This is a genomic window from Micrococcus sp. 093350064-1, assembly GCF_053627955.1.
Genome location: NZ_JBSEYU010000002.1, coordinates 56,894 through 112,487, shown reverse-complemented (window position 1 = coordinate 112,487; position 55,594 = coordinate 56,894). Strand labels below are relative to the sequence as shown.

General features: G+C 74.3%; 48 protein-coding genes, 1 tRNA gene and 1 pseudogene (2 of these 50 cut by a window edge). 19 read left to right on the top strand and 31 right to left on the bottom strand.

Features of this window, described 5'->3' with window-relative positions:
• Both purF and purM read left to right on the top strand, forming a co-directional pair.
• Nucleotides 1-1,423 carry the 3' portion of an amidophosphoribosyltransferase gene (gene purF / locus ACUW6W_RS02565; RefSeq protein ID WP_036339306.1) on the top strand. The gene continues 191 nt to the left of window position 1, outside the view, so only the last 1,423 of its 1,614 coding nucleotides appear in the window; the start codon falls outside the window, past its left edge; it ends in the stop codon at nucleotides 1,421-1,423.
• Nucleotides 1,420-2,577 (top strand): phosphoribosylformylglycinamidine cyclo-ligase, encoded by a 1,158-nt coding sequence (gene purM / locus ACUW6W_RS02560; protein ID WP_036314247.1) that lies wholly within the window; start codon nucleotides 1,420-1,422, stop codon nucleotides 2,575-2,577. Before purF ends, purM begins: the two co-directional genes overlap by 4 nt.
• Nucleotides 2,578-2,644: 67 nt before the next feature.
• Here the strand turns inward: purM and ACUW6W_RS02555 are convergent, their stop codons facing one another.
• The 3 genes from ACUW6W_RS02555 to ACUW6W_RS02545 form a co-directional block, all read right to left on the bottom strand.
• The gene (locus tag ACUW6W_RS02555) at nucleotides 2,645-3,634 is read right to left on the bottom strand and encodes a type IV toxin-antitoxin system AbiEi family antitoxin domain-containing protein (protein WP_060973675.1); all 990 of its coding nucleotides are present in this window, start codon (nucleotides 3,632-3,634) and stop codon (nucleotides 2,645-2,647) included.
• Nucleotides 3,635-3,832: 198 nt separating this feature from the next.
• A complete protein-coding gene (locus ACUW6W_RS02550) occupies nucleotides 3,833-4,777 on the bottom strand; it encodes a Sir2 family NAD-dependent protein deacetylase (RefSeq protein WP_044658859.1) in 945 nt (314 codons plus the stop codon).
• Entirely contained in the window at nucleotides 4,774-4,980 is a 207-nt protein-coding gene (locus ACUW6W_RS02545; protein ID WP_036314242.1) for a DUF3073 domain-containing protein, read from the bottom strand. The genes ACUW6W_RS02550 and ACUW6W_RS02545 overlap by 4 nt, the downstream gene beginning before the upstream one ends.
• 294 nt (nucleotides 4,981-5,274) lie before the next feature.
• On the opposite strand from ACUW6W_RS02545, the gene ACUW6W_RS02540 reads away from it, so the two are divergent.
• Nucleotides 5,275-6,684: a M20/M25/M40 family metallo-hydrolase gene (locus tag ACUW6W_RS02540; protein ID WP_454179748.1), complete on the top strand. Its 1,410-nt coding sequence runs from the start codon at nucleotides 5,275-5,277 to the stop codon at nucleotides 6,682-6,684.
• A 127-nt stretch (nucleotides 6,685-6,811) separates the two neighbouring features.
• Here ACUW6W_RS02540 and clpB read toward each other — a convergent pair whose 3' ends face one another.
• Complete coding sequence (gene clpB / locus ACUW6W_RS02535) at nucleotides 6,812-9,406, bottom strand: ATP-dependent chaperone ClpB (RefSeq protein WP_070709419.1); 2,595 nt, start codon at nucleotides 9,404-9,406, stop codon at nucleotides 6,812-6,814.
• Nucleotides 9,407-9,552: 146 nt separating this feature from the next.
• On the opposite strand from clpB, the gene ACUW6W_RS02530 reads away from it, so the two are divergent.
• Nucleotides 9,553-10,734 (top strand): YihY/virulence factor BrkB family protein, encoded by a 1,182-nt coding sequence (locus tag ACUW6W_RS02530; RefSeq protein ID WP_454179746.1) that lies wholly within the window; start codon nucleotides 9,553-9,555, stop codon nucleotides 10,732-10,734.
• 4 nt (nucleotides 10,735-10,738) lie between these two features.
• Here the strand turns inward: ACUW6W_RS02530 and ACUW6W_RS02525 are convergent, their stop codons facing one another.
• Nucleotides 10,739-11,644, bottom strand: a complete 906-nt coding sequence (locus ACUW6W_RS02525) for a hypothetical protein (RefSeq protein WP_336575424.1) — start codon at nucleotides 11,642-11,644, stop codon at nucleotides 10,739-10,741.
• Between the two features lie 259 nt (nucleotides 11,645-11,903).
• Here ACUW6W_RS02525 and ACUW6W_RS02520 point away from each other — a divergent pair, with 259 nt between their 5' ends.
• The 3 genes from ACUW6W_RS02520 to ACUW6W_RS02510 are packed head-to-tail and all read left to right on the top strand — an operon-like array spanning nucleotide 11,904 to nucleotide 14,357.
• Nucleotides 11,904-12,725 (top strand): ABC transporter substrate-binding protein, encoded by an 822-nt coding sequence (locus tag ACUW6W_RS02520; RefSeq protein WP_336575423.1) that lies wholly within the window; start codon nucleotides 11,904-11,906, stop codon nucleotides 12,723-12,725.
• The gene (locus tag ACUW6W_RS02515) at nucleotides 12,722-13,552 is read left to right on the top strand and encodes an amino acid ABC transporter permease (protein ID WP_052001180.1); all 831 of its coding nucleotides are present in this window, start codon (nucleotides 12,722-12,724) and stop codon (nucleotides 13,550-13,552) included. Before ACUW6W_RS02520 ends, ACUW6W_RS02515 begins: the two co-directional genes overlap by 4 nt.
• 1 nt (nucleotide 13,553) lies before the next feature.
• Entirely contained in the window at nucleotides 13,554-14,357 is an 804-nt protein-coding gene (locus tag ACUW6W_RS02510; protein WP_036339321.1) for an amino acid ABC transporter ATP-binding protein, read from the top strand.
• 99 nt (nucleotides 14,358-14,456) lie between these two features.
• On the opposite strand, the gene ACUW6W_RS02505 is transcribed toward ACUW6W_RS02510, so the two are convergent.
• The gene (locus ACUW6W_RS02505) at nucleotides 14,457-15,050 is read right to left on the bottom strand and encodes a hypothetical protein (protein WP_095347365.1); all 594 of its coding nucleotides are present in this window, start codon (nucleotides 15,048-15,050) and stop codon (nucleotides 14,457-14,459) included.
• 200 nt (nucleotides 15,051-15,250) lie between these two features.
• On the opposite strand from ACUW6W_RS02505, the gene ACUW6W_RS02500 reads away from it, so the two are divergent.
• The 3 genes from ACUW6W_RS02500 (at nucleotide 15,251) to trmB (ending at nucleotide 18,373) form a co-directional block, all read left to right on the top strand.
• Entirely contained in the window at nucleotides 15,251-15,997 is a 747-nt protein-coding gene (locus ACUW6W_RS02500) for a DedA family protein (RefSeq protein WP_095347370.1), read from the top strand.
• 5 nt (nucleotides 15,998-16,002) lie between these two features.
• Nucleotides 16,003-17,307: a hypothetical protein gene (locus ACUW6W_RS02495; protein ID WP_095347366.1), complete on the top strand. Its 1,305-nt coding sequence runs from the start codon at nucleotides 16,003-16,005 to the stop codon at nucleotides 17,305-17,307.
• Between the two features lie 70 nt (nucleotides 17,308-17,377).
• Entirely contained in the window at nucleotides 17,378-18,373 is a 996-nt protein-coding gene (gene trmB / locus ACUW6W_RS02490; protein ID WP_095347367.1) for a tRNA (guanosine(46)-N7)-methyltransferase TrmB, read from the top strand.
• Between the two features lie 22 nt (nucleotides 18,374-18,395).
• Here trmB and ACUW6W_RS02485 read toward each other — a convergent pair whose 3' ends face one another.
• The 5 genes from ACUW6W_RS02485 to dnaK form a co-directional block, all read right to left on the bottom strand.
• Nucleotides 18,396-19,463, bottom strand: coding sequence for an alpha/beta hydrolase (locus ACUW6W_RS02485; protein WP_233263206.1), 1,068 nt, complete (start codon nucleotides 19,461-19,463; stop codon nucleotides 18,396-18,398).
• The gene (locus ACUW6W_RS02480; protein WP_095347368.1) at nucleotides 19,442-19,993 is read right to left on the bottom strand and encodes a heat shock protein transcriptional repressor HspR; all 552 of its coding nucleotides are present in this window, start codon (nucleotides 19,991-19,993) and stop codon (nucleotides 19,442-19,444) included. Before ACUW6W_RS02480 ends, ACUW6W_RS02485 begins: the two co-directional genes overlap by 22 nt.
• The gene (locus tag ACUW6W_RS02475) at nucleotides 19,990-20,967 is read right to left on the bottom strand and encodes a DnaJ C-terminal domain-containing protein (protein ID WP_036337106.1); all 978 of its coding nucleotides are present in this window, start codon (nucleotides 20,965-20,967) and stop codon (nucleotides 19,990-19,992) included. Before ACUW6W_RS02475 ends, ACUW6W_RS02480 begins: the two co-directional genes overlap by 4 nt.
• 70 nt (nucleotides 20,968-21,037) lie before the next feature.
• Complete coding sequence (locus tag ACUW6W_RS02470) at nucleotides 21,038-21,700, bottom strand: nucleotide exchange factor GrpE (protein WP_010080231.1); 663 nt, start codon at nucleotides 21,698-21,700, stop codon at nucleotides 21,038-21,040.
• A gap of 163 nt (nucleotides 21,701-21,863) precedes the next feature.
• Entirely contained in the window at nucleotides 21,864-23,723 is a 1,860-nt protein-coding gene (gene dnaK / locus ACUW6W_RS02465; protein ID WP_036340002.1) for a molecular chaperone DnaK, read from the bottom strand.
• A 324-nt stretch (nucleotides 23,724-24,047) separates the two neighbouring features.
• Here dnaK and ACUW6W_RS02460 point away from each other — a divergent pair, with 324 nt between their 5' ends.
• Nucleotides 24,048-24,698 (top strand): Dps family protein, encoded by a 651-nt coding sequence (locus ACUW6W_RS02460; protein ID WP_049146221.1) that lies wholly within the window; start codon nucleotides 24,048-24,050, stop codon nucleotides 24,696-24,698.
• 77 nt (nucleotides 24,699-24,775) lie between these two features.
• Here the strand turns inward: ACUW6W_RS02460 and ACUW6W_RS02455 are convergent, their stop codons facing one another.
• The gene (locus ACUW6W_RS02455) at nucleotides 24,776-27,058 is read right to left on the bottom strand and encodes an MMPL family transporter (protein ID WP_454179740.1); all 2,283 of its coding nucleotides are present in this window, start codon (nucleotides 27,056-27,058) and stop codon (nucleotides 24,776-24,778) included.
• 64 nt (nucleotides 27,059-27,122) lie between these two features.
• On the opposite strand from ACUW6W_RS02455, the gene ACUW6W_RS02450 reads away from it, so the two are divergent.
• The 5 genes from ACUW6W_RS02450 to ACUW6W_RS02430 all read left to right on the top strand — a co-directional run bounded on the left by ACUW6W_RS02450 (nucleotide 27,123) and on the right by ACUW6W_RS02430 (nucleotide 32,974).
• Nucleotides 27,123-27,599, top strand: coding sequence for a MarR family winged helix-turn-helix transcriptional regulator (locus ACUW6W_RS02450; protein WP_036340011.1), 477 nt, complete (start codon nucleotides 27,123-27,125; stop codon nucleotides 27,597-27,599).
• Nucleotides 27,596-28,108, top strand: a complete 513-nt coding sequence (locus ACUW6W_RS02445; protein ID WP_036340014.1) for a nucleoside/nucleotide kinase family protein — start codon at nucleotides 27,596-27,598, stop codon at nucleotides 28,106-28,108. The genes ACUW6W_RS02450 and ACUW6W_RS02445 overlap by 4 nt, the downstream gene beginning before the upstream one ends.
• Nucleotides 28,109-28,270: 162 nt before the next feature.
• Nucleotides 28,271-31,552 (top strand): MMPL family transporter, encoded by a 3,282-nt coding sequence (locus tag ACUW6W_RS02440; protein ID WP_454179737.1) that lies wholly within the window; start codon nucleotides 28,271-28,273, stop codon nucleotides 31,550-31,552.
• Between the two features lie 64 nt (nucleotides 31,553-31,616).
• Nucleotides 31,617-32,618, top strand: a complete 1,002-nt coding sequence (locus ACUW6W_RS02435) for an aminotransferase class IV (RefSeq protein ID WP_036383651.1) — start codon at nucleotides 31,617-31,619, stop codon at nucleotides 32,616-32,618.
• Nucleotides 32,619-32,695: 77 nt separating this feature from the next.
• The gene (locus tag ACUW6W_RS02430) at nucleotides 32,696-32,974 is read left to right on the top strand and encodes a DUF4235 domain-containing protein (protein ID WP_036383649.1); all 279 of its coding nucleotides are present in this window, start codon (nucleotides 32,696-32,698) and stop codon (nucleotides 32,972-32,974) included.
• 78 nt (nucleotides 32,975-33,052) lie between these two features.
• Here the strand turns inward: ACUW6W_RS02430 and mnhG are convergent, their stop codons facing one another.
• The 9 genes and pseudogenes from mnhG to ACUW6W_RS02385 all read right to left on the bottom strand — a co-directional run bounded on the left by mnhG (nucleotide 33,053) and on the right by ACUW6W_RS02385 (nucleotide 43,184).
• Nucleotides 33,053-33,460 (bottom strand): monovalent cation/H(+) antiporter subunit G, encoded by a 408-nt coding sequence (mnhG, locus tag ACUW6W_RS02425; protein ID WP_036383647.1) that lies wholly within the window; start codon nucleotides 33,458-33,460, stop codon nucleotides 33,053-33,055.
• Entirely contained in the window at nucleotides 33,457-33,795 is a 339-nt protein-coding gene (locus tag ACUW6W_RS02420) for a monovalent cation/H+ antiporter complex subunit F (RefSeq protein ID WP_454179735.1), read from the bottom strand. Before ACUW6W_RS02420 ends, mnhG begins: the two co-directional genes overlap by 4 nt.
• Entirely contained in the window at nucleotides 33,795-34,412 is a 618-nt protein-coding gene (locus ACUW6W_RS02415) for a Na+/H+ antiporter subunit E (protein ID WP_070708908.1), read from the bottom strand. The genes ACUW6W_RS02420 and ACUW6W_RS02415 overlap by 1 nt, the downstream gene beginning before the upstream one ends.
• Entirely contained in the window at nucleotides 34,399-36,030 is a 1,632-nt protein-coding gene (locus ACUW6W_RS02410) for a Na+/H+ antiporter subunit D (protein ID WP_101966063.1), read from the bottom strand. Before ACUW6W_RS02410 ends, ACUW6W_RS02415 begins: the two co-directional genes overlap by 14 nt.
• On the bottom strand, nucleotides 36,027-36,587 hold the full coding sequence (locus tag ACUW6W_RS02405; RefSeq protein WP_002858374.1) for an NADH-quinone oxidoreductase subunit K: 561 nt from the start codon (nucleotides 36,585-36,587) through the stop codon (nucleotides 36,027-36,029). The genes ACUW6W_RS02410 and ACUW6W_RS02405 overlap by 4 nt, the downstream gene beginning before the upstream one ends.
• Complete coding sequence (locus ACUW6W_RS02400) at nucleotides 36,584-39,682, bottom strand: Na+/H+ antiporter subunit A (RefSeq protein WP_454179733.1); 3,099 nt, start codon at nucleotides 39,680-39,682, stop codon at nucleotides 36,584-36,586. Before ACUW6W_RS02400 ends, ACUW6W_RS02405 begins: the two co-directional genes overlap by 4 nt.
• A gap of 68 nt (nucleotides 39,683-39,750) precedes the next feature.
• A pseudogene (locus tag ACUW6W_RS02395) lies at nucleotides 39,751-41,151 on the bottom strand (MFS transporter); the annotation flags it as partial.
• The gene (gene dcd / locus ACUW6W_RS02390) at nucleotides 41,070-41,651 is read right to left on the bottom strand and encodes a dCTP deaminase (RefSeq protein ID WP_036317147.1); all 582 of its coding nucleotides are present in this window, start codon (nucleotides 41,649-41,651) and stop codon (nucleotides 41,070-41,072) included. The pseudogene ACUW6W_RS02395 and the gene dcd, both read right to left, overlap by 82 nt.
• 3 nt (nucleotides 41,652-41,654) lie before the next feature.
• Nucleotides 41,655-43,184 (bottom strand): hypothetical protein, encoded by a 1,530-nt coding sequence (locus tag ACUW6W_RS02385; protein ID WP_206496707.1) that lies wholly within the window; start codon nucleotides 43,182-43,184, stop codon nucleotides 41,655-41,657.
• Nucleotides 43,185-43,352: 168 nt separating this feature from the next.
• On the opposite strand from ACUW6W_RS02385, the gene ACUW6W_RS02380 reads away from it, so the two are divergent.
• Both ACUW6W_RS02380 and ACUW6W_RS02375 read left to right on the top strand, forming a co-directional pair.
• Nucleotides 43,353-43,526 (top strand): hypothetical protein, encoded by a 174-nt coding sequence (locus ACUW6W_RS02380; protein WP_223247468.1) that lies wholly within the window; start codon nucleotides 43,353-43,355, stop codon nucleotides 43,524-43,526.
• A gap of 99 nt (nucleotides 43,527-43,625) precedes the next feature.
• Nucleotides 43,626-43,699, top strand: a tRNA-Gly gene (locus tag ACUW6W_RS02375).
• A gap of 167 nt (nucleotides 43,700-43,866) precedes the next feature.
• Here the strand turns inward: ACUW6W_RS02375 and ACUW6W_RS02370 are convergent.
• Nucleotides 43,867-44,313 (bottom strand): DUF2087 domain-containing protein, encoded by a 447-nt coding sequence (locus tag ACUW6W_RS02370; protein WP_095353956.1) that lies wholly within the window; start codon nucleotides 44,311-44,313, stop codon nucleotides 43,867-43,869.
• 260 nt (nucleotides 44,314-44,573) lie between these two features.
• Here ACUW6W_RS02370 and ACUW6W_RS02365 point away from each other — a divergent pair, with 260 nt between their 5' ends.
• On the top strand, nucleotides 44,574-45,554 hold the full coding sequence (locus tag ACUW6W_RS02365) for an AEC family transporter (protein ID WP_095353958.1): 981 nt from the start codon (nucleotides 44,574-44,576) through the stop codon (nucleotides 45,552-45,554).
• A 55-nt stretch (nucleotides 45,555-45,609) separates the two neighbouring features.
• On the opposite strand, the gene ACUW6W_RS02360 is transcribed toward ACUW6W_RS02365, so the two are convergent.
• From ACUW6W_RS02360 to ACUW6W_RS02320, 9 genes are all read right to left on the bottom strand, one after another.
• A complete protein-coding gene (locus tag ACUW6W_RS02360; protein WP_454179730.1) occupies nucleotides 45,610-46,569 on the bottom strand; it encodes a diaminopimelate dehydrogenase in 960 nt (319 codons plus the stop codon).
• A 44-nt stretch (nucleotides 46,570-46,613) separates the two neighbouring features.
• Nucleotides 46,614-47,207 carry a hypothetical protein gene (locus ACUW6W_RS02355; protein WP_144861991.1) on the bottom strand — a complete coding sequence of 198 codons (594 nt, stop codon included), beginning with the start codon at nucleotides 47,205-47,207 and terminating at the stop codon, nucleotides 46,614-46,616.
• A gap of 124 nt (nucleotides 47,208-47,331) precedes the next feature.
• Nucleotides 47,332-47,811, bottom strand: coding sequence for a flavodoxin domain-containing protein (locus ACUW6W_RS02350; protein WP_454179728.1), 480 nt, complete (start codon nucleotides 47,809-47,811; stop codon nucleotides 47,332-47,334).
• A gap of 40 nt (nucleotides 47,812-47,851) precedes the next feature.
• Nucleotides 47,852-49,951 carry an NHL domain-containing thioredoxin family protein gene (locus ACUW6W_RS02345; RefSeq protein WP_144918903.1) on the bottom strand — a complete coding sequence of 700 codons (2,100 nt, stop codon included), beginning with the start codon at nucleotides 49,949-49,951 and terminating at the stop codon, nucleotides 47,852-47,854.
• 94 nt (nucleotides 49,952-50,045) lie between these two features.
• Complete coding sequence (locus ACUW6W_RS02340; RefSeq protein ID WP_228070732.1) at nucleotides 50,046-50,900, bottom strand: hypothetical protein; 855 nt, start codon at nucleotides 50,898-50,900, stop codon at nucleotides 50,046-50,048.
• Nucleotides 50,890-53,148, bottom strand: a complete 2,259-nt coding sequence (locus tag ACUW6W_RS02335) for a cytochrome c oxidase assembly protein (protein ID WP_163721018.1) — start codon at nucleotides 53,146-53,148, stop codon at nucleotides 50,890-50,892. Before ACUW6W_RS02335 ends, ACUW6W_RS02340 begins: the two co-directional genes overlap by 11 nt.
• A 73-nt stretch (nucleotides 53,149-53,221) precedes the next feature.
• The gene (locus ACUW6W_RS02330; protein WP_061873115.1) at nucleotides 53,222-54,634 is read right to left on the bottom strand and encodes a Dyp-type peroxidase; all 1,413 of its coding nucleotides are present in this window, start codon (nucleotides 54,632-54,634) and stop codon (nucleotides 53,222-53,224) included.
• Nucleotides 54,621-55,250: a copper chaperone PCu(A)C gene (locus tag ACUW6W_RS02325; protein WP_155934304.1), complete on the bottom strand. Its 630-nt coding sequence runs from the start codon at nucleotides 55,248-55,250 to the stop codon at nucleotides 54,621-54,623. The genes ACUW6W_RS02330 and ACUW6W_RS02325 overlap by 14 nt, the downstream gene beginning before the upstream one ends.
• 103 nt (nucleotides 55,251-55,353) lie before the next feature.
• Nucleotides 55,354-55,594, bottom strand: the end of a protein-coding gene (locus ACUW6W_RS02320; protein WP_216880059.1) for a copper resistance CopC family protein. Its footprint extends 443 nt past the window's final position; 241 of the gene's 684 nt are visible here — the last part of the coding sequence; its start codon lies beyond the right edge, outside the window; its stop codon occupies nucleotides 55,354-55,356.

Genomic DNA, 55,594 nt, shown 5'->3' with positions numbered 1-55,594 from the left:
GGACGGCGGGCGCATCGCCGTCTACAAGGACATCGGCCTGGTCTCCCAGGTGTTCGACGAGGCCACCCTGACCGCACTGAGCGGCCACATCGCCGTCGGCCACTGCCGCTACTCCACCACCGGCGTGAACAAGTGGGCCAACGCCCAGCCCACCCTGGGCGCCACCGCCGACGACGGCACGGTCGCCCTGGCGCACAACGGCAACCTCGTGAACTCCGCCGAGCTGCTGCGCATGGTGCACGCCGCGGACGGCCGCCACACCCACGGTGAGATGAAGCAGGGCAACACCACGGACACCGCTCTGGTCACGGCCCTGCTGCACGGGGCCCCCGGGGACCGCCTCGAGGAGACCGCCCTCGAGCTGCTGCCGAAGATCCGCGGCGCCTACTGCTTCGTGTTCATGGACGAGCACACCCTCTACGCCGCCCGCGACCCGCAGGGTGTGCGCCCGCTCGTGCTCGGCCGCCTCGAGCGGGGCTGGGTGGTGGCCTCCGAGCAGTCGGCCCTCGCCACCGTCGGCGCCTCCTTCATTCGGGAGGTCGAGCCCGGCGAGATGATCGCGATCGACGAGGAGGGCATCCGCTCCACCCGCTTCGCCGAGTCCAAGCCGGCCGGCTGCGTGTTCGAGTACGTCTACCTCGCCCGGCCGGACGCCACGATCGCCGGGCGCTCCGTGTACGAGTCCCGCGTGGAGATGGGCCGCCGCCTCGCGCTCGAGCAGCCGGTCGAGGCCGACGTCGTGATCCCCGTGCCCGAGTCCGGCACGCCCGCCGCCGTGGGCTACGCGGACGCCTCGGGCCTGCCGTTCCGCCAGGGGTTCGTGAAGAACGCGTACGTGGGCCGCACCTTCATCCAGCCGTCCCAGACGCTGCGCCAGCTCGGCATCCGCCTCAAGCTCAACGTCGAGTCCACCGTGGTGGCCGGCAAGCGCGTCGTGGTGGTGGACGACTCGATCGTGCGGGGCAACACCCAGCGCGCCGTCGTGCGGATGCTCAAGGAGGCCGGCGCCGCCGAGGTGCACGTGAAGATCTCCTCCCCGCCCGTGAAGTGGCCCTGCTTCTACGGCATCGACTTCGCCACCCGCGCCGAGCTCATCGCCAACGGCGCCGCGGTGGACCAGATCGCCGCGTCCATCGGCGCCGACTCGCTGGCCTACATCAGCGAGGACGGCATGATCGAGGCCACCGGGCAGCCGCGCGAGCGCCTGTGCACCGCCTGCTTCACCGGCGACTACCCGATCCCGCTGGCCGACGAGGGCGAGCGCGGCAAGGGCCTGCTGGAGCCGGTCGCCGTGTCGCCCGCGTCCACCGTGGTGCTGGACGAGGGCGGCGAGACCACCACCGTGACCGCCACGGGCTGCGAGCCCGGCCCGGACGCCGACGACGAGAAGCTGCTCACCGAGACGGACAGGACCCCGCTGTGACCCCGAACCAGACCCCCTCCTCCGCCGCCCCGATCACCTACGCCTCGGCCGGCGTCGACGTGGAGGCCGGCGACCGCGCCGTCGAGCTGATGAAGGACGCCGTGAAGGCCACCCACACCCCCGAGGTCATGGGCGGCATCGGCGGCTTCGCCGGCATGTGGGACGCCTCCGCGCTGCTGCAGTACCGCAAGCCGCTGCTGACCACGTCCACGGACGGCGTCGGCACCAAGGTGGCGATCGCGCAGGCGATGGACAAGCACGACACCATCGGCCAGGACCTCGTGGGCATGGTCGTGGACGACATCGTGGTGGTCGGTGCCCAGCCCCTGTTCATGACCGACTACATCGCGTGCGGCAAGGTCGTGCCCGAGCGCATCGCGGACATCGTGCGCGGCGTGGCCGAGGGCTGCCGCCTGGCCGACACCGCGCTCGTGGGCGGCGAGACCGCCGAGCACCCGGGCCTGCTGGCCGCAGACGAGTACGACGTGGCGGGCGCGGCCACCGGCGTGGTCGAGGCGGACATGGTCCTGGGCGCGGAGCGGGTGCAGTCCGGCGACGTCGTGATCGGCATGGCCTCCTCCGGCATCCACTCGAACGGCTACTCGCTCGTGCGCCGCGTGGTGAACGCCGCGGGCTGGTCCCTGGACCGCGAGGTCACCGAGCTCGGCTGCACCCTCGGCGAGGAGCTGCTCGTGCCGACCCGCATCTACTCCCGCGCCTGCCTCGACCTGGTGCAGCGCCTCAACGGCCACGAGGGCGGCTCGGACCTGCCGGTGCGCGCGTTCAGCCACGTGACCGGCGGCGGCCTGGCCGCGAACCTGGCGCGCGTGCTCCCGCAGGGCCTCATGGCGACCGTCGAGCGCGACACCTGGTCCCTGCCGCCCGTGTTCCGCCTGGTGGGCGAGCTCGGCCGCGTTCCGCAGTCCGACCTCGAGCGCACCCTCAACCTCGGCGTGGGCATGGTGGCCGTGGTGGACCCGGAGGTGGCCGCGAAGTCGATCTCCGTGCTCGTGGACGCCGGCATCGACGCGTGGGAGATGGGCACCATCGGCGCCCTCACCGACGACGCGGCGGCCGCGGGCCTGGACTTCGTGCAGGGCGCCAAGGGCGTCGACGGCGGCGCGGTGCTGATGCGCGGCCAGTACGCCGCCTGACCCCCACGGGGCGTTTTCGTTCGGGAAACGGCGGCCTCCGGAGCGTTTTCGTTCGGGAAACGGCGGTTCACGACGCGAACACCCGCCCGCCGAGCCGGGCCCGGTGCGTCTGCACCTCGGCGACGACGCGCCGGAAGTCGTCCCGTGCGTCGTCCACCGTGGCCCAGATCTGCGTCCAGCCCGCGCGCGCCCAGCCCTCGTCTCGCCACGCGTCCACGGCGACCTGTGCCGGGTCGAGGTGGTGACCGCCGTCGTAGTGGACCACCATGCGCCACTGCCGCCACCCCAGATCCGCGTCCGGCGACCGCGCCCGGCCCGGGTGCAGCACCAGCTGGAGCTCCGGCTCGGGCAGGCCGGCGTGGAGCAGGGCCAGTCGCAGGGCTGTCTCCTGTGGGGAGTCCGCGCCCACCCGCACCAGCTGGAGGGCGGCACGGGCGGTGCGCACTCCCTTGAACCGCCCGGCACGCAGGAGCGCGGACCGCAGGGCCGCCGTCGTGGTCCGTGGTGAGCGGCGCCCCTCCGGCGACCACGGCCGGTGGACGAGGGCGTCCCCGGCCGCCACGACGGGCACGAGCATGCCTGGACGGAGCAGTGCGGCCAGATCCGCCCAGGATCGCTCCAGGCTCGTCAGGCGGATCCCGTGGAGGACGGTCACATCCGCGGCCGGGACGAGGCGGGCATGCGAGGTGATCTCTGGGCGGACGCTCGCCCCGCGCGGGTGTGGCCGGGACACGTGCACCGTGCCGTCCTCCGCCAGGAACGGCGGCAGCGGCACGCGGTGCAGGAGCAGCGCCGTGAGGTGGGAGGCCACTCCCCCGCTCGCCTCCACGACCGCGGCCGTCTCCTCCGGCGCGAAGGGAGCGGGCGCCTCGGCGTAGCCGAGCTCCGCCCACGAGCCGAGGTGGTCAGTCCGGAGCCGATGGACCCCATGCGTCACGCGCCGCACGTCACCGCCGCGGACCAGTCGCTCCGAGACCCCGGCCGCGCGCAGGTCGCCACGGGTGAACGGCCGGCCGGTCTCGACGATGTCCGGCAGGGGCAGGGAAGACGTGGCCATGCCCGTGACGATGGCTCAACCCGGCCTATCCCGCCCGCTCAGGAGCACCCACCGTGGACGAGGACGTCGGCGGCGCCGCCTGTGCAGGAGTCGTGCGTGGCCCCGGGCCACCCGGTGTCCACACCCCCGGCGCCCGCCATTTCCCGCACGAAAACGCCCCGGCGTCCGCCGTTTCCCGCACGAAAACGTGGGTGGGGGTCAGAGGCGGGCGTCGAGCCAGGCCAGCGCGTCGGCGACCGGGGCGCGCCAGCGCCAGCGGGCCTTGGCGTCGGCGCGGGTGGGGCCGAGGTTGATCAGCCCCGTCTCATGCCCGGCCCGCTCGGCCCGCAGCACGAACCGGTAGCCGCTCATCACGGCCAGCGAGGTGCCGACGGCGAGCACCGTGCCGCCGTCGTCGGCCATCGCCTCCGCGGCCGCGCGCCGCGCCGCGGGCACGGACTCGCCGAAGTACACGACGTCCGGCTTGAGCTTCACGGAGCCGCACACCCGGCAGCCGACCATCGTGAACTCCTCCACCCAGTGCTGGTCGAGGGAGACGTCCCCGTCGGGGTTCACGGCGTCCGGGTCGATCGCCACGCGCTCGAGGTAGCCCGGATTGGCGGCCTCGAGCCGCAGGTCCAGGTCACGGCGGGACTCGGTGGCCCCGCAGTTCAGGCAGGCCACGCGCGCCAGGTCCCCGTGGAGCTCGATCAGCCGGTCCTCCGGCATCCCCGCCGCGCGTCCGGCCTCGGCGTGCAGCCCGTCCACGTTCTGGGTCAGGACGCCGGCGATCCGCCCTTCGGCCGCCCAGCGCGCGAGGATGCGGTGCGCCTCGTTCGGCCGGGCCTGGTCCATGCGACGCCAGCCCACGAACGAGCGTGCCCAGTAGCGGTGGCGGGCGGCCGGGTCGTCCCGGAACTCCTGGTACGTCATCGGCCGGTGGCGGTGCAGGGACCCGTTCGGCCCCCGGTAGTCCGGGATGCCGGAGTCGGTGGACACGCCGGCCCCGGTGATCACGAGCGGGCGGGACTCCTCCATCAGACGCAGCAGACCCCGAGACGCCGTCTCGGGGTCCTGCAGCGGTGCTGTCTCATCCACCACCCTGGCGATCGACCGCAGGGCGGCCTGATGCCCGTCCAGGGCCGGATGCCGTGCGGGCGTCATCGCGCCCGCGCGTCGTCGTCCTCGTCCTCCGCGTAGAGGTCCGCGTACGGATCCTCGTACTCGGGCTCCTGGTCCTGCTCCGGGCCGCGCGTGCGTCCGCCCGTGAGCTCTCGCTCCAGTGCCGAGAGGTCTGTTCCGGGAGAGAAGTACTTCATCTCCCGTGCCTGCTTCGTGGCCTTCGCCTTCTGACGGCCGCGCCCCATGAGCGTGACCCCCTTCGCATCTCTCGCCGCCTCGGATCTGTGGCGCACAGGGGCCCGCCGAGGTCTTCACTGGTCAATATGGTTCGTGCGGACAAGGATACATGACCCGCCGGACGGCCTGTGGACGACGACGACCGGCCCGGTCCGGCGGGGCGTGCAGTGGCGCCGGGTGCGGCGCGGGCGGCCGCGACACGCGCGGCATCCGGCTGGACGGGCGTGACACGCACCCTGTACGGACGCTGGACGAGCGGCTAGGTTGCGTACGTCACATCCGCCCCGACGATGAGGATGCCCATGCGCCGCACCCCCACCCTGCTGGCCGCCGCCACCCTGGCCGCCACGCTCGCCGCCGCCCCCGTCTCGATCGCCGCCCCGTCCTCCCCGGCGAAGGCCAGCGCCGCCACCACGCAGACCGCCGACCGGGGCCTGGGCCCCGGCCAGAACCGTGCCGGCGGCAACCCGAACTCCCCGGAGAAGCTGGTCCGATCCATCTCCTCGGACCACCTCCGCCAGGACATCGAGGCGTTCGCGGCCATCGCGGACGAGCACGGCAACCGCGCCGCGGGCACGCCGGGTTTCCAGGCCTCGCTCGACTACGCCGTGGGCGAGCTCGAGGAGGCCGGCTACGACGTCGAGCTCCAGGAGTTCGAGATCACCTACACCGAGACCCTGCGGGACCGGCTCGCGCAGACCGGACCCGTCCAGCGCGACCTCGAGCACACCGTCTTCACGTCCTCGCCGTCAGCGCAGGTCGCCGACGCCCCGCTCGCCGCCCCCGCCGGCGCCGCCACCGGCTGCGCCGACGCGGACTGGGCCGACGCGGACCTGACCGGCAGCGTCGCCCTGGTCTCCCGGGGCGACTGCACCTTCGCCCAGAAGTCCCAGGTCGCGGCCGCCTCCGGTGCCGAGGCCGTCATCATCTACAACAACGCCGAGGGCGCGCTGAACGGCACCCTGGGCGCCGCGCCGGGCGACGTCGTCGGGACCGTGGGCGTGACCCGCGAGCTGGGCGCCGATCTGCTGGCCCAGACCCGCGCCGGCGGCGCCACCGTCACCCTGGACCTCGAGCAGCTTGTGGAGCAGCGGCCCACCTGGAACGTGCTGGCGGAGACGCGCACGGGCAGCGACGACGACGTCGTGATGCTCGGCGCCCACCTGGACGGCGTGCCGGAGGGCCCGGGCATCCACGACAACGCCTCGGGCGTCGCGGCGACCCTCGAGGTCGCGCGCCAGGCCGCCAAGGCCAACAAGGCCGAGAGCAAGGTCCGCTTCGCCCTGTGGGGCGCCGAGGAGATCGGCCTGCTGGGCTCGCACCACTACGTGGACACCCTGACCGCCGCGGAGCGTGAGGACATCATCCTCTACACCAACCTGGACATGGTGGCCTCGCTGGACCACCAGAACACGCTCGGCGTGCTCACGGCCGACTGGTCGATCGGTGCTGAGTCCCTGCTCGGCGCGCAGCTCGACCGCGACGGCCACACGCACCAGCCCGAGGGCAGCAACGGCCGCTCGGACTACGCGCCGTTCGTGGACGCGGGCATCGCCTCGACGGGCCTGCTCTCGATCCGCGACGACAACTACCACACGCCCCAGGACGACATCGACAACGTCTCCATCACCACGCTGACCCACACGGCCCGCGCGGTGGCGAACCTGATCGGCACCCTCCAGCAGGACGCCGACGCCCTCGGCACCCGCTGACCCGAGGCGTCCGCCCGTCTCGCAGATGCCGTCGGGGGCGGTTTCGGGTGGTATCCAGGCCGGATGCCACCCGAAACCGCCCCCGACGCGCCAGAGGGAGGAGGAACACGGTCCGTCGGTCCCGGCGTCAGCCCTTCCGGGTCACGGTGAGGCCGTTCTCGCCCTCGACACGGTCCACGACCACGGTGTCCCCGTCCGCGATCTCCCCGGCGAGGATGCCGCGGGCCAGGCGGTCGCCGATCTCGCGCTGCACCAGGCGGCGCAGGGGCCGGGCGCCGTAGGCCGGGTCGAACCCGGTCGCGGCGAGCCACGCCTTGGCGGCGTCGGACACCTCGAGGGTGAGGCGGCGGTCCGTCAGGCGCGCCTGCAGGGACTCGACCTGCAGGTCCACGATCCGCGTCAGCTCGGCCACGGTGAGCGCGTCGAACTGCACGATCTCGTCCAGGCGGTTGAGGAACTCGGGCTTGAACGCCCCGCGCACCACGGACATCACGGACTCGCGCTTGGCGGCCTCGTCCAGGGTCGGGTCCACGAGGAACTGCGAGCCCAGGTTCGAGGTGAGGATCAGGATCACGTTGCGGAAGTCCACGGTGCGGCCCTGGCCGTCGGTGAGGCGGCCGTCGTCGAGCACCTGGAGCAGGATGTCGAAGACCTCGGGGTGGGCCTTCTCCACCTCGTCCAGCAGCACCACCGAGTACGGGCGACGCCGCACGGCCTCCGTGAGCTGGCCGCCCTCGTCGTAGCCGACGTAGCCCGGAGGGGCGCCGACCAGGCGGGAGACGGAGTGCTTCTCCGCGTACTCGGACATGTCGATCCGCACCATGGCGCGCTCGTCGTCGAAGAGGAACTCCGCGAGCGCCTTGGCCAGCTCGGTCTTGCCCACGCCCGTGGGGCCCAGGAACAGGAACGAGCCCGTGGGCCGGTTCGGGTCCGCGATGCCGGCCCGCGAGCGGCGCACCGCGTCCGCGACGGCGACGACGGCGTCCCGCTGCCCGATCAGCCGCTCGCCGAGGTGCTCCTCCATGGTGAGCAGCTTCTCGGACTCGGCGGTGAGCATGCGCCCGGCGGGGATGCCGGTCCAGGCGGAGACCACCTCGGCGATGTCGTCCGCCGTGACCTCCTCGGAGACCATCGGCTCGGTGGCCGAGCGGTCGGCCTCGCGGGCGGCGCGGTCCGCCTCCTCGAGCTGCTTCTCCAGCGCGGGGATCTCGCCGTACAGCAGGCGGGAGGCCTCGGCGAGGTCGCCGTCGCGTTGGGCCTTCTCGGCGAGCGAACGCAGCTCGTCCACCTTGGCGCGCAGGTCGCCGGCCTGGTTGAGGGTGGCCTTCTCCGCGTCCCAGCGGGCGGTGAGGGCGGTGAGCTCCTCCTCGCGGTCCGCCTTCTCCGCGCGCAGGGCGTCGAGCCGCTCGATGGACGCGGGGTCCGTCTCGCCTTCGAGGGCGAGCTCCTCCATGGTCAGGCGGTCCACCTGGCGGCGCAGGACGTCGATCTCCTCCGGGGCGGAGTCGATCTCCATGCGCAGGCGTGAGGCGGCCTCGTCCACGAGGTCGATGGCCTTGTCCGGCAGCTGGCGGCCGGTGATGTACCGGTGGGACAGCGTGGCCGCGGCCACGAGCGCGGAGTCGGCGATGGCCACCTTGTGGTGGGCCTCGTAGCGCTCCTTGAGCCCGCGCAGGATGGCGATCGTGTCGTCCACGCTGGGCTCGCCCACGAAGACCTGCTGGAAGCGGCGCTCCAGGGCGGGGTCCTTCTCGATGTTCTCGCGGTACTCGTCCAAGGTGGTCGCGCCGATCAGGCGCAGCTCGCCGCGGGCCAGCATGGGCTTGAGCATGTTGCCGGCGTCCATGGCGCCCTCGGACGCGCCCGCGCCCACGACGGTGTGGATCTCGTCGATGAACGTGACGACCTGCCCCTCGGCGGCCTTGATCTCCTCGAGGACGGCCTTCAGGCGCTCCTCGAACTCGCCGCGGTACTTGGCGCCGGCGACCATGGCGCCCAGGTCCAGGCTGATCAGCGTCTTGCCGCGCAGGGACTCGGGGACGTCCCCGGCCACCATCCGCTGGGCCAGGCCCTCGACGACGGCGGTCTTGCCGACGCCGGGCTCGCCGATGAGCACGGGGTTGTTCTTGGTGCGGCGCGAGAGCACCTGCACCACACGGCGGATCTCGGCGTCGCGGCCGATCACCGGGTCGAGCTTGCCGGAGCGGGCGATCTCGGTGAGGTCCGTGCCGTACTTCTCCAGGGACTGGAAGGTGGTCTCCGGGTCCTGGGTGGTGACGCGGGAGTCGCCGCGCACCAGGGTCAGGGCGGCGGCGAGCGCCTCGAGGCTCGCCCCGTTCGAGCGCAGTGCCTCACCGGCCTCGCCGGAGTCCGCTGCCACGCCGAGCAGCAGGTGCTCGGTGGAGACGAACTCGTCCGAGCGCTGCTCGGCCTGGGTGCGCGCGTTCTGCACGACCTGCAGGGCGGCGCGCGAGAACTGGGGCTGGGCCACCGTGCTGCCCTGGGTGGAGGGCAGGCGTCGGATGGCCGAGGAGGCCGCCGTGGAGACGGCGTCGGGGTCGGCCCCGGCGGCCTTCAGGACGGCCACGGCGACGGACTCCCGCTGGTCCATCAGGGCCTTCAGCAGGTGGGCCGGCTCGACCTGGGGGTTGCCGGCGGTGGAGGCGTTCATGGCCGCAGCCGAGAGCGCCTCCTGGCTCTTGGTGGTGAACTTGGCATCCATGGACTATTGGCTCCTTCTCTCCCGTGTCCCGGGGTGTCGGACAACCGTCGACCGCGGGCCGTTCCCGCCGCAGACGAAGTTGAGTCTATATAGCTCAACCCTCCACGCACCAGGGCTATTCCCCCTCGCGCCGGTACGTTGGTGCCATGGCCGGCTCCACAGCGGCGCCCCGGCGCCTCCGCACGTACACCCGACCGCGGGTGTCCCTGCTGTACGTCCTGCGCCGCACCCTGCACCGGCTCTTCGAGCTGCAGGTCTGGGATGTGGCCGCCGCCATGACCTTCTTCGGGGCGCTGTCCCTGCTGCCCACCGTCATCGCCCTGCTCTCCGTGGTCTCGCTGCTGGGCGTCGAGGAGGAGACCGTGGACGCCGCGGCCCACCTGGCCGCCGAGATCTGGCCGTCGCTGACGCCCGACGTCGTCCGCGAATGGATCCTGACCCTCGGCTCGGCCGGGCCCGGCACCGGCGCCGTCGTCCTCGGGGCCGTCGGCACCGTGGTGTCCGCTTCGGGCGCCGTCGGCGCGTTCCACCGGGCCATGCACCGCATCCACGACACCCGCGAGGGCCGGCCCTTCCTCCACTTCCGCCTCGTGGTCTTCGTCGAGACGCTCGCCCTCATGCTCGGCGCCGTGCTGATCACGATCCTGGTGGTCGTCGGCGGCGACCTCTCCCTGCGCCTCGGCCAGGCCGTCGGCCTGCCGGAGGAGACGGTCCAGACGTGGAACGTGGTGAAGTGGCCGGTCATCCTCGTGGTGATCGCCCTGATCGTGACCCTCGCCTACCGCCTGGGGCCCAACGTCCGGCAGCCCCGCTACCGCCCGCTCTCGCTCGGCGCCGTGGCCGTGGTGGTCCTGCTCTTCGGCGCCACCGTGGCCCTGGGCTGGATCACGGACCGGTTCGGCCAGTTCGCCGTGGTCGGGCGGATCAACTCCGCGATCGGCGTGCTCGCCCTCGCGTGGGTGGCGTGCATCGTGCTGTTGGCCGGGGCTGCCTTCGACGCGGAGGTGCTGCGTGCCCGCCAGCTGGCCGTCGGCATCGACGCCTCCGTCGAGATCCAGCTGGCGACGCGGCACACCGCGGTGCTCGAGGACTTCGAACGGTACGAGGCCCGCATCCGCCGCCTGGCCCGGCTCGTGGCCGATGCCGTGCGCGCCGGCGAGAGCCTCACGATCGAGGCCACACCCCTGCTCTCCGAGGAGGGGCGCCTCCTCGCGGTCGAGTCGGGAGGGCGATGCCCGGAGGACGTCAGCTCGGGCAGCCCGTTCCACGCGGACCCGGTGTCCGACGACGGCGCCCGCCTCGAGCCGACGCCGCGGCCCGACGACTGAGAGGTCAGCGCTCCCGCTTCTCGAACGCCTCGACCTGGGCACGCAGCGTCTCGGCCGCGATCTCCTCGTCGAGGCCCACCATGCCGAGGTACACGAGCTCGTCCCCGTCCGTGACGCCACCGACGGTCATGGTGAACAAGGCCGTGTCCATGCCCGAGTTCCCCAGGGAGATGTGGACCGCGTCCGGCACGCCGGGCACCGTCGTGAAGGCCGCCTCGACGCCGTCCGGGTCGCCGAACGTGCCGCACGTGTCGGCCAGCTCGCCGAAGGGCTCCAGCAGATCGGTGCCGTCCTCGGTGACCGCGACCATGCCGAACGCCCCGGCCTGGGAACCGGCCAGGCCGGTGACCGCGGCCGGGTCCACCTCGTACTGGGCCAGCGCACCGCCGAGCCCGGGCGCCTGCTGCGTGTTGATCTGCTCGATGAGGTCCGCGCAGGCGCCCGTGGGGGTGACGCCCGTCAGGCTCAGACTCGTGCTGATCGGCTCACCCCCGCCGCCGGCCTGGGTCTCCATGTCCGTGAACACGCCGTCGGGCGCGGTCTGGGGCGTGAGCAGGACGTCCTCGAGCGCCTCCACACGCTCCTCCTGCTCGTCCGTGAGGTCCGAGCCGGCCCCCGTCGTGGCGGACTCGGACGCGTCGGCCGACGCGGACGCCGCCACCGAGGACGAGGCGGAGGACGAGGCCGTGGACACCGCCGTCGAGGGAGCCGCGGAGGACGACGTGGCCGCGTCCTGTGTGGGGCCCGCGGTCGCGCTGACGGTCGCCGGGGAGGCCGAGGACGCGTCGGAGGAGGGAGAGGAGGACGAGGCCTCGCCGCCTCCCCCACCGCAGCCGACGAGCGCGAGGGCGCCCACGGCGAGCAGGGACAGGGTGGCAGCGGGGCGAGCGGGGGCGGCGGGGCGGAGCATGGGAGACCTCATCAGACCGGGTGACGACGATGTGACCAGCCTGACAATCCCCACAGCGCAGGGCCAGCTTTCGCCTGCGGAGGCGGGTTGCGAGAGGGCCACCGGTCGATCGGCTCGCTCCGGGGGACGAGCCGTCTCCCGGCGCCCGCGAGGGCCCCGACGCACTACGATGACCACCAATCACGGCGGAACACGTCACTCTGCCGGCTCCCTCCGACCCGCCCGCCCGTCCTCCCGACGGCGGCACAGAAGGCACTCCATGACCCGCATCCACTCCCGCCTCCTCGGCGCCGTGGGGCTCACCGCGTCGGCGGCGCTGCTCACCGGCTGCGCCGTCGTCGGCGGCGACGCCGGATCCGCCGGCATCGTGTCCGACGACGACCTGAGCACCTCGTACGGCCTCGTCCAGCCCGGCGTCCTGACGGTCTGCTCGGACGTCCCCTACCCGCCCTTCGAGTTCGAGGAGAACGGTGAGCTGACCGGCTACGACATCCAGCTGGTCGAGGCGGTGGCGGAGGAGCTGGGCCTCGGGGTGAACGTGATCGACTCCTCCTTCGAGGCCATCGAGTCGGGTGCCTCGCTCACCGGCTGTGACGTGAACGCCTCGTCGATCTCCATCACCGAGGCCCGTCAGCGCGTCATGGCCTTCACCCTCCCCTACCTCGACGACGACCTCGTCCTGGTCGCGAAGAAGGGCTCCGGCATCACCGACGTCGAGTCCGCGAAGGGCCGCCGGATCGGCGTGCAGGCCGCGACCACCGGCGACGAGTACGCCCAGCAGAACGGCCTGAGCCCCGTGCAGTTTGAGGACGGCGGCATGCAGGTCCAGGCCCTCCAGGCCGGCACCGTGGACGCCGCCCTGGGCAACCAGTCCGTGCTGCTCTACTCGCTCAAGGACGACGATCGCTTCGAGGTGGTCGAGTCGCTGCCCACGGGCGAGCAGCTCGGCATGGCGGTCGGCCCGCAGAAGGCGCAGCTCGGCTCCGCCGTGAACCGCGCGCTGCAGGAGCTGCGCAACGACGGCACCGTGGCCGAGCTCCAGGAGCGCTGGTTCGGTCAGGCACAGGAGGACTACCGATGAGCACGCAGACCCCCGTCTCGCCCGCACCGGCCATGAAGCCCGGCCGTGCGCGCCGCCGTCGCCGGCTGTCCCTGATCATCCAGGCGGCCGTCTTCGTCCTCGCCCTCGTCGTCCTGGCCGTCCTCATCGACTGGGGCACGCTCGCCGAGAACGTCCTGAACTTCCCCGCCGTGGCCCCGATGTTCCCCAACGTGATCCTCGTGGGCCTGGGCAACACGCTGTTCTACACGGTCACCTCGTTCGTCGTCGGCCTCCTGGGCGGCATCGTGCTCGCGCTCATGCGCCTGAGCTCGTTCGGCCCGTACCGGTGGCTGGCCACCGCCTACGTCGAGTTCTTCCGCGGCGTCCCCGCGCTGCTGGTGTTCCTCGCCTTCGGCTACGGGGTGCCCTTTGCGTTCGGGGTGTCCTGGCCGATCCCCGTCGTCGTGATGGTGGCCCTGGGCATGGTCTCGGCCGCCTACATCGCCGAGACCCTGCGTGCCGGCCTGCAGGCCGTGCCCCGCGGCCAGATGGAGGCGGCCCGGTCCCTCGGCATGCCGACGTGGCGGGCCATGGTCACCATCGTGATCCCCCAGGCGTTCCGCATCGTGCTGCCGCCGCTCACCAATGAGGTCATCCTCCTGACCAAGGATTCCTCGCTGGTCTACGTGCTCGGCCTGGCCGCGCACGAGTACGAGCTCACCAAGTTCGGCCGCGACGGCATCTCCGCCCTCGACGCCGGCATGACGCCGATCCTCGTGGCCGGCCTGTTCTACCTCGTGATCACCGTGCCGCTGTCCCTGCTGGCCCGCCGGTTCGAGGCCCGTTCGACCAAGAAGGGGCACTGAGATGGCCCAGCAGAACCCCATCACCGGATCCTTCGGCGCGGTGGCCGCCGCGGACGCCGCCGGCGTGCATGTGGCCGGCCTCAACAAGTCCTTCGGCGCCAACCACGTGCTGCGCGGCATCGACCTCGAGGTCGCCCCTGGCGAGGTCGTGTGCCTGATCGGCCCGTCCGGCTCGGGCAAGTCCACCCTCCTGCGCTGCGTGAACCTGCTGGAGAAGCCCGACTCGGGCGTCGTCACGGTCGGTGAGTTCACGGTCACGGACGAGGACGTGGACCTGGACGTGCTGCGCCGCCACGTGGGCATGGTGTTCCAGCAGTTCAACCTGTTCCCGCACCTGTCCGTGCTGGAGAACTGCACCGTGGCCCAGCTCAAGGTGCTCAAGCGGGGCAAGGCCGAGGCGGCGGACATCGCCCGTCGGCAGCTGGCCCGCGTGGGCCTGGCCGAGCTCGAGGACCGCTACCCGGACCAGCTCTCCGGCGGCCAGCAGCAGCGCGTGGCGATCGCCCGTGCGCTGGCCATGGACCCGCAGCTGATGCTCTTCGACGAGCCCACCTCGGCCCTCGACCCCGAGACCGTCGGCGACGTCCTGGCGATCATGCGTCAGCTGGCCCGCGACGGCATGACCATGCTCGTGGTCACCCACGAGATGGGCTTCGCCCGTGAGGTGGCCGACCGGGTCGTGTTCATGGACGGCGGCGTCGTGGTGGAGGCCGGCCCGGCCGCCGCGGTGATCTCCGACCCCCAGCAGCCGCGCACCCAGGACTTCCTGCGCCGCGTGCTGCACCCCACCGAGATCGACCTCTGAGCCTGCCCACCCGCCGTGCCCCGGTGGGCGGGCGCATGCGTGAGGGGCCCCGCCTGGACCATGGTCCGGGCGGGGCCCCTCAGGCGTGCGGCGGGGGCGTCAGGCCTTCTTGCGCAGCTTCTTCAGCTCGTCACGGGCCTCGCGCAGCGCGGCGACCTGCTCCTCACGGGCGGCGTGGATCGCAGCGACCTTCTCGTCCTGGGCATCACGGATGGCCTGCACCTTGGCGTCGCGGGCGCCCTCGATGCGGGCGGCGCGCTTCTTGGCGGCCTTGCGACGCTTGCCGGGGCGGTTGGCCACGGAGTCGGCGGCGATGGCCAGGCCGGAGCCGACCAGGAAGATGTCCTTGGCGACGGCGGTGCCCTCCTGGGACGGGCGCACGCCGTCCGCCTCGGTCATCTCCGGGGTGTTCAGGTACATCGAGAACAGGCCGCCGGAGAACGCGGTCAGGGCGGAGCCGGCGAGCCAGCCCGGGACGAACGGGGCCAGCAGGGCTGCGCCCACGCCGACCTCGGTGGTCACGAGGAACTTCTTGAACTGCTCCGGCGACAGGTTGGCCAGCGCGGGCAGGCCGCGGGCGCCCATGTCGCGCAGGCCCTGGGCCTGCTCCGCGGAGATGCCGCGCTTGTTCAGGCCGGAGTTCAGGATGAACGCGCCGGAGGCCAGGCGCAGCGGAATCTGGACGATGCTCATGGAGTCTTCCTTCCAGTAGGGCCCGCGGCACGCACGTGGAGTGGGGTGTGGCGCGAACGGTCGGTGAGCGGTCAGCGCCTCTGACACTACCAACGGCAGCCCGCTCCCGCCCGCCCGGAGGCGCGAGTGTGCGCGCAGAGCGGACGACGTCGGCGCCTCCACCACGTCGCGGAGGCGGTCGATGATGGACAATGGGGCGCATGCTCCCCCTCGTCGCACCCCTGACCGTGGCCGCCGCCGCGCCCACCGACTACGGCTGGCTCGGCAACATCGTCGTGGACATCATGGAGGCGGTCGGCCCGATCGGCGTCGGCCTGGCCGTCTTCGCGGAGAACATCTTCCCGCCCATCCCGTCCGAGGTGATCCTGCCCCTGGCCGGCTTCACCGCGGCCGGCGGCGCCTTCAGCCCGCATGCCGCGCTGGTCTGGGCGACGGTCGGCTCGATCGTCGGAGCGCTGGCCCTCTACGGCCTCGGCGCGTGGCTCGGCCGCCGCCGCATGTACCGCCTCGCGGACCGCATGCCGCTGGTGGACATGGAGGACGTGGCCAAGACCGAGCGCTGGTTCATCCGATACGGCTACTGGACCGTGTTCCTGGGCCGCATGGTCCCCGTGTTCCGCTCCCTGATCTCCATCCCCGCGGGCATCGAGCGGATGAACCTCGCGAAGTTCACCCTGTTCACGGCGCTGGGCTCCCTGATCTGGAACGCGATCTTCGTCTACGGCGGCTACGCGCTCGGGGAGCGGTTCCACGTCGTCTCCGAGTACGCGGACGTCTTCTCCAACATCGTCCTGGTCCTGATCCTGGCCTTCCTCGCGATCTGGGTGGTCCTGCGCCTGCGCCGTGACGCCCGCCGCCGGAACGACCCGGACTGGCGCCCGCCGACCGCGGATGAGATGGCCGCCCGCGTCGAGGCCATCCTGGAGTCCTCCGACCACCGGAAGTGAATCGCATGCACCCCGTCCTGCCCTCCCCCCGCCGTGGCCGCGCGGCCCTCGGCCTGGCCGCCGTCGCCCTGGTGGCGCTGAGCGCCTGTGCTCGCACCGAGCCGCAGCCCGAGCCTGCGCCCGCCACGACGGCGGCCTCCGCCCTGCCGTCCATGGACATGGCCCCGTTTACGCTCGAGGTCCCCTCGCACGACCTCGAGAGGGTGCCGGAGGCGAGCATCGCCGTGCTCGAGGGCGAGGACCCGGACCACCACGGGGCGTGGCTGCAGGTGCCCGGGGCGCCGGCCTGGACGGAGGCCATGGCCGGGGCCGTGCGCGCCCAGATCGACCAGTACCGCCGGGACACCGACCCCAGCGCGGACCCGCGCCTGGAGATCCAGCCGCAGCTCGCCGTCGTGGCCGAGGACATCGCCGCGGCCCGCCTGCTCGCCACGGAACGGCGCGGCACGGACTCCGTGTCCACCTCGCACGTGATCTGGTACTCGGCCCGCGAGGACCGCGTGCTCGAGACCGCCGATCTCTTCACCCCCGACGGCTGGGACGCGTTCCGCGCCGAGGTGCGCCAGCGCATGGCCAACGACCCGGACGTGATCGGCTCGCGCCTGGACTCGGCGGTCGACGCGCCGGAGCAGGTGGAGAACCGTCGCGTCTGGGACGCGGTGGTCTTCCTCCCGGACGGCAGCCTGATGCTCGAGGCGGACCAGGCGTCCATGGCGCCGGCCGCCGCGGGTGTGCTGACGGTGCGGATCCCCCGGGACACGGCAGCCCCCTGGCTGTCCGACCTGGGCCACGTCGCCGCGGACGCCGCCTCCGCCCCCGCCGACCTGCGTCTGCCGGACCGCTCCACCCCGACCCTCGAGGAGCAGCAGCCGGAGCCCGAGACGTCCTCGCGGACGCAGGAGGCCACCGACGCACCCGTGCCGCCCCCGTCCGCACCCGCCGACACGGCGGCCCCGACGCCCAGCGCGACCACCCCGGTGCCGAGCAGCACGGTGCCGAGCAGCACGGCCCCGTCCTCCTCGGTCCCCACGTCCACCGGCTCGGCCACGCCGTCCTCCCCGACGTCGCCCGCCAGCTCGTCCTCGCCGTCGGGCACGGGATCCGGCAGTCCGACGCCGAGCACCCCCGACCCGTCGCCGACCTCCGCGACGCCGACCCCCACGTCCCCGAGCCCGTCCGGTCCGTCCACGAGCGCGCCGGCCACGGCCCCCGCGCCGGACCCGACCGAGTCCGCGCCCGAGCCGACCGCCACGACGGCCTCGGCGCCCGCGCCGCCCACGTCGGGAGACCGCTCCAGCGGCACCCCCTGACCCCGGCGCCGGGCGCCGGCGGCGACCGCGGTCGGCGCCGTCGACGCACGGCCGTGGCAGGATCGGGGCGATGACTGAGCACCTCCCCCGCCCCCGCCCGGACGCACCCGACCCCGACGCCGTCCCGCCGCCCGCCGAGCGCGTCCACGCGCACGACCACAATCGGGACAAGGACCCCGCCCTCGTCCGACGGGAGCCGGTCTCCTTCGTCCGACGCGGTGCGCGCCTGAACGCGGGGCGGCAGGCCGTGTGGGACCGCCAGGCGGAGCGGGTCCTCGTGGACGTGCCCCGCGGCCGCGGCGCCACCTCGGTGGACGCCCAGGCCCGACTGGACTGGGCCGGGGTGTTCGGGCGCGAGGCCCCCCTGCTGGTGGACATCGGCTCCGGGCTGGGCGAGTCCACGGCGCAGGCCGCCGCCGACCGGCCGGACTGGAACGTGCTCGCCGTCGAGGTCTACGTGCCCGGCCTGGCCGCGCTCATGACGCGCGTGGAGCAGCAGGGCCTGGAGAACGTCCGCGCCGTGGAGGCCAACGCCCCCGAGCTGCTGGACGCCCTGCTCACGCCCGGCTCCGTCTCCGAGGTGTGGGTGTTCTTCCCGGACCCGTGGCACAAGAAGCGGCACCACAAGCGCCGCCTGGTCTCCCCCGCCTTCGCGGACCGCGTGGCGCGGGTGCTCGCCCCCGGCGGGGTGCTGCGGCTGGCGACGGACTGGTCGGGCTACGCCGTGCAGATGCGCGAGGTGCTCGAGGCGCACCCGGAGTTCGAGAACCTCTTCCCCGGGCGCGCCGCAGGCGAGGACTCCCCGCTCACGCGGGTGCGCCGCGAGGGCAGGGAGACCGAGGTGGGTGCCCAGCCGCTGCCCGCGGGCTGGGAGCGCGCGGCCGAGGAGGAGCGCCCGCTGCGGGCCGGCCTGGGTGAGGCGCGGGCCGGCGCGGCGGCCGCGGACCCCGTGGACCACGAGGGCGGCTGGGCGCCCCGGTTCGAGGGTCGACCGATCACGAGCTTCGAGGCGAAGTCCCAGCGGGCCGGACGCCTTGTGTTCGACCTGGCGTACCGCCGCCGCTGAGCACGGGGCCCGACGGGGCCGCTCAGGCCGGGGCGACCGGCCCGGCCGGGTCGGCGCCGTCCGGGACGGGCGGCAGCGGCAGGCCGGCGGTCACCCGCGCGGTCGCCGCGAGCGTCACGGACCCGGCGTCCCGGTAGCCCCTCGGGGCGTCCCCGGGGGCCGTCGGCGACCAGCGGGCCGTGTGGTGGCCGCGGACGCCGGCCCCCGCCAGGCCGGGCCGCGGGGCCACCGGCAGCACGGCGGCGTCCGTCCAGTCCCGACGACGGCCCACCGCACGGCCGACCCGGGCGAGGAGGTCGCCCGGGGCCAGGGCGCGGAACACCCGTCCGGACCGCAGGCCGAGGTGCGCGGCCCGGGCTGCCAGGGCGGCGGGCAGGCCGACCGCGCCCGAGACCACGAGGGCCTCGACGGGACGCTCGGCCGGCCACGGGGCCTCGGCGTCGTCGGGCTGCAGGCCCCGGTCCGCGAGCAGGCGCAGGGCGTGCGCGGCCACCAGCGAGCCGTACGAGTGGGCCTCCATGGCCCCGTGCACGGCGGTCCCGCGGGCGCGCAGGGCCGGGGCGGCGGCGTCGTCCTCCCCCGGCCCGTGGCGCATGAACTCCCACCAGGCCCGCACATCCGCGGCGAGCATCGCGCCGCCGCGCCGGCCGGGGCCGTCGAGCACCACCCGCCAGGGTGTGGGCGCGGGGTAGCCGAGCCACGCGATGACGACCGGGCGGGGTGCGCCGGCGGCGCGCTGGGCGGCGGCGAGGTGGGCGGCCTCCCGGGCCGTCCCCCACATGGCCGTCTGGGGGCGGATGCCCATGCCGGAGACGAGCCAGGTCAGGTGGGTGGCGGTCGCGGGGTCTCCCGCGGCGACCACCGCGCGCGGACCGTCCGGGCCGTCGAGGACGTAGTCCAGCAGATGCCGGGCGGGCAGGTGCGGGTCCATGCCCTCCGGCTTGAGGGCGTGGACGATCCCGTCCAGGGCGCTGCGGGCCCGCCGGCCCAGGCCGTCGCGCCGGGCCATGTCGGCGCGCAGCCGCTCCCGGACGCGGGACCGTGCGGCCACCCCGAACGACGCCCGGCTCAGTCCTGCTCGGGCTGCCACGTGAGCACCCGTCGGGGGCGGGCGCCGCCGGAGGGCAGCATCCGCAGGACACCCGGGGAGGCCTGGCCCGCGGCGTCGGCCTCGGTCCGTGCCGCGGCCTGGCGGCGGGCGGCCATCCGGTCGGCGTACCGGGCCGAGACGTCGCCGCCGGAGCCCACGGTGAAGACGCGGGCCAGGCGGGAGGCGTGGTGGAGGCGGTCCACCTGGGCCGCCAGCTCGACCACGGTGTCCTGCAGCTGCTCGACCTCGCGCTGCAGCGCGATCACGCGGCGGATGCCCTCCAGCGAGATGCCCTCGCGGCTCAGGGCCTGCACGGTCTGCAGCCGCTCGACATCGGCCAGGGAGTAGCGGCGTTGCCGTCCGCCCTGGCGGGCGGGGACCACGAGGCCGAGCCGGTCGTACTGGCGCAGGGTCTGCGGGTGCATGTCCGCCATCTCGGCGGCCACGGAGATCACGAAGACGGGGGCGTTCCGGTCAAGACCCGGCTCGCGGCCCCGGTCCGCGCGGGCGGCGCCGTCGCGGGCGCTCACCAGGCGGCCTTCCGGGCCAGCTCCCGCCGCGGATCGTCGCCGGCCAGGGCGGACTGCAGGGCCTCGATGGCGGCGCGGGCGTCGTCGTCGAGCTCGGTGGGCACGGTGACGTGCAGCTCCACGAGCAGGTCACCCGTCGTCGTCCCGCGCTCGACACCGCGGCCCTTCAGGCGCAGCACGCGGCCGGACTGGGAGCCCGCCGGCACCTTCACCTTCACGGGGCGCTCCAGCGTGGGCACCTCGATCGTGGCGCCGAGGGCGGCCTCGGGGAAGGTGACGGGCACGGTGATGCGCAGGTCGTCCCCGTCCCGGTGGAAGAACTCGTGCTCGCGCACGTGCACGGTGACCAGCAGGTCGCCGCGGCCGGCCGCACCGGGCGAGCCCTTGCCGCGGGCCCGGACCTTCTGGCCGTCGCGGATGCCCTTCGGGATCTTCACCTCGATCGTCTCGCCGTCCGGGGCGCGCAGGGACACCGTGGTGCCCTGGATCGAACCGCGGAAGGAGATCGTGGTGGTGGCGGTGCGGTCCGCGCCCTTCGTGGGGCGCGGCCGCGGGTAGCCGGCGTCGCCGAAGCCGCCGGTCTGGCCGGCGGCGCCGCCGAACATCCCGCTGAACAGGTCCGACAGGTCGGGCCCGGACTGCGTGGTGCGGGGGCCGCCCCCGCCGCCGAACATGCCGCCGAAGACGTCCTCGAAGCCGCCGCCGCCGGCACCGCCCGGGGCGGAGAACCGGGCGCCGCCGCCCATCGCACGGATCGCGTCGTACTCCTGGCGCTCCTGGGGGTCACTCAGGACGGCGTACGCCTCCGAGATCTCCTTGAACTTCTTCTCGGCCGCCTCGTCCCCGGGGTTCTGGTCCGGGTGGTGGGTGCGGGCGAGCTTGCGGTAGGCCTTCTTCACGTCCGATTCGGAGGCGTCCTTGGACACCCCCAGGGTCGCGTAGAAGTCCTTGTCCATCCAATCCTGCGAGGCCATGGTGCCTCCTCTCGTGTGCATCGGTCAGGGGGGGTCGGCCGGCGGCGGGGTGGGCCGCCGGCCGACGGGGTCACTCGTCTCCGGCGGAGACCATCACCTGGGCGGCGCGCAGCACGCGGCCGTCCCGGAGATAGCCGTTGCGGAAGACCTGGACCACGTGGTCCGCGGGCACCTCTGCGTGCGGCTGGCGCATCACGGCCTCGTGCACGGCCGGGTCGAACTCGACGCCGGCCAGCGCCTCCTGGTCGTGGCGCTCGAGGCCGAGGCCGGCCAGGGCGGTGTCGAGCTTGGTCGCGATCGCGGCGAACGGACCGTCCGTCAGGTCGCCGGCGGCGCGGGCGGCGTCGATGTCGTCGAGCACCGGCAGCAGCGCGGTGACGGCCTTGACCACACCGGCGTCCCTGGCCAGGTCGCGGTCGCGGTCCACGCGACGCTTGTAGTTCACGAACTCGGCCTGCAGCCGGCGCAGGTCGGTCTCGAGCTCGGCCTCGCGGTCCGAGGCCGCGGGCTGCGGCGCCTCGGTCCCGGCCTGCGCGCCGGCCTCGTCGAGGATGCGCTCGGCCTGGGCGAGGGCGTCGCCGTCCTCGGCCTGCTCGGCCGCGCTCTCGGCGGAGACCCGGGGCTCACCGGTCTCGGGGTCGATGCGGCGACGGTCGTTGAACACGATGGGCTCCTCCTCGGAGCCGCGCTCGGCATCGGAGGAGCCGTGCGGACGCTGCTGGTCGGCGCTCATGGTGTGTCCTTTCGAAGCGGGTGGGCGCGGCGGGTCCGCCGCGCGGGGGGGTGGTGCGGGAAGGCCGGCGGGCCGGCCCGGCAGGGGCGCTGCCGGGCCGGCCCGCCGGCGTCGTGGGCCTCCGGGCGGGGCGGGCGTGGACGCCCGCCCCGGCACCGGGGTGTCATGCCTTCTTCTCGTCGTCCTCGTCGACCACCTCGGCGTCGACGATGTCCTCGTCGTCGTCCTGCGGGGCGGCGGACTCGGCGCCGGCGTCGGCCGACTCCGCGCCCTGCTGGGCGTAGAGGGCCTCGCCGATCTTGACCTGGGAGGCCTGGAGCTTCTCGAACGCGGCGGCGACCTCGTCGTCGTTGTCCTGCTTCTCCAGGGCGGCCTTCAGGGCGTCGACGTCGGCCTGCACCTCGGTCTTGACGTCCTCGGGCAGCTTGTCCGCGTTGTCCTGCAGGAGCTTGTCCACGGAGTACGCGGACTGCTCCGCCTGGTTGCGGCGGTCGGCGGCCTCACGGCGCTTCCTGTCCTCGTCCGCGTGGGCCTCGGCGTCCTTGACCATGCGGTCGATGTCCTCCTTGGACAGCGAGGAGCCGCCCGTGATGGTCATCGACTGCTCGGTGCCGGTGCCCTTGTCCTTCGCGGAGACGTGCACGATGCCGTTCGCGTCGATGTCGAAGGTGACCTCGATCTGGGGCATGCCGCGCGGGGCCGGGGCGATGCCGGTCAGCTCGAAGGTGCCCAGCGCCTTGTTGTCCCGGGTGAACTCGCGCTCGCCCTGGAAGACCTGGATGGACACGGAGGGCTGGTTGTCCTCGGCCGTGGTGAACGTCTCGGAGCGCTTGGTCGGGATGGCCGTGTTGCGCTCGATGAGCTTGGCCATCACACCGCCCTTGGTCTCGATGCCCAGCGACAGCGGGGTCACGTCGATCAGGAGCACGTCCTTGCGCTCGCCGGCGAGCACGCCGGCCTGCACCGCGGCGCCGATGGCGACGACCTCGTCCGGGTTCACGCTCTTGTTGGGCTCCTTGCCGCCGGTCAGCTCCTTCACCAGGTCGGAGACGGCGGGCATGCGGGTCGAGCCGCCGACGAGGACCACGTGGTCGATGTCGGAGACCTTGACGCCGGCCTCCTTGATGACGTCCTCGAACGGCTTGCGGGTGCGCTCGAGCAGGTCCTTGGTGAGGTCCTGGAACTTGGCGCGGGAGAGGTGCTCGTCCAGGTGCACCGGGCCCTCGGGGGTCACGGACAGGTACTGCAGCGAGATGTTGGTGGAGGTGGCCGAGGAGAGCTCCTTCTTGGCCTGCTCCGCTGCCTCCTTCAGACGCTGCAGGGCGATCTTGTCCTTGGACAGGTCCGCGCCCTTGGACTTGGCCTGCTGGAGCAGCCAGTCCACGATCCGCTGGTCCCAGTCGTCGCCGCCGAGGCGGTTGTCGCCGGCGGTGGCGCGCACCTGGATGGTGGCGAAGTCGTCCTCGTCCTTGGCGACCTCGAGCAGGGACACGTCGAAGGTGCCGCCGCCCAGGTCGAAGACCAGGATGAGCTCGTCCTCCTTGCCCTTCTCCAGGCCGTAGGCCAGGGCGGCCGCGGTGGGCTCGTTGATGATACGGGTGACGTTCAGGCCCGCGATCTCGCCGGCCTCCTTGGTGGCCTGGCGCTCGGCGTCGTTGAAGTAGGCGGGCACGGTGATCACCGCGTCGGTGACCTTCTCACCCAGGTACTCCTCGGCGTCGTGCTTGAGCTTCATCAGCGTGCGGGCCGAGATCTCCTGCGGGGTGTACTTCTTGCCGTCCACCTCGGTGGTCCAGTCGGTGCCCATGTGGCGCTTGACGGACGCGAAGGTGCGCTCGGGGTTGTTGACGGCCTGGCGCTTGGCGACCTCGCCGACCAGGACGTCCCCGCCCTTGGAGAACGCGACGACGGACGGGGTGGTGCGGGCGCCCTCGGCGTTCGCGATGACGACCGGGTCGCCACCCTCGAGGGCGGCGACAACGGAGTTGGTGGTGCCGAGGTCGATGCCGACTGCACGGGACATGATGGGGTCCTTCCTGTCTGACGGTGAAGCGGGGGCCGGACCCGCGGGCCGGGGCACCGGCGCCGCAGGGAATTGAGCCTTCATGACTCAGGTTGCCACCGGGGCGGTGGACTGTCAAGTGAACCTGAGTCGACTTCACTCACTTCTGCTTCTGCGAGGGTCAACGCGGGCCGTCCGCGATCCATTCCCGGGGCCCGGGTCCATCCCTGATCCGTCCCGGTGCAGGCGCCGGGCCCTGGAAGCGCGCGGGTCTCGCGCGGTTGAATGGCGGAACACGGGGCGTCGCCGACGGCGCGCCCGTCCCGACGGAGAAGGAGCACCACCATGGCCGAGAAGAACGCCGCCGAGTACACCGTCCCGGGCCTGTCCCTGAGCACGGGCCGCCGCACCGCCGAGATCCTCCAGGGTCGCCTGCACGCCCTCAACGACCTGCAGCTCACCCTGAAGCACGCCCACTGGAACGTCGTGGGTCCGGGCTTCATCGGCGTACACGAGATGCTCGACCCACAGATCGAGCTGGTCCGCGCGATGGTGGACGTCGTCGCCGAGCGCATCGCCACCCTCGGCGTCTCCCCCGCCGGCACCCCGGGCGCCCTCGTGGCCGCCCGCACGTGGGACGACTACACGCTGGGCCGCGCGACGACCCTGGAGCACCTGGCCGCGCTGGACCTCGTCTACGACGGCGTCGTGACGGATCACCGCGCCGCGATCGACGCCACCGAGGACCTCGACCCGGTCACCCAGGACATCCTCATCGACCAGGTGGCCCAGCTCGAGCTGTTCCAGTGGTTCATGCGCTCCTTCCTGACCACGGACGACGGCCGCCTGAGCAGCGCGGGTGCGGCCACGGAGGCCGCCGCCGCGGGCCGGGTGAAGGACGACCAGGCCGCGCCCGCCCCGCAGGGCGCTCGCACGAAGAAGTCGGCTGCCAAGAAGGCCACGGCCTCGAACGCGAAGAAGTCGAAGAAGAAGTGACCGCGCGCCCCTGAGGCGCCCGCGTGCACGGAGGGCCCGACCGCACCGCCGGTCGGGCCCTCTGTCGCCGTCCGGGCTCAGGCGGCCCGCGCCGGCCACCAGACGCGCGGGCCGATGTCCCGGACGAGCGCGGGGATCAGCAGCGTGCGCACCACCAGTGTGTCCAGCAGCACGCCGAACGCGACGATGAATGCCAACTGCACCATGAACATCAGCGGGATCACCGCGAGCGCGGCGAAGGTGGCCGCCAGCACGACGCCGGCCGAGGTGATGACCCCGCCCGTGACGGTGAGGGCGCGCAGCACGCCCGCCCGCGTGCCGTGCCGCGGGGTCTCCTCCCGCGCCCGGGTCATCAGGAAGATCGTGTAGTCGATCCCGAGCGCCACGAGGAAGACGAAGCCGTACAGCGGCACGGTGGGGTCGGCGTCCTCGAAGCCGAACACGTGCCGGAACACGAGGGCCGAGACGCCCAGGGCCGCACCGAAGCTGACCACGAGCAGCACGGGTGCCAGGAGCGAGCGCAGCAGCACCGCGAGGATGACCAGCAGCATCGCGAGGATCAGCGGGATGACGACCCGCAGGTCGCGCTGCGTGGTGACGTTCGTGTCCAGCGCCTGGGCCGCCGGGCCGCCCACGAGGATCTCGCCCGAGGTGGGGAGGTCCGCGAGCCGGTCGCGCAGGCGGGCCACGGTCTGCTGCGCGGCGAGGGACTCGCCCGGGTCCGCCAGGGTGGCCGAGACCAGCACGCGGCCGTCCACCACGCGGGGCTGCGGCTCCGGCGCGGACGCGGCGCCCGTCCCGCCCTCCGCCTCGAGCGCGCCCGGGGGCGGGCCCGCGGCGGTCTCGGGGGCGTCCGTGGTGACCTCGGCCTCGGCCACGCCGGGGTCCTCCGCGACGGCGGCGAGCACCGCCTCCGCGTCCCCGGCCGGGGCGAGGATCTGGGCGGGGGCGCCGGCGCCGGCGTCGAAGTGCTCGCTCAGCAGGGCCTGGGCCTGCCGGGCGTCGGAGTCGCCGAGCAGCACGTCCTCCTGGGCGACGCCGTCCGCGCGCAGCTGCAGCAGACCGCCGCAGAGGGCGAGGAGCACGACCGTCGTGGCGACCCAGACGAGACGGGGCCGGCGCGCGACGACGGCGCCCACCCGCGTCCACACCCCGTGGTCCTCCTCGAGGCCGGCGACGGGCCGGCCCACGCCGTCGCGCGGCGGGGTGAAGGCCCGGCCCCGGGCGGCGCGGCGCTCCGCGCGACGGCGCGCGCGCTCGGGGGACGGGATCGTCGGCCAGAAGGCGGCACGCCCGGTCAGCCGCAGCAGCGCCGGCAGCAGGGTCAGGGCGGCGAGCCACGCGAACGCCACACCCGTGGCGGCCACGGGGCCGAGGGAACGCGTCGAGTTGAGGTCCGAGGCCATCAGGATCAGCAGGGCGAGGGCCACGGTCGAGGCGGACGCGGTGATCGCGCCGAAGGACCCGCGCACGGCGGCCCGCAGCGCCTCCCCGACGTCCGCCCGGACCAGCAGCTCCTCGCGGTGCCGGGCCACGAGCAGGAGGCAGTAGTCCGTGGCCGCCCCGATCACGAGGATCGAGAGGATGCCCTGGGCCTGGCCGTTGAGCTGGATCCAGCCCGCCAGGGCCATCCCGTAGACGGCCCCGATCGCGCCGCAGAGCGCGGCCACGGCCGTCAGCAGCACGAGGACCGGCAGCAGGACGGAGCGGTAGACCGCCACGAGGATCACGAACACCACGACGAGCGCCACGAGCAGCAGCAGCCCGTCGATCCCCGCGAACGCGTCGCCCAGTTCCGCGACCAGGCCCGCCGGACCGCCCACGTGCCACTCGGTGTCCGCGGCCACGGTGCCGGCGAGGGCGGGGTCGGCGGCCGCCGGGTCCGCCACGACCTCCCGCAGGTCGGCCACCACGTCGGCCACGGGCCGCTCGGCCCCGGCCGAGGAGTCGACGAAGGCCAGGAACTGGACCGCCGCGGCGTCGTCGGAGGGGATCGGGCCGGCGACGTCGGTCACGCCCGGCACCTCGCCCAGCCGGCCCGCGAGGTCCGCGAGCGCGGGGAAGGCGGCCGCGGGGTCCGCGGTGTTCGCCGGGCCCACGACGACGGCGGGCACGGCCTCGCCGTCCTGGAACGCCGCCGCCTCCTGTCCCGCGCGGGTGGACTCGGCCGACGCCGGCAGGAAGGTGGCCTGGTCGTTCGAGGAGACGTCGCCGATCTTGCCGAACACGGGGCCGCCCAGGCCGAGCACGGCGAGCCAGACCACGGTGAGCGCCGCGGCCAGGCCCAGCCGCAGCCCCCGAGGGGGACGCCCCGTGGCGGCGGGGGTGCGGAAGGCGGAGAGGTCGGGCGGGGTGGGCATGCCTCCGAGCGTAGGGGGTGGTTCGATGATCAAACAACCATGGGGGCTGGCTAGACTCCCGGCCATGACCACGCAGCCCCCCTCCGCCCCCGCGGAGCACCTCGCCGTGGTCCACGCGCTGCGCGTCTTCAGCGAGAGCGCGGAGCACGCCGTCGACGAGGCCGGCCGCGGCGTCGGCCTGCACCGCACGGACCTCAGAGCCCTGGCGCTCCTGATGGCCCGCGCGGCGGCCGGTGAGCCCGTCACGGCCTCGGACCTCGGCGCCCACCTGCACCTCACCCGGGCCTCGGCCACCGCCCTCGTGGACCGCCTGGCCGCCGCGGGCCACGTCCGCCGCCGCCGGGACGAGGGCGACCGGCGGCGCGTGCTGGTGGAGCACACGGACACGGCCCGCCGCGACGGACAGCGCGCGTTCGAACCGATGTCCCAGCGGCTGAGCGCCGCCCTCGAGGGATTCTCCGCCGCGGAGCTGCGGGCTGCGGTGCGGGTGCTCGAGGCGGCCACCGCCGCACTGACGGACCCCGCCCCGGAGGACCCGTGACTCGACCGGCGCTCATCGGCCTCGACGGCCGCTCGGGGTCGGGCAAGACCGTCCTCGCCGCCGCGCTCGCGGCCCGGATCGCACCGTTCGCGCGCGTCGAGGTGATCGAGATCGAGTCCATGTACCGGGGCTGGGACGGGCTGGCCGCGGCGGTGGGCGACGACGGCCCCTACCCGGCCGTCGTGCGCGCGCTGCGGGAGGGCGGCACGGCGACCTGGACCACATGGGACTGGCACCGTGCCGCCCCCGGTCCGCCGCGGGGGACCGCGCCGGCCGACGTCGTGGTGTGCGAGGGCGTGGGCGCGCTCAGCACCGCCGCCCGGCCGCTGCTCGACCTGGCGGTGTGGCTCGAGCTCGAGACCCCCGCGCGGCGCACGCGGGCGCTGGCCCGGGACGGTGAGACCTTCGCCCCGCACTGGGACCGCTGGGCCGCACAGGAGGAGGACTACCTGGCCCGGCACGCCCCGCGCGCCGCGGCGGACCTGATCCTGCGTCTGCCCTCCGCCTGACGGCGGCGGTGCCCGGGGCCGGGGGCGTCGGGGTCTGCGTGCGGGCCGGTCGGGCGCCCGCGCCGGGACCGGAGCGGTTCGCTCCGCTTAGGTGTAGCATCGGAGGCGGCGCGCCGCGTCCGGCCGCGTCCCACCCCAGCGCACGGAGACCTCACCCTTCCCATGGCGACACTGCTCTACCGTCTCGGCCTCGGCGCCGCCCGCCGCCCCCTCCTCGTGATCCTCGCCTGGGTGCTCGCCCTGGCCCTCGCCGTCGGCGGGTTCCTCGCCTTCGGCGGCACGCTCTCCTCCACCGTCACCATCCCCGGCACCCCCACCGCCCAGGTCACGGACCGTCTCAAGGAGGAGTTCCCCGAAGCCTCCCGCGGCAGGGGCCAGGTCGTGTTCACCACCGAGGACGGCTCCCCCCTGACCGACGCCCAGCGCGAGCAGATCACCGCCCTGCTGGACGACGTCGCCGAGCAGCCGGCCGTGGAGGGCGTCGTGAACCCGTTCGAGGCCCAGGCCCAGCAGGACGACGCCCGCACCCGGCTGGACGAGGGCCGCACCGAGCTGGCCGACGGCGAGCAGCGCCTCGCGGACGGACGCCAGGAGATCGAGGACGGCCGGGCCGAGCTCGAGCGTCGCACGGCCGAGGCCGACGCGGGCGAGCAGCGCCTGGCCGAGGCCGCCGCCCAGCTGGAGGAGGGGCAGGCGAAGCTCGACGCCGCGCGCGCCGACCTCGAGGAGCGTGGCCTGGACGCCCTGCCGGCCGAGGCCCTGGCCCCGCTCCGGGAGGCCGAGCAGCAGGTGGCCGAAGGCCAGGAGCAGCTCGACGCCGGCCGCGCCGAGCTCGAGGAGCAGGCGGAGCGCCTCGAGGCCGGGCAGGCCAAGCTCGACGCACAGCGTCAGGAGCTCGAGGCCGCGCAGGCCGAGCTCGACGCCCGGTGGGCCGAGCTCGAGGCCGGGCAGGCCGAGCTCGACGCCCGGGCCGAGCAGCTGGCCGCGGGCCGCACCGAGCTCGAGCAGGCCCGGGACGCCGCACTGGCCGAGGCCGAGGCCGCCGGCATCCCGGCGGAGCAGGTCACCGAGCAGTTCGCCGACCAGGAGGCGCAGCTCGCCGCCGCCGAGGCACAGCTGGCGGCCGGTCAGGACCAGGCCGACGCCGCCCGCGCCCAGCTGGAGGCCGCCCAGGCCGAGGCCGACGCGGGCGCCGAACAGCTCGCGGCCGCCCAGGCCGAGGCCGACGACGGCGCCGCCCGACTCGCCGCCGGCCGGCAGCAGCTGCAGGAGTCCGAGGCCGAGCTCGAGGCCGGCCGCGAGCAGGTGGCCGCGGGACGGCAGCAGGCCCTGGACGCGGCCGAGGCCGAGCTCGACGCGCAGCAGCAGAAGATCGACGAGGGCCGGGCCGAGTACGAGCGCGGCGTCGCCGAGCTCGAGGACGGCCGGGCCCAGCTGGCCGCCGGCGCGGAGCGCCTGGACCAGGCCGAGGCGGACCTCGCCGACGGCCGCGCCGAGCTGGACGACGGCCGCGTCGAGGCCGAGCGCGGCGAGCGCACCCTGGCCCTCGCGGAGGACTTCCGCACCGTGTCCGAGGACGGCAGCACCGCCGTCGGGATCGTCACCTTCACCACGCCGACCCTGGACGTCACCGCCGAGGACAAGGAGGCGGTCACCGGCGCCCTCACCGGCGCGGACATCGACGGCGTCGCCGTGCATCCCTCCCAGGAGCTCAACGCCACCGCGCCCTCCCTGCTCGGCCCGGGCGAGGTCGTGGGCCTCGTGGTCGCCGCGATCGTGCTGGTGGTCATGCTCGGCACCCTCGTGGGCGCGGGTCTGCCGCTGGTCAACGCGCTGGTGGGCGTGGGCGTGGGCGCCGCCGGGGCGCTCGCGTTCTCCTCCGCCGTGGAGATGATCTCCGTGACCCCGGTGCTCGGGGTGATGCTGGGCCTGGCCGTGGGCATCGACTACGCGCTGTTCATCGTCAACCGGCACCGCCAGGAGCTGCGTCGCGGCACGGGCCTGCACGAGTCGATCGCGCTGGCCAACGGCACCTCCGGCAACGCCGTGGTGTTTGCCGGCATCACCGTGATCGTCGCCCTCGTGGGCCTGAACGTCACCGGCATCCCGTTCCTGGGCCTGATGGGCACCGTGGGCGCGGTCTGCGTGGCCGTGGCCGTGCTGGTGGCCGTCACCCTGACCCCGGCCCTGCTCTCCCTGGCCGGGATGCGGATCCTCTCGAAGAAGGAGCGGGCCCGCCTCGCCGACGAGGGTCCCGCCTCCGTCGCCGAGGGCTCCGCCGCCGTGCGCCGCGCCGGGCGCCGCTCGACCATGTCCACCCCGGCCGCGATCGCCTCGGCCCTGGCGGCCGTCGCCCTGCTGGTGCTCGTGGCCCTGCCGGTCGGCTCGATGCGCCTGGGCCTGCCGGACGGCGGGTCCGAGCCGGAGGGCTCCGACTCGCAGGTTGCGTACGAGCTCACCGCCGAGAAGTTCGGCGAGGGCTACAACGGCCCGCTCGTGGTGACCGTGGACCTGCCCGCCGGCCTGGACGAGGGGCGCGCCACGGACGCCCAGCTCGACGTCGGCGAGCAGCTCGCCGGCCTCGAGCACGCGCACGCCGTGGTGCCCGCGGGCTTCAACGAGGACCGCACCGTCACCATGTTCCAGGTGCTGCCCGAGGAGGGCCCGAACGCCGTCTCCACCGAGGAGCTGGTGCGCGACCTGCGCGCCACCGAGCCGGCCGGCGAGGCCTCCAACCTCGGCGTGGCCGGCATGACCAGCGGGTTCATCGACGTCTCGGAGAAGCTCTCCGACGCCCTGCCCCTCTACCTGGGCGTGGTGGTGGGCCTGTCCCTGCTGATCATGGTGCTGGTGTTCCGCTCGATCCTGGTGCCGCTGATCGCCACCGGCGGGTTCGTGCTCTCCATGTTCGCCGCCATGGGCGGCGTGGTGGCCATCTACCAGTGGGGCTGGCTCGGCTCGGTGTTCGGGGTCCACAACCCCGGCCCCGTGCTCAGCTTCCTGCCGACCATCATGATCGGCGTGCTGTTCGGCCTGGCCATGGACTACCAGCTGTTCATCGCCTCCGGCATGCGCGAGGCCTACGCCCACGGCCTGCCCGCCCGCCAGGCCGTGCTGACCGGCCTGCGCTCGGGCCGGGCCGTCGTGATCGCCGCGGCGATCATCATGATCTCCGTGTTCGGCGGGTTCATCTTCGCCCACGACGCGATGATCCGCCCGATGGGCTTCGGCCTGGCCTTCGGCGTGCTGCTGGACGCGTTCGTGGTGCGCCTGCTCCTGATGCCGGCGCTGATGCACCTGCTCGGCGAGAAGGCGTGGTGGCTGCCGCGCTGGCTCGACCGGATCATGCCGGACGTGGACGTGGAGGGCGCCCAGCTCGAGCGCGCCCACGCCCCGGCGCAGCCCTCCGTCCCCGCCCCGGACGGCGGCGCCCACCGGGCCTGACCGCCCCCGACTGATGCCCGCCCCCGGCCCCGATCGGCCGGGGGCGGGCGTCTATCCTGGGCGGATGCGTCCCACCGCCTTCTCCCCCGCCGCCGGCTCGCCCGTCCTCGTCCTGCTCGAGACGGACGCGGACGGCGCCCCCGCCCCGCGGCTCGCGGACCCGGCCGTCCCGCACCTGAGCGTCACGGACCAGGGGGTCACGCGCGGCGACGGCATCTTCGAGACGGCGCTCGCCGTCGCCGACGGGCTCGGGACCCTGCGCATGCGCAAGCTCGGAGCCCACCTCGGCCGGCTGGCCGCGTCCGCCGCCGCCCTGCAGCTGGCCGCCCCCGAGGCGGCGGCGTGGGAGGCCGCCGTCGCGCTCGGCCTGCGGGCGTTCACCGAGGCCAACGACGTCGCGCCCGGGGACCGTCTCGCCGTGCGCCTGACCGTCACCCGCGGCCCGGACGCGGCTCCCGGCGCGGTGCCCACGCCCACCGCGTGGGCGCTGCTGAGCCCGGCCCCGGCGATCCAGGACGAGGAGCGGCAGCGGGGGCTGCGGGTGCTGCTGCTGGACCGCGGCATCGACTCGCAGGCCCCCGAGCGCTCCCCGTGGCTGCTCACCGGCGCGAAGACCCTCTCCTACGCCGTGAACATGGCCGCCCTGCGCTACGCCCGCGCGCACGGCGCCGACGACGTCGTCTTCACCAGCGCGGACGGCTACCTGCTCGAGGGCCCCACCTCCACGGTGCTGATCGTGCGCACCGGGGAGGACGGCGTCCGCCGCCTCCTCACCCCGCTGCGCCAGAAGGGCATCCTCGCCGGCACGTCGCAGGCCGTGATCTTCGCGGCCGCCCACGCGGACGGCTGGGAGCTCGGCTACGGCCCGCTCGTCCCGGCGGACCTCCAGGGCGCCGAGGGCGTCTGGCTCGTCTCCTCGGTGCGCGGCGTCCTGCCGGTGCGCGCCGTCGACGGCGTCGAGATCCCCGTGGACCACGAGCTCACCGGCATGCTGCAGGCCCATCTGGACGCCGACGGCGACCCCGGCCGGCACGTCAGCGGCGACCCGGTGCCCACCGCGGGCTAGGCTGGGGACCGGCCCGTCCGGCGTCGTCGGCCGCGGCCGCAACCGCACGTGAGATCCCCGACCACGGAAGGCGCACCATGAACACGCTCGCCCAGAAGGCCCTGTCCGCCGGCATCACGCTGGTCGGCGGCATCGTCGGCTCCCGCGTGGTGGCGGGCGGCTGGCGGCTCGTCACCGGCCACAGCGCCCCGAACGACGCGGCCGACGAGACGCTGCCCCTCATCGAGGCCCTGTCCTTCGCGTTCATCTCCGCGGGCGTCGCGGCGCTGCTGAAGGTCGCCGGCCAGCGCGGCGCCGGCGCCGCGATCCGCAAGGTGTCCGAGTCCACCGCGCACCGCGTGGACCACGAGGTCTGAGCCGCCCCGCCACCACCACGACGACGGCCGCCGCCCGGAGGGATCCGGACGGCGGCCGTCGTGCTGTGCGGGGTGGTGTCAGCGGCGCCCGCGCGGCCGGGCGCCGGCGCGGCGCGGCCCGGGGTCCGCCGGGGGCTCGGCGCGACGGACGACGGCGGCCAGCTCGTCCCGGTGCAGCAGCTCACGGCGGGCGTGCTTGGTGCGGTAGCCCGTACGGCCCACCAGGTGGGAGGCCACCGGGGCCGTGACCATCTGGGTGACCCACGCCAGCAACAGCACGGGCAGCCACACCCACGACCGCCACTCGATCGCCAGCCCGGCGAGCATGAGCAGCAGGCCGAGGACCTGCGGCTTGGCGGCGGCGTGCATGCGGGCCAGCAGGTCCGGGAGCACGAACAGGCCCACGCCGGCCACCAGGGAGAAGAAGGCACCGCTGACGAGCAGGAACGCGGCCAGCCAGTCCAGGAGCGTGGCGGTGTCGGTCATCGGCCCTCCTCCCCGCCCGGCACGTCCGTGGTGCCGGGCACGCGCGCCTGGTCCTCGAGCGAGTGGTCGGGCCGCCGGTCCTCGACGAAGCGGGCCACGGTCACCGAGCCCACGAAGCCGACGGTGGCCGCCAGCACCACGAGCACCACGTTGTCCGTGTGGCGGCGCACGGCCATCTCCAGGACGAGCATCCCGGAGAACACCACGAGCAGCACGTCCGTGGCGACCGCCCGGTCCAGCAGCGAGGGGCCGCGCACGATCCGGTAGAGCGCACCGACGGCGCCGACCACGAGCAGCGCCCCGCCGGCCCACGTGGCCAGGTCCATGGGGTCCATCAGGCCTCCTCCTTCGGGGGGCGGGCGGCGGGGGGCGCCGAACTCGGGAAGCGGCGGACCAGCTCGAGGTCCTCACGCGTGCCGACGGCGCGGATGATGCCCGCCTCCACGTCGAGGGCCTTGGCGCGGAAGCCCTCCACGTCCTCGTCCGTGGTCGCGTCGAGCACGTGCAGGTACAGGACGGAGCGGACCCGGTCCACGTCCAGCACGATCGAGCCCGGCACCAGGACCAGGGCGTGGCTGACGAGCGTGATGATGAGGTCGTCGTGGCTGCGCAGCGGGACGCCCACGATCGAGCCGCGGGCGCGGCGGCCACGCAGCAGCACCACCCCGGTCACGTTGACCGAGGCGCGCACGACGTCGACGAGGAACCGCACCGTGAACACGAGGGACCACCAGGGGTTCAGACGGCCGCTGAACGGGATGCTCGGCATCGGGAAGAGCCCGAGGATCAGCAGCGCGAAGGCGAGGCCGGCCAGGGCCACGTGCGGGGCGAAGTCCTGCCACAGGGCGCACCACACGGCCACCATCACGAGGATCAGCGGCCACTGGGCCACGATGCCCCGGACCCGGTCGGGGCGCACCACGTCGCGGCGGGCGGAGTCACTTCCGGGCATCGTGCACCTCCGTCGGGTCGACGCTGAGGGTGGCCGCGGCCCGCTCGGCCGCGGCGTCGTCGAGCACCGCCGCGATGTAGGGCGAGCGGTCGAGCATGTCCGTGGCGGCCTCGTCGGCCAGGGCGAACAGCGGACCGGCGGCCACCGTGAACACCAGCGTCAGGCCCACGAGCGCCGTGGTGGGCAGCACGAGGCCCGGCTCGAGCGGGCGGGGGCGCTCGCCACGGGCGACGGCCCGCTCGTAGGCGGCCACGAGCTGGGCGGGCGGGTGCTCCAGGTCCTCGACGCGGCGCCAGAACGCGCGGGTCCACACGCGCACCACCACGAGCAGGGTCAGCAGGGACACGAGCAGGGACACGCCCACCAGCGTGTAGGCCAGGGGCGTGGCCTGCTCGACGCCGCCGCGCAGCAGGCCGACCTTGCCGAGGAAGCCGGAGAACGGCGGGATGCCGCCGAGGTTGAGCGCGGGCACGAGGAACAGGACGCTCACGAACGGGGAGACCTTCGCCAGGGACCCGAGGCGGTCGATGTTCGCGGTGCCGGCGCGGTTCTCGATCAGACCCGTGACGAGGAAGAGCGTGGTCTGCACGGTGATGTGATGGGCCACGTAGTACACGGTGGCCGCCAGCCCCGCCTCCGTGGCCAGGCCCAGGCCGAAGATCATGTAGCCGATGTGGGAGACGAGGATGAAGGACAGGATGCGCTTGATGTCCGTCTGGGCCAGCGCGCCGAGGATGCCCACCACCATGGTCAGCGCGGCCACCACGAGCAGGAGCGCGTTGACGTGCTCCCCCGGGAAGAGCAGCGTCTCGGTGCGGATCATCGCGTACACGCCCACCTTGGTGAGCAGGCCCGCGAACACCGCGGTCACCGGGGCGGGCGCGGTGGGGTACGAGTCCGGCAGCCAGAAGGACAGCGGGAACACGGCCGCCTTGATGCCGAAGCCCACCAGGAGCAGCACGTGCAGGACCATCTGCACGTCGGTGGGCAGCTCGCCCAGCTTCACGGCCAGGTCCGCCATGTTCACGGTGCCGGTGGCCGCGTAGATCATCGCGATCGCGATCAGGAACACCACCGAGGAGAGCACGGAGACCACCACGTAGGTGATGCCCGCGCGGATGCGCTGGGCGGTGCCCCCCATGGTCAGCAGCACGTAGGAGGACGTCAGGAGGATCTCGAAGCCCACGTAGAGGTTGAACAGGTCGCCGGCGAGGAACGCGTTGGACACGCCCGCCACGAGGATCAGGAACGTGGGGTGGAAGATCGAGACCGGCCCACCCTCGTCCCGGTTGATCAGCCCCTGCGCCGAGGCGTACAGCAACACCGCCAGGGTGATCAGCGCCGACACCACGAGCATGAGGGCCGAGAGCCGATCCACCACGAGGCTGATGCCCAGCGGGGCCGGCCAGCCGCCGAGGTGGACGGCCGCGACCCCGGTGTCCCAGACCGCGGCCAGCAGCAGCGCGTCCAGCACGAGGGTGAGCACGAGCGCGGAGACCGTGACGGTGATCTGCGCGCGGGGGCGGCGCACGAGCATGAAGGTCACGGCCGCGCCCAGCACGGGCAGCATGACGGCCAGCGGGGCCAGGTCGGTCAGGGGGACGGAACCGATGCTCATGCGCGCTCCCCGCCCTCGGGACGGCGGCCGCGGGACGCTGCCCCGGATCCGGTGGGCGCCTGGGGGGCGGGCGTGGCGTGCTGCACCTGGGGCCGTGCCTCCGTCGCGTGCTCGTAGTGGGCGTTGGGGTCCGCGGCGTCGTCCAGGAACTCGGAGGACTCCTCCACGAGCTCCGCGTCGTCCTCCGCGTCCCAGGCGGGCATCCGGGCGATCTTGACGTCCTCCGCGTCCACCTCGACCTCGTCCTCGCGGACGAGCAGCCACGAGCGGTAGATCATGGCGGTCAGGAACGCGACCACGGCGAAGCCGATCACGATCGCGGTGAGGATCAGCGCCTGCGGCAGCGTGTCCGCGTACTCGTGCGGGTCCCGTCCGCGCACGAACAGCGGGGCCAGGCCCGTGCCGCCCGAGGAGAGGAACAGCAGCATGATGGCGCCGTTGTTGATCAGCACGATGCCGAGCAGGATGCGCGTCAGGCTGCGCTCGAGCACCAGGTAGATCCCCCCGGCGAACATCACGCCCATCGCCAGGAGCAGGGCCAGGTCGACGGTCATCATCGGGCGGCCTCCGGGGCGTCGGGGGTGGACGGGGTGGGCATGCGCGGATGACGACGGCGGGCCGCGGCGCGCAGGCGGGCGCGGCGGGCCTCCTCGCCCCGGCGGTCCACCTCACCGCCGAGCGAGCGCAGCACGTCGATCACGAGCCCGACCACCACGAGGTACACGCCGATGTCGAACGCCGTGGCCGAGACCAGCTTGAGGGCGTCGCCGAACAGCGGCAGGTCGGTGAACTCCACCACATAGGACTGCAGGATCTGCCCGCCGAAGAAGAGCGGGGCGATCCCGGTGAGCGTGGCGATCGCCAGGCCCAGGCCGATCATGGGCCCGGCCGGGATCACGGAGGCCTCCTGCAGCTCGTACCGGCCGCCGGCGAGGAAGCGCAGCGTGAGGGCCAGGCCTGCGAGCAGGCCGCCGGCGAAGCCGCCGCCGGGGGTGTTGTGCCCGGCCAGCAGCAGGTAGACGGAGAGCAGCATCATGATCGGGAACATGAAGCGGGTGACGACCTCGAGGATGATCGAGCGCCGCTCGGGGGCCATCGTGTGGCCGGCCACGAGCCACTGGCCCTTGCGATCGTCCACAGCGAAGCTGCGCACGACGGACAGCTCGCGGGCCCCGAGCGAGGAGTCGGCGCCGAAGTCGCCGACGGAGCCGGGGGCGACGTCGTCGATGCTGCGGGTGCGCCCGTCGCGGTGCTGCAGGAAGATCAGGGAGGCCACGCCGGTGGCCGCGGCGGCCAGCACCGTGATCTCGCCCCACGTGTCCCACGCGCGGATGTCCACGAGGGTGACGTTCACGGCGTTCGTGCCGTAGCCGTCCGTGTAGGCGAGCTCCGGCATGGGCAGCGAGATGCGCTCGGCGGTGCGGGCGGCCAGCGCGGTGGCGGCGATCCACATCATGGTCAGCGCGAACCCGACGGCCACGGCCAGGCGGCCCAGCCGCCGTGAGCCGGTGCGGCGGTCGTACCAGTCCGGCGGCAGCACGCGCAGGCCCAGGATGAGGGTGACCAGGATGATGGTCTCCACGAGCACCTGGGTGATGGCGAGGTCCGGGGCGCCGCGCAGGGCGAACAGGGCGGCGGCGCCGTAGCCGGTCACGGACACCAGCATGATCGCCTTGAAGCGGCGGCGGGCGCGGACGGCGAACACGGTGGCCACGGCGATCATCAGGACGATGACCAGCTGCGCCGGGCTCTCCGCCCCGATGATGTCCCCGTCGAGGAACGCGGTGGCCAGGACGCGGTCCTCCCGCCCGACGGGGAACAGGAGGAAGGCGACGGGCAGGCCGGCCGCCGTCGTGAGGATGATGGCCAGGTAGCGGCGCAGCGAGCCGGTCTGGGTGCGGCCCGTGACCCACACGGCCGTCTCGTCCACGTAGCCGATGAGCCGGCGGTATCCGCGGGCGGCGTCCAGGGGGGACTCGGTGCGCTCCTGAAGCGCCTCGAACGGGCGGCGGGCAAGGGCGAGCAGCGCGCCGAGCACCCAGATCCCCGCGGAGAGGGCGAGGATGGGCGTCCAGCCGTGCCACAGGGCCAGGTAGGCCGGCTTCTCCGCCGGGTCCAGCGGCGGCAGGGAGCCCGTGTGGGCGGTGATGATCCCCTCCACCGGGCCGGGCAGGAAGGCGAGCACGAGGCCGACGAGCGCGAGCAGCGCGGCCGGGGCCAGCTCGAGGGTGGTGACGCGGGTGTGGAACTGCGTCTCCGGCACCGTCTCGCCCGCCTCGTCCCGCTTGACGGCGAAGCAGCCCCAGAGGAAGCGCCACGTGTAGGCGAAGGTGAGCACCGAGCCCAGGGCCATGACCACGAGCGGGCTCCAGGCCCACACGCCGCCGTGGGCGGCCCCGTGGGCGGCCAGCGACTCGAGCACGGACTCCTTGGCCACGAAGCCGAACAGCGGGGGCAGCCCGGCCATGGACAGCCCCGCCGCCACGGCGACGGCGGCCAGGACCGGATGGCGCCGCCCGATGCCGGAGAGCTTGCGCAGGTCGCGGGTGCCGGCCTCATGGTCGATGATGCCGACGATCATGAACAGCGGCGCCTTGAACACCGCGTGGGCCAGGAGCATGGCGAGCCCGGCCATCGCCGCGTCCCGGGTGCCCAGGCCGTTGGCCACCATGAGGAAGCCGAGCTGGGAGACCGTGCCGTAGGCGAGCACGAGCTTGACGTCCGTCTGCCGCAGGGCGCGCCAGCCGCCGAGCACCAGGGTCCACAGGCCGACGCCGAGCACCAGGATCTGCCAGGACGTGAGGTCGTGGAACTCCGGGGCCAGGCGGGCCACGAGGAACACGCCGGCCTTCACCATGGCCGCCGCGTGCAGGTACGCGGACACGGGGGTGGGCGCGGCCATGGCGGCCGGGAGCCAGAAGTGGAACGGCGCCTGGGCCGACTTGGTCAGGGCGCCGATCAGCACGAGCGCGACGGCGACCTCGAGCAGCCCGCGCAGCCCGGCGTCGGCCATGAGGGCGGGGGCGGCCTCGAGGACCCCGGAGATCCGCCAGGACCCGGCGAAGTGGGCCAGCATGATCAGGCCCGCGAGCATGGCCAGGCCGCCGAACGTGGTGACGATCAGGGCGGTGATGGCGGAGCGGCGGGCGAAGATGCGGTGGCCCGAGTAGCCGATCAGCAGGAAGGACAGGACGGACGTGATCTCCCAGAAGGTGTAGAGCACCATCAGGTCGTCCGTGGTGACGAGCCCGAACATCGCGCCGGCGAACGCCAGCAGCTGCCCGCCGAACACCGCGTTGCGCGGCTCGTGCTCCCGGAAGTAGCGGGCGCAGTAGGCCAGGACCAGCGCGCCGACTCCCAGCACGATCAGGGACATGAACGCGGCGAGCGCGTCCATGCGGAACGCGAGCGTGATGTCCAGGGACGGCACCCAGGGCAGGGACCGGTCCAGGTGCGCCGCCGAGGCCGGGACCGGCCGGCCGGCGTCGAGCGCCTCCTGCAGCGCGAACACGTGCGGCAGCTGGGTGAGCAGCCAGACGAAACCCGCCGCGGGAGCGGCGGCGAGCAGATAGAACCCCTGACGTCCCGTCCACCGGAAGATCACCGGGGCGGCGAGCGCGACGACGAAGAGCGCGGTCAGGATGACGAGCATGCGGTCCCTTCGTCAGGCACGGGCGAGGGTCCGGTCCAGCCTAACGGAGGGATGCGCCCCACCCGGGGTCAGCGGACCGATTCCGCGCTCCGCGTGATCGGCTCCGTGACCCGGGCGAACAGCAGCCCACCGGCCACGAGCACGACGGCGATCACGGGGATGACCACCCGGTTGTCCGGGTGCAGGGCGAGCGCGAGCGTCACGAGCGCGGGCGTGATGAACCCGACCGCGCGGCCCGTGGTGGCGTACAGCCCGAACACCTCGCCGGCCGTCCGCGGCGTGGTGAGCCGGCCCAGGAACGCGCGCGAGGCCGACTGCACCGGGCCCACGAACAGGCACAGCGCCAGCCCGCCGACCCAGAACGCGAGGGTGCCCGAGGCGAAGAACAGCGCCCCGGCCACGAGGACCATGGCGGCCAGCGAACCGAGGATCACCCGGCGCGGGCCGACTGCGTCGTCGAGCCGCCCGCCCACGAAGGCGCCCAGGGCGGCCACCACGTTGGCCGCGATCGCGAACAGGACCACGTCCGAGGCCGCCAGCCCGTAGACCGTGGTGCCCAGGATGGCGCCGTAGACGAACACCGCGCCCACGCCGTCGCGGAACACCGCCGAGGCCACGAGGAACCACAGCGTGTTCCGGTCCTCGCGCCACATCCGCGCCAGCGTGGACCCCAGCGCACGGTACGAGGCCGCCAGGGACTCCCGCCGCGGGCCGCCGCCGGGGGACGGCGCGGGCGCCGGGTCCGGCACGGCCACCAGCACCGGGATCGCGAACACCAGGAACCACGCCGCGGCCACGAGCGCGACCACCCGGATGTTCAGCGCCGCGTCCTCCGTGACGCCGAACCAGTGCGCGTCCCCCGAGACGAAGCCCACGAACACGATCAGCAGCAGCAGGATGCCACCGAGATAGCCCGCGCCCCAGCCGATGCCCGAGATCCGGCCGATCGTGGCCGGCGTCGAGATGTGCACGAGGATCGCGTTGACCTGCACCTCCGCGAACTCGAAGAACACCGTGCCCAGGGCGATCAGGGTGACGCCCAGCAGCAGCGAGGACTCCTCCGGGGTGACCCAGAAGCAGGCCGCGGTGCACGCGATCACCGCCGCCGTCATCACCCCCAGCCAGAGGCGGCGCCGGCCCGCGCCGTCCGCGCGCCGGCCCATCACGGGCGCGGTCAGGGCGATCACGACGCCGGCGATCGCCAGGGCCGTGGACAGCCACGCCGTGCCCCGCTCGTCCGGCCCGAACGCGTCCGAGGCCAGGTAGGTGCCGAACACGAAGGTGACCATGACCGCGTTGAACGCGGCCGAGCCCCAGTCCCACAGCGCCCACGCGGCCACCTGGCGACGCGGGGCGGCGGAGGCGACCGGCGGGAGCGCGGCGCCGGTCATCGCTCGATGCGGGTGAGGTGGAAGTCGCGGTGCGCCCGGGAGGCCGTGGGCCCGCGCTGACCCTGGTACCGGTTCTGGTTGGCCCCGGTGCCGTACGGCGACTGGGCCGCCGAGGAGAGCCGGAAGAAGCACAGCTGGCCGATCTTCATCCCCGGCCACAGCGTGATGGGCAGCGTGGCCACGTTGGACAGCTCGAGCGTGACGTGCCCGGAGAACCCGGGGTCGATGAACCCGGCGGTCGAGTGCGTCAGCAGGCCCAGCCGCCCCAGCGAGGACTTGCCCTCGAGGCGGGCGGCGAGGTCGTCCGGCAGCGTGACCTGCTCATAGGTGGAGCCGAGCACGAACTCCCCCGGATGCAGGATGAACGCCTCGTCCGGGTCCACCTCCACCAGCCGGGTCAGCTCGTCCTGCTCCTGACGCGGGTCGATGTGCGCGTACCGGTGGTTGTCGAAGAGCCGGAAGAACCGGTCCAGGCGCACGTCCACGGACGCGGGCTGGACCATCGCCGGGTCGAGGGGGTCCAGGCCCACGCGGCCGGAGTCGAGCTCGGCGCGGATGTCGCGGTCGGAGAGCAGCACGGCTCAGTCCATTCGCACGACGACGGCCAGCGGGGTGCGCTCGCGGCCCTGGCCCAGCGGGTTGTCCGCGAAGGCGGCCTCGAGGGCGGCGGCCGACGCGGCCGTGTCCTTGCCGAGGGCGTTGCGGCCGATGTCGTTGGCGTCCATCACGACGGTGCCGGCGAAGGAGGCCTTCGCCCAGGCCGGGATGTCCGCCGCCCGGATCATCGCCGAGACCTCGGCGGCCACCCGGTCCGGCTCGGCCGGGGGCAGCTTGGCGGAGACGTTGGCCGGGAACGTGGAGTAGGTGGTGGGTCCGTCGATCGCGCGGACGTTGCCGCCCACCACGTTGTAGAACACACCGCGCTTGCCGGCGACCTTGCCGGCGGCGCCGGCGGCCGCGGAGAGCACGATGCGCGGCAGGCCGGCCTCCTGGATGGCCAGCTGCATGGTGGTGGGGTCGCCCAGGCCGATGCCCGCGGGCGTGCGGGTGACCAGGCGGGAGAGGGCGCGGGCGGCCACGGAGGGGCGGACCTCCCAGGTGTAGTAGGAGCGGCCCTGGGTGATGGCCACGATCTTCTCGGACACGGAGAAGTGCCACGGGGCGTCCTGCGGCATCGCGTCCGCGGGCAGGTCGCGGAAGAAGTCCTCAATCTCGCCGCGCAGGTAGGCCTGCAGGTCCGTGTCCCGGTCCACCAGGCCGGTCTGCACAGGGAAGCGGCGGTAGCGGCGGCCGTCCTCGGCGGAGACCAGGTCGAGCTCCTTGCCCGGGTTCGGCTCGTGGTCCGGCTTGGCCGGTGCCGGGGCGGTGGGGGCCTCGTCGACCGCGGTGGCGGGGCCGGCCGGGGCGGCGTCCGCGTCCACCGCGTCGCGCAGCCAGAGCTCGAGGTTGAGCAGGCGCCAGAAGCGCTCGGGGTCGTGCCGGCGCGGGTGGGCGAGGAAGTCCTCGAAGAGCGCGCGGACGGTGGGCGCGTCGGCGTACGGGCGGGCGGCGAACGAGTCGGAGGCGAACACCTCGCGGACCGGCTCGCGCAGGGCGAGCAGCAGGCCGGCCGCGGCGTCGTCGTCCGCGTGGCGGGCCGGCGGGAGGACGGCGTCCACCAGGCCGGCGAGCCGCCCGCGCGGCACGCCGCGATCGGCGGGGCGCTCGTCCGCGTGGGCGTCGACGAAGGCCGAGTTCAGCAGCGCCTCGACGGGCACGTCGGCGCGCTCGCGGGAGTCGGCCAGGCGGGCGGCGACGTCGCGGCGGGTCGCGGTCAGGGTGCGCGCGGCACCGCGCAGGCCGCGGGACGCGTCGGCGGCCGGAGGCGTCGGGACGGGGCGGCCGCACACGTGCGCGGTCGAGGCCAAGGGGCCGCCGTGGGCGCGGATCGCGGCGCGGACCGACTCGAGGTCGGCGACCGGGGACGGCGTCGCAGCGGGGGCCAGCGGCGCGGGCCGGGGACCGCCGACGAGGAAGGGGCGGTCCGCCTCCCCGAACGCGAGGTAGCGGTACACCGCCGCGTCGTCGGGGCGGGCGGGGACCTGGGCCGCGTCGGCCGTGGTGTCGCGCATGGGACGTCCTTCCGGGACAGGGGCTGCCGGACGCGTCCGGCCGCGGCCGGGCGCGGTTCGGACTCTACCAGCGGCCCCCGGCGCGCTTTCGTTCGGGAAACGGCGGCCCCTGGTGCGCTTTCGTTCGGGAAACGGCGGCCCCTGGTGCGCTTTCGTTCGGGAAACGGCGTGGCCGGCCGCTGGCGCGCGGGTGCGGCCCTGACCATCCGCGGCGAGTTCTCCATCGTGATCGCCGGGCCGGTGCTCACGCGGTACGCGGACGCGTTCGGTCGCTCGCGCGCCCGGGCGGCGACGCGGCGGGTGCGGGCGCGCGAGGTCGCCGCAGCGGACCCGGTGCACTGACGTACGGGTCCGCGGGGCTCAATGACGACGCGGGGCCGGTCGCACGGCCGGGCTGGTGTATGGTGGTGCCCGCGCCGCAGGCGGAAGCTGAGCGGTTGCGCGGGCGTAGCTCAATGGTAGAGCGCTTGCTTCCCAAGCAAGATACGCGGGTTCGATTCCCGTCGCCCGCTCCACACCACGACGACGGCCCCGGGCCCCTCACGCGAGGGACCCGGGGCCGTATCGGTCCACGTCGCCCCGCCACGGCCGCACCGGGAACGCAAGACGTCGGAATGCGGCCACATTCCGGTGTCATGGCGACCGCTGGCGTTCCAGGTCGACGTGCGGGGTCCCGCTCCCCTCAACCGCCCGCGCGGATCTCGCGCAGCCGGCGTTCCAGGTCGACCGGCAGGTCTGCGGCGAAGCGCGGGTCGAGGTCGGGCCCGGCGTCCGCCAGTCGGTAGACGCCGTCGGCGCGGTCGAGGAACCCGTAGTCCACGAGTTCGCGACGCAGCGTGGCCACGTCCTCGTGGGCGGGGCGCAGCAGGTCGTTGACCTCGGCCTCCGCGTAGGCGCGGCCCGCTCCGAAGCGACGCAGCAGCTCGAGAAGGACGGCCACCCGCGGCTTGCGACGCGCAGGGATGGAGCGCAGCCGGTCCCCGTCGAAGAAGCGGGCGAGCACGGTCGCGTGGTAGCGCTCGGCGGACTGCCACTCGTCGGCGAGGGCCGCCGCCGCGGCGGTGTACCGCTCACCGGTGACGGCCATGCGGGCGCGGATCAGGGTCTTGAGGTCGGACTGACGGGTCATGGTGCATCCTCGCCGGCGCGCTCCCGGCCATGCCGCGCCGCGGGTCGGGGACGACGTCCGTCGCGTGCGGGCGGGCCCGAGGATCCGCTCCCCTTCGCGCCGGGCTGCAGGGCCCTGCCGCGCGGGGCCGGGCCGCGTGGCGCGCTCGGCGGTGGGCGCCGCCGTCGTGATCCAGGCTAGCCGAAGCCCGCGGCGTAGGATCGCGCCATGCCCCTGACCCCGCCGCGGACCGCCCCGCCCCGCCCCGTGGAGGCCCGTCCGTGACCCAGGTGCTCTCCGGCTTCGCGGTCGTGTGGGTGATCATCCTCGTGGGCGTCCTGGTGGGGCGCACGGGGGTGCTCGGCGAGCACGGCCGCACCGTGCTCTCCCGCGCGGCGTTCTTCATCGGCAACCCGGCGCTGCTGTTCGTCACGCTCTCCCGCGCGGACGTGGGCGCCGTGCTGGGCCCCCAGCTGTGGGTGGCCACGCTGTCCGCGTTCGCGGCGGCCGCACTGTACCTCGCGGTGACGGTCCCGCTGCTGAAGGGCAGGTCGGCCTCGGAGCGGATCATGTCCGCGCTCAGCGCCTCGCTCGTGAACTCGGCAAACCTCGGCATCCCCATCGCGGCCTACGTCCTCGGCGACGCCGCCCTGGCCGCCCCGGCGCTCATCTTCCAGCTGGCGATCTACACGCCGCTCTACGTGGCCGCGATGGACGCCGCCACGGCCCGCGAGGCCCGACGGCGCACGGCGGCGGGCGGGCATCGTGCGGTGCGCCGCTCCCCCGGCCGCGCCGCGGCCGACCAGATCCGCCAGACGGCCACCAACCCCCTGATCCTGGGCTCGGTGACCGGTCTCGTCTTCTCGCTCACCGGCTGGTCGCTGCCGGGCCCGCTCATGGAGTCCGTGGAGCTGATCGGCGGGCTGTCCATCCCGGCCATGCTCCTGGCGTTCGGCATGTCGCTGGTCGGCTCGCGCCCGCTTGAGCGGGCCGGCGGGCGACGCGCGGACGTCCTGCTGGCCTCGGCGGTGAAGCTGGCGGTCCACCCGCTGCTGGCCTGGCTGCTCGCCCAGTTCGTGTTCGGCCTGGACGCGCGGCACGTGTTCGTCGCCGTCGTCCTGGCCTCCCTGCCGACCGCGCAGAACGTGTTCGTCTCAGCCGTGCGCTACGACGCGGGGCTGCGCGTCTCCAAGGACACGATCCTCGTCACCACGATCGTGGCGATCCCCGCGATGACCGCCGTCGCCCTGCTGCTGGCCTGAGACCGACGACGGCGGCGCCCGGCCCGGTGCCCCGCGCCGGACGCCTCGCCGCGGCTCAGACGTCCCGGCGGATCAGCTCGTCCAGCCCCGTGGGCGAGAGCAGGTACGGGGCGACCTCGAGCACGGTGCGCGCCCCCGTCTCCCCCTGGGCTTTCAGACGCGCGGCGGCACGGCCGTCGGCGACCTGCGCGGCGGCGGTGAAGTCGGGGTTGGACTCCAGCTCCAGCACGAACTCGACAGCGCTGCGCGAGCCGCCGAGGTCGCCCGAGGTGACGACGTGGCCGCCGTGCGGCATGCCCTGGTGGTCGCGCTCGAACTCCTCCTCGGAGATGAAGTGCACGGTGGTTTCGTACGGGGCGAAGTAGTCGGGCATCGTGGTGATGGCCTCGGTGATGGCCGCGTGGTCGGCCTCGTCGGCCACCACGTAGCACTCACGCACGTGCGCGGAGGCGCCGGTGATCTCGGCGCCCCGTCCGGCGCGGGCCTCGGCGATCGCCTCCTCGCTGGGGATCGTGTACTGCACGCCGCGCCGCACGCCGGGGACCCGCCGGACGGCGTCGGAATGGCCCTGCGAGAGGCCCTTGCCCCAGAACGTGTTCTGCTGCGGCTGCGGGAACAGCGCGGCGCCCAGCACCCGGTTCACCGAGAACAGGCCCGGGTCCCAGCCGGTGGAGATCATCGCCACGTGCCCGCCCTCCCGGGCCGCGGCGTCCATCTCGGCGCGGTGCCGCGGGATGAGCTGGTGGTTGTCGTAGGTGTCCACGATGGTGAAGTGCCGCGCGTAGCCGGCCGCCTGCTCGGGGATGTCCGTGGCGCTGCCGAGGCAGAGGAACAGCACGTCGATCTCCCCGGCGTGCTCGGCGGCTCGCTCCGCCGGGAGCACGGGCGTGTCCGTGTCCAGGCCGGTGCGGCGCGAGAAGATGCCCACCAGCTCCATGTCCGGCTGGAGCTTCACGAGCTTCTCCACACTGCGGCCGAGGTTCCCGTATCCGACGATGCCGGCGCGGATGGTCATGTGCGTCCTCCTGGAGGGGTCGTGGTCAGGTCGGTCCCGCCAGCCTAGGCCCGGCGCCGCGGGGCGCCGAGTCCGCCGGCCGGACCGCGCAGCAGGAGCACGACGACGGCGACCAGCCCCGCCAACGCCAGCACGCTGACCACGTAGATCGGCCAGGCCCACGGGCTGTGGTCGGCCCCGCCGACGCCGTAGGTGTCCGCGAGCGCCATGCCCGGCCCGAACGAGGCCATGAAGTAGGCCGGGGACGCGGCGACGAGCGAGGCGAGGCCCAGGGCGAGGACCGCCAGCGGGTCGACCTCCTCGCGACGCCACGTGAGGAACCACAGGACGGCGGCCACGCCGAGCCCGGCCGCCAGGATCACGGCCGAGAGGACGAAGGGGACGCCGAGCTGGCCCGCCGCGCTCAGGTCCGCGTAGATCCTCCCGAGGCCGCGGTCGCCGGGCGCGGCGGCCAACGGGTTGAGGACGAACACCTGCAGGGCCGCGAGCGCCGCGGCGGCGGCGATGACGCCCGGGACCACCGCACCCGCGGCGAGCCGCACCCACCCGGGCCGGTCGGGCAGGGCGAAGGGCGCCGTCGTCGGGCGGGGCCGGGCGGGGCGGGAGGACGCGGCGGGGCGACGGGCGGAAGGGGACATGCGGCCAGGCTAACCGCTCGCCTCCGCTGCGGACACGAGAGCCTCCGGCGCCGTTTCGTCAACGAAAGCGGCTGTGGAGGCTCCTGCGCCCCCGCCGTCTCGTCGACGAGCGCGGTGGGTGAGGTCAGCGGACGCCGGCGCCGGAGAAGGTCTTGGCCCAGGCCTCGATGGCGTCCCAGTCGCGGTAGTCGCCGTAGTGCTCGTTGCGGGAGAGCTTGAGCTTGAGCTTCTCCAGCCGGCCCAGGCGCTCCTCGACGAGCGCCCCGCGGAAGTACGCCACCTCGCGCGGACCGTAGGACTCGAGCTTCTCCCGCACCGGCCGCGCCAGCTCGGGCGCGCCGCCGGAGGCCAGGATCACGAGCGGCAGGTCCGCCAGCTCGGCCCGACGGGTGTCGAGGAACGCCCGCGCGTCGGCGGCGAGCGAGCCCGTGTAGACCGGGGCCGCGACGATCACCGCGTCCGCCGTGGTCAGCCACGCGGCGGCGCCCTCGACGTCCTCCACCACGGTCGGGACGGCCTGCGACGTGCGCAGCACCTCCGCGACACGCTCGGCGATCTCTCGCGTGGATCCGTGGGCGGACGAGGTGACGATGAGCGTGGTCATGGTGGGGCGCAGCCTTCGGGGTCGGGGGCGGACGACGCGCTCAGTGTATCCCGCGCAGGTCCAGGTCCAGGCGGGTCTCGGCGCCCTCCGGGGCCCGGTCCGGGGTGTGCACCGTGACCGGGATGCCCCAGTCCTGCTGGTACAGGTGGCAGGCGGCGTGGTCCGGGATGGGCTGCCCCTTCTCCCCGTCGCACGCGGCGGCCCGAGCGGTGATGTGCAGGACGCCCTCCTCGACCTCGGGGTTCAGCCGCAGCGTCCGGTGCAGCCCCGTGGACGTGCCGGCGCCCTCGAGCAGCAGCTCCTCCGGGGAGGAGGAGATCTTCAGCTGCGTGGGATCGCCCCAGCGGTCGTCCAGCTTCTGCCCCGTGGGCGCGGCGAAGCCGATCGTCAGGTCCAGGTCACCGGCCACCACCGGGGTGCGGGGACGCTGCGTCTGCCGCGCGCCCTCGTCCACGGTGAGGAACTCCTCCGGCACCGCCAGCCGCGTGAGCCGGTGGGCGTTGGACTCGACCACCACGATCGCGGTGTCGTTCCCGTCCGCGTCGTGCTCCACGAGCACGTCCGAGGGCTCGAGCAGCCCGCGCGCCACCGTGGTCACCGTGGCCGGGACCGCCCGGCCCGCGGCGTCCTCGCCGGCCGGGGCGTACCGGCGGATCGCGCCGTTGTACGTGTCGGCGATCAGCACGGAGCCGTCCGGCAGGGCTGTGACGCCCAGCGGGTGCTGCAGGCGTGCGCGGCCCGCTTCCCCGTCCACGTGGCCGAAGTCGAACAGGCCCGCCCCGACGGCGGTCCCGACCTCGCGGCGCCCGTCCTCCCCGGTCCGCACCCAGCGCACCGCGGAGGTCTCCGAGTCCGCGACCCACAGCGTGCCGTCCGCGCCCACGGACAGCCCCGAGGGCTGCGCGAACCAGGCCCGTCCGGCGTCGCCGTCCAGCAGGCCCTCGAGCGCGGTGCCCGCGTGCACCGCGAGCGCGCCCGTGACGGGGTCGAAGTCGAAGAGCTGGTGCGTGCCGGCCATCGCGATCACCACACGCCCCAGGGCGGGGTGCCACACGACGTCCCACGGGGAGGACAGCGAGATCGCGGTCGGCTCCCCGGGCAGGTCCGCGAGGTCGACGGCGACGTCCCCCTCGTCGTCGACGGCGGCGGCCTCCTTGGCGCGCTCGGAGTCGATGAGCTTCTGCACGCCGTTGCCGGCGAGGGTGCTGACGTGCCCGTCCGACAGGCGCAGGCCCCGCAGCCGGTGGTTGACGGAGTCCGCCACGACCACGTCGTAGCCGACGCGCTGGGCGACGTCCTCGGGCAGCAGCGCCAGGCCCTGGGGCTCGTTGAACAGCGCGTCCTCCGGCCCGCCGTCCGCGTGGCCCTTCTCCCCGGGCGTGGGGAATGCGAGCTCGGCCTGGCCCGCGTCCGCCGTGGCGGGGTCCCCGCCGCCGAACGCGCGGAGCACCGTGGTCAGGTCCTCGGCGACCTCCAGGAGGCGGTGGTGGCCGGTGTCCGAGACGAGGAACGTGCCCGGGCGGGAGCCGCGGCCGCCGAGCGACACGGCCTTGCCGGGGAACGACAGGTCCCGGGCCACGGGCGCGGGCGGGACGTAGGGGCCGGAGCCGCGGTGCAGCGTGCCCTTGGCCTCGTGCTCGGCCACGAGCTCGCGCACGAGCCCGTAGAGCCCGGCCACGTGCCCCTCGCCGGACAGGTGCGCGGCGATGTAGCCCTCCGGGTCCACCACCACGAGGGTGGGCCACGCGCGCGCCGAGTACGCCTGCCACGTGGTCAGCTCGGGGTCGTCCAGCACGGGGTGCTCGATGGCGTAGCGCTCGACGGCGGCCGCGAGCGCGTCCGGGTCCGCCTCGTGCTCGAACTTGGGCGAGTGCACGCCCACCGTGACGAGCACGTCCGCGAACTCCTCCTCGAGCGGGCGCAGCTCGTCCAGGACGTGCAGGCAGTTGATGCAGCAGAACGTCCAGAAGTCGAGGAGGACGACCTTGCCGCGCAGGTCCTCGAGGGTCACCTGCTCACCGCCGGTGTTCAGCCAGCCGCGGCCCACCAGCTCGGACGCGCGCACCCGGGTGGCCGCGCGCGGCACGGCGGCGGGGGCGTCAGCGGACGGGGCGGGGTTCGGGGTCTGCGGTGCGGTCATGCCCACCATCATGGCGCACGTCCCGGACGCGTCAGCCGTGAGCGGACGCCGCGGCGTCACAGGGGGAAAGACGACGCCGCCGGGCGGGTCCGGCTCAGTCGGCGGCCAGGGCGGCGGCCAGCATCTCCTCCGCGATGAGGGTGAACTCCTTGCGCCCGGCCTCGGGCCGGCCCACGAAGGAGACCATCACCACGGCGTCGGAGGTGACGGCGGTGAGCACCTGGGCCGTGAGCTGGGGCTCGGACTCCGAGGCCACGGTCCGCTCCCACACGAGGGCGGACTGCGCCGGCGTGCCGTCGGACAGCGGCGCGTCGGAGACCTCGAGGCGGTAGTCGACGGTCGCGTCCCCCTCCTGCACGGTCATGGTCATCTCGCGGCAGTCGGCGCGCAGGGCGTTGACGGTCTGGATGTGCCGCTCGACGTCCTGGCGGCCCTGGCCCGTGAGCCGGGCGACCTCCACGGTGCCCGTGCCCGTGAAGGTGTCGGCGCCGACGTCCACGCGCGTGGCCTCGGCCCCGTCGAGGGCGATCGGAGAGAAGTCCAGGGCGGTCAGCGGCGCCTTGCACTGCGCCGGCTGCACGGTGGTCCGGTCCGCGTCCGCACGCCGGTCCCGGGAGTCCTCGCGGGCCGCGTCGATCTCCTCCGCCGTGGCGGCCCGCTGCCGGACGAAGCCGAACGTGGCCGCACGCTCGGCCGCGGCCTCCGCCATGCGCTCGTCCTGACGGTCGCCCAGGCCGAGCCCCTCCGGGGCCGCCGACTCCGTGTGCACCGCGGTGCCGGCGTCGTCGTGGACCCCGTCCGCGGGCACGGACGCGGCGGCCGGATCGTTGTCCCCGGCCCCGCAGCCCGTCAGGGCCAGCAGGCCGGCGGCGACGGCGGCCACGAGGCGCAGCCGACCACGCCGGGGCGCGGCCGGGCGGCGGAGGGGACGGACACGGTCAGCGGACATCACGGGCCTCCTCGGGGCCGGTGGAGGAGTCACGGGCCGCGGGCTCGGCGCCGCTCGGGGCGTCGGTGGCCGGGGTGCCGTGCATGCGGGCATACATCTCGTTCCAGCGGCGCAGCTCCGCGTCGCCGTCGCGGTCGGCCTGCCGGTCCAGCCGGACCGCGTTCTTGCGGTCGCTGCGATACCAGAGCACGGCCACCATCACCGCCATCATCACGGTGGGGAACTCGCCGATGCCCCACATCACCGCGCCGCCGATGCGCTGATCCTCGAGGGCGGTGGGGCCCCAGTCGCGGCCCATGTTGCCGAACCAGGACGCCTGCAGCAGACCGGTGGAGGTGGTCATGGCGACGCCGATGAAGGCGTGGAAGACCATCGTGGCCATCAGGAGCACGAGCCGCAGGGCGTACGGGGGCCGGCGCGGCAGCGGATCCGAGCCGATCATGACCAGGGCGAACAGGAACCCGGTCAGCAGGAAGTGGACGTTCATGAACTCGTGGCCCACGTGGGTCTCCAGCGAGAACCGGAAGAAGTCCGTGTAGTAGAACACCAGGATCGAGCCGGCGAAGTTGACCCCCGCCACGATCGGGTTCGTGATGAACCGCCCCCACGGGGAGTGCACGATCCACAGGATCCACTCGCGGGGGCCGCGCGTCCCATCCGTGCGGGACGGCAGGGCCCGCAGCGCCAGGGTGATGGGTGCGCCCAGGACGAGGAAGACGGGACTGAGCATCGTCAGCGTCATGTGGCCCACCATGTGCGCGCTGAACAGGACGCGGCCGTACACGGCCGGGGACCCGGAGGTCGCCCACAGCAGCACGGCCAGGCCCGCGAGCCACGCGACGGTGCGCAGCACGGGCCAGCGGTCGCCGCGGCGGCGCAGCTGCCACACGGAGCGCAGGTACCAGAGGGTCAGGAACGCGATGATCGCGACCCACAGCCAGTCGAACCGCCACATCGTGATCCACCGGGCGCCCTCGAGGGCCGGCGGCAGCTCGTAGCCGGTGAGGATGCGGGCCGGGGAGGCGTCCGGCGCGAGCTCCTCCGGCACGGGCGGGGCCGTCCGGGAGAGCACGGAGGAGACGCCCATGACGGCGCCCATGATCACGGCCTCCACGGCGATGAGCTGCCACAGCAGGCGACGCGCGGGGGCGGGGCTGGGACGGTCCGGGCCGGCGTCGAGGCGGGGGATCACCCACCGGCGGTGCAGCAGGCCGATCAGGCCGAGGCCCAGGGCCGCCAGGAACTTGGCCGACACGAGGATGCCGTAGGGGCTCAGCAGCTGGGCCGGATCGTCCATGCGGATCGACGCGTTGACCACGCCGGACAGCGCCACCGTGACCAGGCCCAGCCCGGCGAGCACGGAGTAGCGGGTCAGGACCGTGTGCAGCAGGGGCGCCGGGCCCTGCCGGCGCAGGCTGCGGCCCCGCCCCTGCGCCCCGTTGGGCCCCACGAGGGTGTCCGAGATCGCGACGAGCACGAGCAGTCCGCCCACCCACACGACGACGCCGAGCAGGTGCAGGCCGATCGAGTTCACGGCGCCGGTGTGGTCGTCACCGCCCGCCGCGTGCCCGATCAGGGCCAGGGGCACGAGGGCGAGCATCGCCAGGATGCCGGTCCAGAACAGGCCGTTGTGGGAGCGGACGGCGATCGCCAACGTGGTCACGACGGCGGCGATCACGGTGACCCAGAACCACGCCTGGCCCACCGAGATGCCGACCACGTAGGCCGCCAGGCCGTCCGTGAAGCCCTGCCCCGCCGTGACGGGGATGCCGGCGAGATCCGAGTAGGACAGCACGCCGACGGCCAGCGCGGCCACCGTCCACACGCCGGCGCTGACGGCGGCGATCCGCATCACGCGGGTGAACGCGGGGTGCTCGGGCAGCGGTGCGGCGTCCGCATCCTCGCGCCGCTGCCGGGCGGAGCGGTGCCACCGTTCCGTGCCCGCTGCGTGCGGCGGCAGGACCCCGGCCGCGAAGATCAGCGCGGCGATGGTCAGGGACATCGCCAGGTTGGAGACGAGCTCCCCCACGGGCACGCCCCAGCGGGTGATCCACCCCGGGTCGGAGAGCTGGCGCGCGGCGGTGACCCCGGTCAGCCAGCCGGCGGCGGCGAGGCCGGCGGCTCCCGCGGCGGCCACGAGCATCCAGATCCACCGGGGCACACCGACCGGCCCCGACGGACCGGGGCGGGCGGCGTCGTCGTTCTCGGCGGGGTGGCTGCCCCGGGCGGGGGCGGTGGCGGCGGACATGGGGTCCATCCTCTCAAAGCATGCGGACGCCCGGCGACGACGGGAGCGGCCCCGCCGTCGTCGGGCCCCTGGGTCAGGCGAACAGGGCGTCGCCCACGAACCCGCCCTCGGCGCAGCCGGGCGGGATCGCGAAGACCGCCGAGCCGACGGGCACGGTCCACAGGTTCAGGTGGTCCGACTCCGCGAGCCGGGCCTGGACGGGGACGAACTGTCGGTCCACGTCCGCCTGGTAGGCGGCGAAGATCAGGCCGGAGCCCGCCTCCAGCGCCCCGCGCGGGTCGTCGTAGTTGTAGCCGCGACGCAGCATCCCGTACTCGGGCTCCTCCCCACGGGCCCGCCGCAGGTGCGCGATGTCCGAGATGACCGGGAAGCCCGTGGGGCCGACGGCGTCGAAGTCCGGCTCGTCGTGCTCCTGCTCCCCCGTGAGGGGGGCGCCGGTGCCGAGGCGACGGCCGATGACCTTCTCCTTGGCCGGGCGGTCGAGCTCGTCCCACGTGTCCATGAGCATCTCGATGCGCCGGATCACCACGGACGTGCCGTCCGGGATCCACGGGGTGACGCCCACCTGCTCGGCGCCCACGCCCCACACCACGCGGTCGAGGTGCGGGGTGTCCGCCGCCGGGTTGCCGGTGCCGTCCACCTGCCCGAAGAGGTTGCGCATCGTGGTGCCGGTGGGGTGGGCGCCGCGGGCGGAGCGGAAGCCCTCCTGCACCCAGCGCTCGGTGGCGAACGGCCGGGCCGCCTTGAGGAGCATGCGCCGGGTGTGGGCCACGGACATCCGGTCGTCGCCGCAGATCTGCAGCAGCAGGTCGCCGTCGCTGAACGCGGGGTCCAGGCGGTCGATCTGCTCGAACGCCGGCAGCGGGCGCAGCCAGGCCGGGGCCCGGTCCGGGGCCACGCGGCGGACGAGCTCCGGGCCGAAGCCGAACGTCACGGTGAGCCGCGCGGGGGCGGCGGCGAGCTCCGGCTCGGTGTCGGCGATCGTGGCGCGGCCCTGGGTCAGACGCGCCGCGTCGTCGGTGAGCAGGCGCAGCATCCGCTCGATGCGCACCCGGTCCGCGTCCTCGCGCAGGTCGAGGGCGAGGAAGACGGCGTGGGCCTGGGCGGGGGTGTCGACGCCGGCCTGGCGCGGCCCGTGGAACGGCACGGTGTCCGTGCCCACGGGCGAGCTGACGGCCACCCGGGCGGCCTGGCCGCCGGGCTCGGCCCAGCCGGCCCGGCCGACGTCGCCCTCGATGCCGGTGTCGCCCATGACCTCGGAGGGTGAGGCCCCCGCCCCGGGCGCGGCGGACGCGCCCGGGGCGGTCGAGGCCGACGCGTGGCCGGCGCCGTAGCCGAGCGCCGTGCCCAGCAGGCCGCCGCCCACCGCGCCCGCCCCGAGGAGCAGGCCGCGGCGGGAGGGGCCCCCCGGGGCCGGGCGGGCGCCCTCGCGCCCGCCCGACCCGTGGTGGTCGTCCGGCCGGACGGCGGGGTCAGTGGTCGGCATGGTCCTCCGATTCGTGGGACTCGCCGCCGTGGTACGACTCGTTGGCGCCGGTGAAGGGCCGGACCACGGAGGTGACCTCGAGGGTGGAGCCGTCCTCCAGCTCGAGGTCGTAGGTCACGTCCTCACCCGGCTCGATCGGGTCGGTCAGGCCCATGAACATCACGTGGTTGCCGCCCGGGGCGAGCTCGAGGCTCCCGCCCGCGGGCACGGTGAAGCCGTCGGGGCTCTCCTGCATCACCATCTGGCCGTCCTCGCCGGAGACCATCTCGTGGAGCTCGACCGTCTCGCCCAGCTCCGAGCGGACGCCGACGATGTGCAGGTCCTGGTCCGAGGAGTTCTCGAGCATGCCGAAGGAGCCGGTCATGCCCTCCTCGGTGGCCTTCGTCCAGGGGTCGGTGATCGTGAGGCCGGCGGCCTGGCCGTCCGCGGTGGACGCGGCCGGCGAGGCATCCGAGGCCGGGGCGGCGTCCGTGGCCGGCGCGACGCTCGAGGCGTCCGACGCGCTCGGGGCGGAGCCGGCGTCGTCTCCGGCGCAGGCCGTCAGGCCGAGAGCCGCGATTGCGAGCACGGCGGCGGCGCCGAGGCGGCGAGGGGCGCGGGGGGAGGTGGTGGTCACGTCTGTGGGGTTCCTTGTCAGGCGGGCGCGCGACGACGCGCGGGGCGTTCGGGCGCGCGAGGGCGGGGCCGGCCCCCTCAGGGGGCCGACCGGGGATCAGAGGTCAGCGGCCGTCGTCGAGGTGGCCGAGCGCGCGGGCGCGGCGGCCCATCAGGAGGAAGGCGACCACGAGCACGGCCAGGCCGGCGATGCCGGCGACCCACACCCAGGCGGGCAGCGCGTCGGAGTCCGCGGACTGCGGGGCGTCGGAGCCGTCCGCCTGCGCGGTCGCCTCGGCCGAGGCGGCGTCGCCCTGACCTGCCGTGGCCTCCGGGGAGGCGGCGGTCGAGGCCCCGGCGACGGCG

Excerpts from the sequence above, each read along its gene's own strand:
- ACUW6W_RS02345 (WP_144918903.1), bottom strand. The coding sequence starts at position 49,951 with ATGACCGCACCGCAGACCCCGAACCCCGCCCCGTCCGCTGACGCCCCC.
- ACUW6W_RS02505 (WP_095347365.1), bottom strand. The coding sequence starts at position 15,050 with ATGAGCATCGTCCAGATTCCGCTGCGCCTGGCCTCCGGCGCGTTCATC.
- ACUW6W_RS02525 (WP_336575424.1), bottom strand. The coding sequence starts at position 11,644 with ATGCTCCGCCCCGCCGCCCCCGCTCGCCCCGCTGCCACCCTGTCCCTG.
- ACUW6W_RS02430 (WP_036383649.1), top strand. The coding sequence starts at position 32,696 with ATGAACACGCTCGCCCAGAAGGCCCTGTCCGCCGGCATCACGCTGGTC.
- ACUW6W_RS02540 (WP_454179748.1), top strand. The coding sequence starts at position 5,275 with ATGCGCCGCACCCCCACCCTGCTGGCCGCCGCCACCCTGGCCGCCACG.
- ACUW6W_RS02455 (WP_454179740.1), bottom strand. The coding sequence starts at position 27,058 with ATGCCCACCCCGCCCGACCTCTCCGCCTTCCGCACCCCCGCCGCCACG.
- ACUW6W_RS02495 (WP_095347366.1), top strand. The coding sequence starts at position 16,003 with ATGCACCCCGTCCTGCCCTCCCCCCGCCGTGGCCGCGCGGCCCTCGGC.
- ACUW6W_RS02555 (WP_060973675.1), bottom strand. The coding sequence starts at position 3,634 with ATGGCCACGTCTTCCCTGCCCCTGCCGGACATCGTCGAGACCGGCCGG.
- ACUW6W_RS02545 (WP_036314242.1), bottom strand. The coding sequence starts at position 4,980 with ATGGGGCGCGGCCGTCAGAAGGCGAAGGCCACGAAGCAGGCACGGGAG.
- ACUW6W_RS02405 (WP_002858374.1), bottom strand. The coding sequence starts at position 36,587 with ATGATGACCGTCGACCTGGCCCTGCTCCTGGCGATGGGCGTGATGTTC.
- ACUW6W_RS02410 (WP_101966063.1), bottom strand. The coding sequence starts at position 36,030 with ATGAGCATCGGTTCCGTCCCCCTGACCGACCTGGCCCCGCTGGCCGTC.
- ACUW6W_RS02530 (WP_454179746.1), top strand. The coding sequence starts at position 9,553 with ATGGCCGGCTCCACAGCGGCGCCCCGGCGCCTCCGCACGTACACCCGA.
- ACUW6W_RS02330 (WP_061873115.1), bottom strand. The coding sequence starts at position 54,634 with ATGCCGACCACTGACCCCGCCGTCCGGCCGGACGACCACCACGGGTCG.
- ACUW6W_RS02420 (WP_454179735.1), bottom strand. The coding sequence starts at position 33,795 with ATGGACCCCATGGACCTGGCCACGTGGGCCGGCGGGGCGCTGCTCGTG.
- mnhG (WP_036383647.1), bottom strand. The coding sequence starts at position 33,460 with ATGACCGACACCGCCACGCTCCTGGACTGGCTGGCCGCGTTCCTGCTC.
- ACUW6W_RS02350 (WP_454179728.1), bottom strand. The coding sequence starts at position 47,811 with ATGACCACGCTCATCGTCACCTCGTCCGCCCACGGATCCACGCGAGAG.
- ACUW6W_RS02515 (WP_052001180.1), top strand. The coding sequence starts at position 12,722 with ATGAGCACGCAGACCCCCGTCTCGCCCGCACCGGCCATGAAGCCCGGC.
- ACUW6W_RS02450 (WP_036340011.1), top strand. The coding sequence starts at position 27,123 with ATGACCACGCAGCCCCCCTCCGCCCCCGCGGAGCACCTCGCCGTGGTC.
- ACUW6W_RS02500 (WP_095347370.1), top strand. The coding sequence starts at position 15,251 with ATGCTCCCCCTCGTCGCACCCCTGACCGTGGCCGCCGCCGCGCCCACC.
- ACUW6W_RS02435 (WP_036383651.1), top strand. The coding sequence starts at position 31,617 with ATGCGTCCCACCGCCTTCTCCCCCGCCGCCGGCTCGCCCGTCCTCGTC.
- ACUW6W_RS02335 (WP_163721018.1), bottom strand. The coding sequence starts at position 53,148 with ATGTCCGCCGCCACCGCCCCCGCCCGGGGCAGCCACCCCGCCGAGAAC.
- ACUW6W_RS02415 (WP_070708908.1), bottom strand. The coding sequence starts at position 34,412 with ATGCCCGGAAGTGACTCCGCCCGCCGCGACGTGGTGCGCCCCGACCGG.
- dnaK (WP_036340002.1), bottom strand. The coding sequence starts at position 23,723 with ATGTCCCGTGCAGTCGGCATCGACCTCGGCACCACCAACTCCGTTGTC.
- ACUW6W_RS02470 (WP_010080231.1), bottom strand. The coding sequence starts at position 21,700 with ATGAGCGCCGACCAGCAGCGTCCGCACGGCTCCTCCGATGCCGAGCGC.
- ACUW6W_RS02340 (WP_228070732.1), bottom strand. The coding sequence starts at position 50,900 with ATGTCCGCTGACCGTGTCCGTCCCCTCCGCCGCCCGGCCGCGCCCCGG.
- ACUW6W_RS02550 (WP_044658859.1), bottom strand. The coding sequence starts at position 4,777 with ATGACGCCCGCACGGCATCCGGCCCTGGACGGGCATCAGGCCGCCCTG.
- trmB (WP_095347367.1), top strand. The coding sequence starts at position 17,378 with ATGACTGAGCACCTCCCCCGCCCCCGCCCGGACGCACCCGACCCCGAC.
- ACUW6W_RS02355 (WP_144861991.1), bottom strand. The coding sequence starts at position 47,207 with ATGTCCCCTTCCGCCCGTCGCCCCGCCGCGTCCTCCCGCCCCGCCCGG.
- clpB (WP_070709419.1), bottom strand. The coding sequence starts at position 9,406 with ATGGATGCCAAGTTCACCACCAAGAGCCAGGAGGCGCTCTCGGCTGCG.
- ACUW6W_RS02520 (WP_336575423.1), top strand. The coding sequence starts at position 11,904 with ATGACCCGCATCCACTCCCGCCTCCTCGGCGCCGTGGGGCTCACCGCG.
- ACUW6W_RS02460 (WP_049146221.1), top strand. The coding sequence starts at position 24,048 with ATGGCCGAGAAGAACGCCGCCGAGTACACCGTCCCGGGCCTGTCCCTG.
- ACUW6W_RS02385 (WP_206496707.1), bottom strand. The coding sequence starts at position 43,184 with ATGCGCGACACCACGGCCGACGCGGCCCAGGTCCCCGCCCGCCCCGAC.
- ACUW6W_RS02400 (WP_454179733.1), bottom strand. The coding sequence starts at position 39,682 with ATGCTCGTCATCCTGACCGCGCTCTTCGTCGTCGCGCTCGCCGCCCCG.
- ACUW6W_RS02440 (WP_454179737.1), top strand. The coding sequence starts at position 28,271 with ATGGCGACACTGCTCTACCGTCTCGGCCTCGGCGCCGCCCGCCGCCCC.
- ACUW6W_RS02370 (WP_095353956.1), bottom strand. The coding sequence starts at position 44,313 with ATGACCCGTCAGTCCGACCTCAAGACCCTGATCCGCGCCCGCATGGCC.
- ACUW6W_RS02510 (WP_036339321.1), top strand. The coding sequence starts at position 13,554 with ATGGCCCAGCAGAACCCCATCACCGGATCCTTCGGCGCGGTGGCCGCC.
- ACUW6W_RS02360 (WP_454179730.1), bottom strand. The coding sequence starts at position 46,569 with ATGACCATCCGCGCCGGCATCGTCGGATACGGGAACCTCGGCCGCAGT.
- ACUW6W_RS02475 (WP_036337106.1), bottom strand. The coding sequence starts at position 20,967 with ATGGCCTCGCAGGATTGGATGGACAAGGACTTCTACGCGACCCTGGGG.